Source organism: Stenomitos frigidus ULC18, from assembly GCF_003003795.1.
Taxonomy (GTDB): Bacteria; Cyanobacteriota; Cyanobacteriia; order Leptolyngbyales; family Leptolyngbyaceae; genus Stenomitos; species Stenomitos frigidus_A.
Genome location: NZ_PVWK01000014.1, coordinates 57672 through 115342, shown reverse-complemented (window position 1 = coordinate 115342; position 57671 = coordinate 57672). Strand labels below are relative to the sequence as shown.

Sequence of the window (57671 nt, the reverse complement as noted above, 5' to 3'; positions counted from 1 at the left end):
CGATCGCGAAGAAATCTATGAACCTGCCTTCGTTGAAGGCTTAATCCAACGGGAGGCTCTCAGTAATGAACTGAAGAACAAAATTGAGCGAGAAGAACCGCAAAATCGCTTTCTTGTTTATGCCGAAGCGCGTCTTTGGTCTGACACATTAGCAGCGTTGGATGCGGATCGATCGCGGGTTGGCTCAACGGTTCAAAGCACTTGGGCAGCAGTTTTAGAGCGTTATGGGCTGAATGAGCGAATCAGCCAACAGCCCATCATTGGACATTATTATGTACCACCAAAGCCGTAGAAGCTATTGGATAGGGTCTTGCTGAAGGAGCCACCCGCCCATGATTCAAAATCACGGTCTCGCTGAACGAAGATCCACTAAGGGGCTGTAAAGAAATAACGTCATGGACTGTAGCGGTCTGCCGTCAGCGGTCATCCATTAGAGAAAAGCTGACCGCTGATCGCTGATCGCTAATCCACTTAACCCGTTTCAACAGGTTTTGCACTGTTAGCCCGGCTTGTAATTACGGGTGGAATGTCAACAGAGTGAAGGCTTTCTAAGCTGTTTCAACTATTCTTTTAAAACTGCTCACAATGTTGACTGATTCAATTAATACTGGGAAGATAATATTTGTCATTCGTACTCGTTTAACTTAAATTTTGTCAATGGGACGTTGATAGGTGCATCTTCAGCTTTAAGCCTGCGATCGATCGTTTGGACGCGATCTAAAACATTCTCAGTCAGATTTTCAAGCCCTATGCTCTCCCTTCGTTTCTTCCAGTCAATCTCACTACGTTTGGACCAACATGATGGAAAGCTATGGGTTCCTTTTGGCGTTGCAGGATTACGAAGATGGTTTGGCCTGTGGCTCGACAGACGCTCACTTAGAGGCTGCTGACACGCCAAAGCATCAGAAGCCTCAGGGACAAGCCGTTAGGCGAATGAGCTTTTTGATTGCAGCGCTATCGTTGATGGAAGGCATGACCGGAAAACCAGCGCAGGCGTACAGCACAACGGCAGCGACGCGAGCGACTGAGACGCTTGCTGCTCCAGAGAGCATTGTGAGCCCCGATCGCCACACTGAAGATCAGCAGACGGCTGAGCAAAAGAGGCTCAGTCCCGATCGCCAAGAGGAGCAGACCTCTGAAGCGGTGAGTGCCAACCCCGATCGCGCTTCCATCCCGGTGCGATCGCCCAATGTTGTTCCACCAGTCGCCGTTCAGGATGCCGTTGTGGAGCCAGCGGCATCGACGAAAGTGGTCTCTGAACCGTCTGCTAAAGTACCGACTCAATCCAATGATGGAGTGCCTCAGTCTCAGAAGCGTCCTGTCGCTGACGATGTGAAAAGCAGCCGGTTATCGAGGACGCCTGCTGCTAAAGCTTCTGTTTCTAGCGAACCCAGTGCAAACGCGTTAGAAACTTCTGCCACAACCGTTCTTTCTGTAGCGTCGGAAGAGCCACAGGTGCGCACAATTCCCCAAACGCCGATCGCCAACACAGCGCTGGCACAACAGACTCCTGCACGCGATCGCCAACCTCTTTCTCGTCCCCAGCCCGCTTCCCATCCCATCACGCCTACAGAGGTTGCATCCCCATCAACGTCACTGTCATCTGGTCAGGCGGTTCTAGAGTCCTCTATCGCGGCTCTAACGTCGGGGAGTGACGCTCAGGCAACGGCACCGATCGCGCCAGTCTCGCCGCAGCCGGTGCTATTGGCGCAGGCGATCGTTCCAGCCGCTGATGGCACGGGCACCCAGGTCAAGCTAGATGGCAATCGCTTCAACATTAATGGTGGCACTCTGTCTGGCGATCGGGCCAATCTATTCCACAGCTTCCAACGCCTGGGATTGAATGCGGATCAGATTGCCAACTTCATGTCCAATTCCAACATCCGCAACATTCTCGGTCGAGTAGTTGGTGGCGATCCATCGGTCATCAATGGGTTGGTCCAGGTTACGGGCGGTAATTCCAACCTCTATTTAATGAATCCAGCCGGGATTGTGTTTGGTGCCAATGCTCGTTTGGATGTTCCTGGTTCGTTTACCGCCACGACGGCCAATGGCATTAAGTTGGGCGATCGCTGGTTCAATGCGACTGGCAGTAACAACTATGCCGCGCTGGTGGGCAATCCCAATGCGTTTGCCTTCACCATGAACCAGCCTGGCGCGATCGTTAACGCTGGCGATTTGGCCGTTGCAGCCGGGAAGGAGTTGACGCTGGTGGGCGGCACGGTGGTGAATACGGGTAAACTGTCGGCACCCGGAGGACAAATTACGATCGCAGCCGTCCCCGGCAGCAAGCAGGTGCAGATCAATCAAGACGGTGTTCTGCTGGCGTTGCGGGTGCAACCGCTTAGCAGCAATAGTCCGAACCCCTTACCCTTCACACCCTCTACTCTGCCAGCGCTCTTAACTGGCGGCACCAATCGTCCGGCTACAGGTGTGGTGGTGAACCCCGATGGCACCGTACAACTCACCGATGGCGGTACGACGATCCCGACAACTCCAGGCACCGCGATCGCCTCTGGCAACCTGGATGTTTCTGGGCAGACGGGTGGAACTGTGGGTGTGTTTGGCGATCGGGTAGGGGTGATCAATAGCACCATTAATGCCTCTGGCACCAATGGGGGCGGCACGGTGCTGATTGGCGGCGATTACCAGGGTAAGGGTACAGTACCCAATGCCCAGACCACTGTTGTGAGCCAAGATTCAGTGATTAAAGCTGATGCTCTTGCAAATGGAGCAGGTGGCAAAGTCGTTGTCTGGTCAGATGGAAGCACTCAATTCTTGGGCAACATCTCTGCCACAGGAGGTGCACAGGGCGGCAACGGAGGAGTGGCAGAAGTATCGGGCAAGCAATACCTCACGTATGAAGGCGTGACGGATCTGCGATCGCCAACTGGTATAGCTGGCACACTACTGCTCGATCCAACCGATATCACGATTGCCAACACCGCTGATTCGCCAACGCTCAACTTTAATGGAGCAACGGCGACTTTTACCGATCCAACAACCAGTTCGTCCACTATTACTCCCACCAGGCTACAGGGACAATTAGCGCTGAGTAACGTAACCGTTTCAACTGCTTCAGCCTTGGGGGCAGCTGGAGATATTCGGGTTAACGCGCCTATTACCTGGAGCAGTGGGAACGCTCTGACCCTGGCAGCCGATCGTGATATCGATGTCCGAGCAAACATCACCACAACGGGGGCGAATGACGCTGCTCTGACGCTTCGAGCGAATCGAGTCGTGGCAATTTCAGCAGCTACTTCGACGATCGCCGCTCAGGGCACAGGAAAATTAGATATTACACTCCAGTCCAATGCCGATAACAACAATGTTGGTGGGATTTCTCTCAACAATGCCACCCTCAATTCCAATGGCGGAAACATAATCTTCGGTGGTGGAAGCAATCCGGCTACAAGTCCTGCTGTTGGTTCCAACACAACTGTTTTTCTCAATCTAACAAATTCAGTGTCTACTAATGCTACTGATGGAATTTTGATCGGGAGATCAACAATTAATGCGGGTGGTGGCAACATCATCCTGAATGGAGAAGGCGCAAGAAACCCCACTTTTAATAGTGGAAGGGGAGTGGCAATCGCAGTAAGCACAATCACTACAAGTGGAACAGGCACGATTCAAATAACAGGTACAGGGCGGGGTGATGCCGGCGGTTTTAATAATGGAATTTTTACGAATAATGCAGTGATTGCATCGACAGGATCTGGAGCGATTACTCTTCGAGGGACTAGTGACAATGGGAATGCTCAATCAGATGGTATTGTGATTTTTGGCACTGGAACGGTTCGGTCTGCCAATGGAAATCTCACCCTGACTGGCATCGGACCAAGCTCAGGCAGCAACAACAACGGGATTTTCATCAGTAGCCCAAATGCAGTAGTTGAAACGACGGGCAACGGGGCAATTGCTTTGCAAGGTGCAACGACCGCAGCCAACAGTAGCGGCATTGTTTCCAATGGCATCATCCGGTCTGCCAATGGCGGCAATATTACCTTCACAGCCGATGAAATTAACCTTGGCAATAGTACTGTATCAAGCTCAGGGAATCTAACGCTGCAACCCTTGACACCCAGTCAGGCGATCGCCCTCGGCGGCACAACTGATAGCGGCACTAGCACGTTAGATTTACTCGCCAGCGACCTCACGGCCCTGCAAAACGGCTTTAGTTCCATCACGATCGGGCGTTCCGATAGCAGTGGTGCAATCACGCTAGCGGGTAATGTGACGTTTAATGATCCAGTGACGCTGCGATCGCCGCTTGGTTCAGGCTCAATTAACACCCAAGGGTTTAGCCTCACAGGTAGTGACAGCATTACGCTTCGCTCTGGCGGTAGCATCCGTCTCAATGCGCTATCAGCGATCAACAATGCCCTCAAGGTCGATGTGAGGTCAGGGCAAGCAACATTTGTGAACGGAGGAATCACAACGAATGGCGGGGTTATCACCTTACTTGGTGATGATGGACTCGTCATTAATAGCAGTGCAATAAACTCAGGTGGAGGTGCCGTTAGCCTTAGTGGAAATGGAGGCAATCCTGCTGGTCTTGAAATCGCATCTAGCACTATTAATTCAGGGGGTGGTGCGGTCAGCCTCTTTGGGAGAGGTTTTGATATCCTTGGTGTTTCGCTGACCTCAAGTGTCGTCAACTCAAGCGGTGGCAGTATTAGCTTAAGAGGTTTTACCACTGATGCTTCTAGGGGCATCGCTTTATCTGCCAGCTCGTTGAACTCTAGTGGAGGAAACATTGATATAGTGGGTGATCGAAGCCCATTTCCTTCTTCTACAAATGTTAGATTGAGTGCATCCAGTACAATCAATGCTGGTACTGGCAATATCACAGTCACCTCTGACGGTATCGATTTTGCTGCTGGTAGTACGCTTACAGGCACAGGCAATCTTACCCTTCAGCCGTTGACGCCCAGTCAGTCGATCGTCCTTGGTGGCACACCCTCTGAATTCTCCCGTAGCGGCACATTAGAGTTGCTCGATAGGGATCTCGCTGCCCTGCAAAATGGCTTTAGCTCCATCACGATCGGGCGTTCCGATGGCAGTGGTGCAATTACGCTAGCAGGTAACGTGACCTTTAATGATCCGGTGATATTGCGATCGCCTGTCGGTGCAGGTTCCATCAACACCACAGGTGGCACGCTGACTGGCGCAGATAATGCCAGTATTGCCCTACTCGCCAGTCAGAACATCACGACGGGTAGCATCAACAGTGCTGGTAATCCGGTCACACTGACAGGTGGCACCATTACGGCTGGCGCGATCGCTTCAGGGCGCGGCGATCTGACGCTGACAGCAGACGAAATTAATTTGGCTAACACGATTTCTGGCACAGGCAATCTTGTTCTACAACCGCTGTCATCCAGCCAGTCGATCGCCCTTGGCGCCCTTGGCGGCGCAAGCGATAGCGGCACTGGCACTCTCGATTTAACGTCCAGCGACCTCACTTATCTACAAAATGGCTTTAGTTCCATCACGATCGGGCGAGAGAATGGTAGCGGTACTATTAATGTTGCAGAAAATACGATATTCAAGGATCCCACCATCCTACGGACGCCCACAGGCAGCATTATTTTTAATGGCAGCGTCACGTTGTTTGATGACGAACAATTCGTAAAACCTTTCCTGGAGCCCACTTTAGGCTTTATTAGCGCCAATCAACCCACCACTGTTCTGAGTCGAGATATCATCAGCACGGGAAGAACGGCGAATACTCTCAACTTTTTTGGCAATGTACAAATTAGTAATGACATTACCATTAGTACGAGAAGTGGTATTCGGTTTAACGGCAATCTCGATGGCGATCGGCAATTGACGCTTAATGCGGGCATCGTACAGTTTAGCGGTGCCGTTGGCGCAACCACACCGCTGAGTCGTTTGCTTGTGAATAGCCAAACAACCACGGTTGCCAGCAGCATCACTACAAGCGGCGATCTAACCCTGAACAGCGCGGTCAACTTGCCCAATGGCGGTACGCTTCGGTCTACTGATGGCAAAATTGCGGTTGGCAATGTGAATGCATCGGGTAACGCGGTTTCATTGCTTGCCAAGACGAGCATTACTGCGGGTGTCATCAATACAGCCAATCCAGAAGGCAGAGGCGGTAACGTCACACTTGATCCACAGGGTGATATTGAAGTCGATTCCATCAATGCTCAAGGCGGTGCCAATAGCGTGGGCGGTACGGTGGATATTACCACTGCCCGGTTCTTTAGAGCGTTAGGCACGTTTACCGATCGCAATGAGGTGCTTGCCAGCATTTCGACTGCTGGTGGTGCTGGTGGCGGTTCCATCACCATTAGAAATGGTGGTGGCTTAACCAATACGTCCTTTACGGTTGGGAATGCGACGTCTAATGGTACGGCTGGAGCCATTACGACCGGAACCTTCACCCTCTCACCAGTGCGAGCTTTTCGCAGCTCCTTTAAAGATGGAAACATTCAAATCATCTCAACTGCCGATCAAGACTTTACGCGCAACCTCGTCGAGCCCAAACAACAAGGTACGCAGGAAGAATTAGTGGAACAAAGAGCTAAGCGCTCTACGGATGATTTACTCACGCTTGTAAGCCTCATTTCGATTGAAAAGGGGAATGCGGCTCAGTCAGTAGCGACCATTGAGGCAACCTCTACAGCCCAGTATGAGGGCTATTTGGGGTTGAGTAAGGATGATACTACTCCCATTACTGTCAACGATGTGAAGAATACCTTGAGCCGTATTGAAACAGCAGTGGGCGTGAAACCCGCGATCGTCTACATTTCATTTGCACCTCAGGGTGACGAACCACAAACTCAGCTACTCCAGCGCTCTGCATTGTCTAAGAGCCGCGATCAGCTAGAGCTGATTCTGGTAACAGCCAGCGGGCAAGCAATTCGCAAAACCGTTCCTGGAGCCACCCGATCGCGCGTGCAGCTTCTGGGGAGCCAGTTCCGGAATGCCATCACGAGCCCCACCCGCAGACGTAGCACAGCCCCCCTGATAGACCCCGCTCAGAAGCTGTATCAACTGTTCATTGCGCCCTTGGAACCAGAACTGAAGCGACAAAACATTCAAACGCTAGCCTTTATTCTTGATAGTGGTTTGCGGTCTATACCAATGGCGGCGCTGTATGATGCTCAGACGCGATCGTTTCTCATTGAGAAGTATAGCCTGGGGCTCATGCCAACCCTCAGCTTGACTGACACCCGTTACGTCAACGTCCGTAACAGTCAGGTGCTGGCAATGGGTGCATCACAGTTTCCCACATCGCAGCAGGGATCGTTGCCCGCTGTCCCGTTGGAGCTAGATTTGATTAAAGAGCAGTGGAAAGCTGAAACCCTTTCAGAAAAAGACTTTACGCTGACCAACTTGAATCGGCAACAGCGGTTTGGCATTGTGCATCTAGCTACCCACGCAAGCTTTCAGCAGGGGCCACCCAGCCAATCCTATATTCAGTTTGAGGATGAAAAGCTAGGATTAGACCAACTGCGATCGCTGAACTGGAGCAACCAACCACCTGAGTTGGTCGTTCTCAGCGCTTGTCGGACGGCATTTGGTAGTGAAGACGCTGAGTTAGGCTTTGCTGGTTCCGCCGTGCAGGCAAGGGTCAAATCGGTGTTGGCAAGTCTTTGGTCGGTCAACGATACGGGTGCATCAGGGTTGATGGCTGAGTTCTACTACCAGTTGAAAACTGCACCCATCAAAGCCGAAGCTGTGAGGCAAGCCCAGCTTGCGATGTTGCGAGGAGACGTTTACATCAAGGATGGCAAATTACATTGGTCAGGCGGTGAGAAGTCGTTGCCAGTAGCCTTAACCGGACTGGAAAATGGCGATCTCTCCCATCCCTACTACTGGTCTGCTTTCACCCTAGTGGGTAGCCCCTGGTAAATCACAATGATGGGCTATCAGCTATCAGCTTTTCTCTCAAGGCTGACCGCTGACCGCTGACCGCTAATCGCTAACCACTGACCGCTAATCGCTAACCACTTAAACCACCAACCCAGCCCGTAAGGCTCGTTGTTTTTTCTCATGCTGACCCGCTAAGGAATGAGCCTTTATGCCCGCTTCTCGACCCTCTGCTTTGCCAGAGAATCGTCTCCTCGCAGCCTTGCCACCAGCCGACCACCAAAGACTCCAGCCTCACTTAGAGCTGATGACGCTCCCGCTGAAACAAAGCATTTACGAAGCAGGCGATCCTATTACCGAGGTTTACTTTCCGCGCAGTGCTATTGTCTCGTTAGTGGCGAATCTGGAAGATGGCTCCACGATGGAAGCGGGTATGGTCGGGCAAGAAGGCATGGCGGGGATACCAGCGCTGCTCGGTGGTATGACCAAAGCCCATCGTGCCTTTGTCCAAGTTGCTGGTGAAGCGTGGCGATTAAAGACAACCGTGCTCCAGGAGGAGTTCGATCGCGGGGATGCCCTCCAAAAACTGCTGCTCCGCTACTTTCAGGCACTGTTTACTCAGGTCGCGCAAGTAGGTGTTTGCAATCGGTTTCATAATATTGAAGAACGTCTAGCCCGTTGGCTGCTGCTCGTGTCAGATTGTATGCAGTCAGAGACCTTTCCATTGACCCAAGAATTTATTGCCCAAATGATCGGCGTACGTCGAGCGGGGGTCACGGTTGCAGCGGGCATACTCAGTCAAGCTGGGTTGATTCGCTATTCGCGCGGTCAGATTACCATTACCGATCGTCCGAGTTTAGAAGCGTTCTCCTGCGAGTGCCATAAAGTTGTTCGAGACGAGTTCGCCTGGCTCTACGACTCTACTGTGCAATAGCACGATGTGATGAGGCGTCGTAGACGTCTTTATCGGTTTCGCCTGTATGAAACCGTTTGGCATGAAGGGATTCAAAAAACATCGGCTTCTGTTTAAAACCGTACAGAAGTCACAACCCGAAGTGGCTATACTTTAGATTATGAATTTTTAGTGAAGCCAATTATTGATTCTGGTAAGCAACTGATCCAGATCAATGGGTTTGAATACCACATCATCCGCTCCCGCTTTTACTGCCTGCTCAAAACAAACTTCCCGATCGGCTGTAATAAATACGATCGGCATCTCTCTTAACCTTTCAGCCTGGCGAAGATGCTGCGTCACTTCAAAACCATTCATGTCAGGCATCATTACGTCGAGCAGAACTAAATCGGGTGATATGGCTTGAGCTCTAGAGACTGCCGAACTGCCGCTGTCTGCCAGCTCGACTTGATAGCCCTCGGCTTCTAAAATAAATTGCAGCAAGATAAGGTTGTCGACGATATCGTCAATAACCAGAATGCAGTAATTCTGGGTAGGGCTCATTGTAGAAAAATCTTAAAGAAGGATTTAGTGAAATTTGTTATGTCTCACAATGGTCGACTTCTTTAATTTCAATAACGTCAACCTTTAGGTAGAGTTCTCAGTCTTAAGTTTGAGCTATCCGTAGCTTGTGTGCAGAATCGGTATCACTGTTACAGCCTGTTTATTGAACTGTACTGATGTAGGAGATTTCGTGTTGACGACAGAGGCAGGTCAACCTCAAGGCGATGTAGCACCCGTTGATTTTCCCACTCTCAACGGGCTACGTGTCCTGGTAGTGGATAACGATCTTGATACCAGAGAGTTATTTACCTTTGTGCTGGAGGAGAAGGGCGCAGTGGTCAGTGCAGTGGCATCGGCTTGTGAGGCACTTGAGGTAATGCAAGCAACACCTTTTGACCTCCTCATTAGCGACATCGGGCTGCCGGATATCGATGGTTTTAGATTCCTGCGTCAGGTGAGAGCCTTAGCTGTGGCATCAAACGCACAGATTCCAGCGATGGCGATTACAGGCTTTGCAGATGACAAAATGCGCTTACAAATTCTAGCGGCAGGGTTTCAACAGACACTTACAAAGCCGACCGATCTTGATCAATTTGTGGCGATCGTGGTTGAGCTAGCAGAACGACAACGCCAGTTTGTCTAAAACCGTGGATTCAATCCATTTGCAAATTTGCTAAAAGAGTTGTCTTAGAATTCATAGTTCACGGTAAAGTAAAAGCCGTGATCTTGAAGGTTGTTGCCCCGATCGCTCAGGTCAATGATGGGAATGCCATAATCCAACCGCAGATTTAAACCTGAAAACGGCTTCCACAGTACGCCTAACCCTGCTCCAATCAAAAACGTCTGTTTGGGCAACTGATTTGGATTACTGGCAACATTCCACACCGCGCCTAAATCCACAAATGGTGCAACCTGGAGTGTTGGATTGCCTGCCCGATCGCGGTTCAATGTAATGCGATTTTCCACCGAGGCACGGATGCCATTATCGCCTGTACGCGCATTCTGTCGGTAACCTCGTATCGACTGCCCACCACCGATCACAAACTGCTGAGAGGGCAGCAGGCTATCGGGTGTCAGCTGTAGATCTAACTGTGCAATTAGTAGCTGCCCTTCGCTCAAGCGTTGGACGCGCTGGATCTGCCCTAGCCAGCTCACAAATTGACCATCTGGATCTGATCCTCTATTGTCTGTGGCACCAAAAAGACCAGTGCCTACATTAAGCTGCGATCGCACTGACCAGGCTCCGCCAGTATCCCGTCGCACATAATCCTGACCCAGCTTGACCACACTGGTGCGACTAACGCCATCCTGGTCTGGCCCAATCCCAAAGGCATTGGGCACATCATTGAAGATAAACGTTTGTCCATCTTGAAACGCAAAGCCCAGTGAAAGCGCAAATTCTTCACGGGGCGATCGAAACAACGGCTGACGGTAGCTGATTTCATACTGCTCCGACGCACCTTTAATATTTAGCTCATCAAACGGCGATTGAGTGATGCGATTACGATTAATATCTGCTCTCAGCTCCAAACTGCCGTCCATCGGGTTGAGTGGCACGCGATAGGCAATGCTGCCAAGATTGGAGCCGCCCGTCGTAGACCGATAATACGACCCGGAGAGTTCATCCCCAATGCCAGTCAGGTTGCGGTAGCGCAGATTGATGCCTGCCCGTTCGGAACCCACACTAGGAGGAGACAGATTATCGAAACTGACCCCACCGCCAAAGGGCGGTGCCTCAGTCACTTGCACCGTGAGGATACTCTGCCCTTCCTGGCTGCCAGCCTGTAGCGTCGGCACAATGTTCTTAAATAACGGATCGACCAGAAGCAGACGTAACTGGTCTTCTAGCTTGCGGGCATTTAAAGGGGTAGTGACGCCAAGAGCGACTCGACTGAGGACGTAGGACGGTTTTAAGCGCTGGGTGCCTTCAATATTAATTTTTTCAATCTTGCCTTCAATCACTCGCATTTGCACGACCCCATTGGCGATCGTCTGACGTTCAAGCACGGCTCTAGACGTGATGTAACCCCGATCGAGGTACAACTGTGTTAACCGATCAGCGGCATCGGTCAACTCCTGAAGCGTGACAGACCGTCCCTTTAGCGGTTTCGTGATGGCATCAATGTCTTGAGTGCTTAAAACAGTACTCCCAATCACGTCGACCTGGCTTACAGGAATCAGTGGTTGCGGTTCGGTTGGCGTTGTCGGGGGTTCAACCGCTGGGACTGATGGCAGGGGTATGACCGGACGTTCATCAGGCAATGGTTGTGGGCTGGGTCGTGATTGGAGGAAGCGATCGCGATCCGGTTGCGTTGGTACATTCTGCGCCTGCAAAGACTGAGCGATCGGGCGATCGTTTGGCTGAGAGGGCACTGGCTCTGAGGCGGTTGGTAGCTCTCCCGGTGCGGCAGTTGGGCTCGGTGGCGGTTGTGTTATGGAACGGGCTCGATCGGCTGTTGGAGACGCTCCTTGAGGCGGGGCTGAAACTGCGCTTGGCGTTTCCGTTGCTGCCAGCAGAGATGGAATGGGCTGTGCATTCGCCATATCCACGGCTGCGTAAAGCAGCGCTTGACGTTCCGGCGCTGGAACGCTAACGGTATAGAGCATCCCGTCCTGCTGCCACACGACGGATGAGAAGGGCTGTTGATGTTGCGCTCCATCCCACAGATAGCCTTGAAGCCCACCGCCTAGCGTCAAGGGTGCCGCCGCCGCCTGATGTTGCTGCAACGCTGCTTGAGCTGTGGCAGACGTGCTGCTTTCGACTGAGAAACTCGCTAACAGGCAATCGGAGGCTCCTGTATCACAGCGAAACAAACTAACGGTGAGGCTGTTTGGGGACGCAAATTGAAATACTCTTACCCAAGGGGTGGTAGCGGGCTGCTGTGCCTTGCTAACTGGTACACGAGTGGGTAAGCGCATGACCCAACTGGCAGGTAACTTCTGTCTGATTTCATCCAGGTGTGGGGTGAAAATCTCGCTTGCAGCCGATCGTTGGTTCGCTGCCGCCTGAAGGTTTAGCGTTGCATTAATCCCTGTTTCAGGGTCTTTGGGGGGATCAGATCGGCTTGGCTGCGCGATCGCTCCTGCCCATACTGATGTCGTTGTCCCCAAAGATACTAAAACGCTCCAAACGAAGTACCTTATACGCATATTTTTCCCTCAGACCCTGATCTTAGAAGCATGAGTAAGATGATCGCCAATTAGCGCATTATTTGGAGTTGCTTGCTACCATCTCAGTTGAGGCTTGCGCATCTGGTTGACGGCGTAAAGCCTGCGAACAGGAACCGACAAAAACGAGCCATCAACGCCTGGATAGTGTGAGTCTCAAAACTTGAATGGCTACTTTAATCAAGTTCTTGACTGCATGTTTTGTTGCCATTACTGGTGATGACATCACTCACGCAAGTATCATAACCGCGAAAAAAAATTCTCAAACAAAATATTTCTCAAGACAAGCGCAGTTGAGCCTTGCATGTCTTGCTTTAGCTTGCATCTTGACGGGTAACGAGCAGTGCGTAAAAGTTTGCTTTAATATGGAAAGGCGGTTTTCAGGTTTCCTCATCAATCCTGTCAATCGATCGATCAACATAAATCGTCGATCGAATGGTTGCTCAAAGGCATTTGAAGCGGTTTAAAGTGATTCCCGAGCAAAAATTTATCGCTTGGTAGGGGGCAGGTTTTGTCAGCGTCTTTGCCTCCAGCCCATTACTTTGGTGTTAAACCTGCCCCTAAGGGTATTTTGTTTGCTAGAAATCTCGTAAAAAGTTGGAGTTGCGGCTTAGAACTGACTGTTCGCTTACATTAAAGGCTATGTTTCAGCGTTTACTCATCTGCACGGATTTTTCTGATGGCTTGCAGCGCCTCGTCAATTTTGTCTCTAGCTTTGCAGCAGGAGGGATTGAACGACTGGTTTTTCTGCATAGCATTCCGTTCGAAGATTGCGAGGGGGTGCCACGAGTTGATGCAAAGAAAATTGAGCACGCACGCGATCGCCTGAATGTTGCCCTCAATCACGATGTTACAGGCATTGATGTAAAGGTGATTGTTGAACCTGGTCGCCCCGTTGATTTGATTTTGAAAGCGGCTGAAGAGCATGCTGTAGACTTGATCGTGGTTGGAACGCCGACCCGTAGCCTTTTAGCAGAAAAGCTTTTTGGCAGTACAACCATAGAGCTTTCGCAGCGTCTCACAGTCCCGTTGATGATTTTGCGCCCGCAGTTGATCGCCACCTATACATCAGAAGAGTTGGCTTTGCGCTGTCGTCATCTTTTCCGCTACTTGTTGGTGCCTTATCACGGCAGTGACGCCTCAAAATACCTGATCCAGAGGCTGAAAGAAAGCCTGCAACAGCCGACGATCGGGCTGCAGCAGCTACATTTGTGCTGGGTTGTAGAAGGCATGCGACGGCGAGATGTACCCGTTGATTACCAACTAGAAGCAGCGCAGCGTGAACTAGAAGCGATCGCCACTGAGTTGACTGCTTTAAAGATAGCTGTCGATCCGGTTGAAGTGCGTGAGGGTGATCCGATCGTGGAAGTGTTGGCGGCAGCACAAACGGCTGATGTGAGCGCCATAGCCACCACGTCAAGCAGCCTCAACAAGCTGTTGCGCTGGTCTGTACCACAATTTACCGACGAGTTACTGCGACGTAGTTGGCATCCCATTATCTATTTCCCAGCGGGTGTTAAGTCATCGGACTGATCAAATGTTTTTGTAAGGCAACGATCGCCGCCTGAGTGCGATCGCGAACGTCCAGTTTTTGCAGAATGGCATGAACATGCACCCGGACTGTGCCAGACGTAATGTAGAGAAGTTCAGCAATCTCTTGATTAGATTTGCCAGCGGCAACTAACGTCAAAATCTCTTGTTCCCGTGGAGTCAAGGGGTTTCCTGTCGTTGTAAGCATCGTTTCTGTCGTGGGTGTTTCGGGTGCAGAAACCGCACCTTGAAATGCAGCCTGAATTGCGGCAGTGGCTGTTGGATCCCACCAGGAAGCCCCGGCAGCAACCGATCGCAGCGCCAAAATCAGCGCCTCAGCAGCAATCCCTTTCAAGCAATAACCTTGTGCACCAGCCGTAATCAAACGCGAAATTAAATGTTTCTCAGTGCGTGAGGTGAGGACTAAAACAGGCAAGTTTGGCTGCTGCTGTTTAATCTGACGACAGGCTTCAATCCCACCAATGCCCGGTAAACCAACATCCAGCAGCACCAAGTCCAATGGCTGATGCTTTGTATAGTCAACAGCCGTCTCACCATCTTCTGCTTCGGCAACGACCTCTAAATCAGCTTCTTGCTGCAAACGCATTCGTAGTCCTAAGCGGAAAAGCTCATCATCTTCAGCAATTAAAATTTTTACAGGCGATGATTTCATAGAAAAGGTTGAATGTTGAGGCGCGAGTGGTGAGTAAGAGCAGGAGAGTACCTTGCTTGCAGCTCAAACTTCCAACTTGTATGACCATCTTATTAAATTTGTTGATGTTTTCTGTGTCCGCCTTCCGCCTTCCGTCTTAAATTTTACGCCGACTCCCGCCTCCCGACTAACGACTCCTGCTTGAGAAACCCTATCACTCCACCGCACCGGGCATGGTGGCTGTCGGTAAGCGAAAGCCAAAAAGAGCACCTTGCGGCGATCGGTTTTCTGCCCACAGCGTCCCGTGATGCGCTTCAATGATTTGGCGCGTTAAGTATAGCCCTAGCCCGGAACCTTTTGCCTGTCGATCGCCGTGTCCCTGATAGAACCGCTCAAACAGCAACGGTAGCTCATCGGGCGTGATGCCCTGCCCTTCGTCCAGCACTTTGACAACCTGATAGCTGGGCTGCGATTCCAGCACAATTTCAACCCTGCCACCACGGGGCGAGTGGTTGATGCTGTTGGTGAGCAGGTTGGCAAAAACCCGCTGTAGCTGTAGTGCATCGCCTTCTACCCATAAAGTCCGGCGAAAGTCAGAGTCCCCATAATTCAGGCTCAAGTGAATTCGCCGGATCGACGCCATTTCACGCAGCGTTGCAAGTACAGCTTCTGCCAGACTCGCCAGATCAACGGGCTGAAGGCTGAGCGTCAACCCTTCGGAATCGTTGCGATAGATATCCAGCATCGTCTCAACCATTTGCAGCGTGGTTCGATGGCTGCGTACCATCGTGTCTAAAACGGCTGTCTGCGCGGTTGTCGTCGAGCCAAATTCACCGCGTTGGAAGGCTTTGATGGTTTCGATCGCTCCCAGTAGTGGGGTTTTTAGATCATGTGTCAGTGTGGAAACAAAGTCTTCTCGCATGCCAGCCAGTTGTTCCTGTGATTGCAGTTGTGCCTTTTGGCGGGCGATCGCGTCTTCACTGCGTCGAATGCGACTACTTAAAACACCGGTAACCACAAGCGCCATGACTGCAATGATGCGACTGGCAATGGTGGAGGCAATCACTGCTTTATTGGTCGGAAGCCATAAATTTGCCATCGTCAGAGCCGCCGCCATTAGTGTTACCTGAAAGGTTCTCCATTGGTTCAGCCGTGCATTGGTTAACAAGATGGGCGCAATGTAGAGATACCCAAACACATAATCTGGTGGCGTGCTGTATTCCAGCAGTAAAACAACGGCGAATGACCCAACAATCAGCCAGCGAATGCGTGAAGCTGTTTCTTGACCAAAAAACGTTGTTTGGATGCTTTTCAACTTGGGTCTGAGCCTATCGATGACACCTGTTCTAAGGCGAATTAATCCCCTCGGCGCTAACTGTAAAAATGAAACCTATACAGATGTTTAGGTGCAATCTATATCAGCAAATATAGATGAGTCAGTCAGGCACATTGTTTACTATAGTAAGCAATCGAGCTGCCAACAGCATTGGCCTCTTTTCAATGTACGACTCTTCTATGGCTGTAACGGGAAACACTACGCTTCGCCCAGTGCGCCGGGGGAAACACAAAATTTTCATTGGTATGTCTCCTGGTGTTGGTAAAACCTACCGCATGCTGGAAGAAGCCCATTGTTTGCGGCAAGAAGGCATTGACGTGGTCATTGGGCTTTTAGAAACCCACAACCGGGTTGAAACGGCGCAGAAAGCGATCGGGTTGGAGCCGGTGCCGCGTCAACACCTTACCTGTGCTGGGATCACGCTGACCGAAATGGACACCGCTGCAATCATTGCGCGTCAACCGCAGCTTGTACTGGTCGATGAACTGGCACACACCAACGTGCCGGGTGCCCACCGCGAGAAGCGCTATCAGGATGTTGAGCTGATTCTGGCGGTAGGTATTGACGTGTATTCTACGGTCAATATTCAGCATATCGAAAGCCTTAACGATACGGTTGCCCGCATCACAGGCGTCGTCGTCCGCGAACGCATTCCCGATCGGGTGCTAGACGAAGCCGATGAAGTGGTGGTCATCGATGTCACGCCCGAGACCCTGGAAGAACGCCTCAAGGATGGCAAAATTTACGCACCGGAGAAGATTGACCAGTCGCTACAAAATTTCTTTAAGCGGCGTCACCTCATTGCGTTACGCGAACTGGCACTGCGTGAGGTCGCTGACAACATTGAGGGCGATGCGTTTCAGGCAGATAATGCGCCCACAACGCACGTGCCTCACTGCAATATTCTCGAACGAGTGCTGGTATGTATCTCGACTTATCCCAATGCCGTACAGCTTATTCGGCGAGGGGCACGACTGGCTAGCTACATGCATGGCCCACTGTACTGTCTGTTTGTAGACAATCCCGATCGCTTCCTGACAAAAGAAGAGAGCCTGCATATTGAAATGTGCGAAAGCCTTTGCAAAGAGTTTGGCGGTCAGTTTATCCGAGTGCAAGATCAGGATGTAGCGAAGGCGATCGCCACTGCAGCTCAAAACTACCACATCAGCCAGATTTTCATTGGTGAAAGTCAGCGATCGCGCTGGAAATCTCTTTTGCGCACCTCGCTCACGCAAAAATTACTACGATCGCTGAAAAACATTGACATCCACATCATCGCCACTGAGAAGCCATCGACTTGAGTTTTTAGTTGTGAGTCGTTGATTGTTAGACGATGATTAACTAACAACCCCTCACTGATGATGCAATGCTTGCAATTGGCTTAATCAGCGGTACATCGGTCGATGGCATCGATGCTGCCCTGGTGCATATTTTTGGCTCCACCACTGATCTGACAATCGAACTACTGGCGGGGGCAACCTACCCCTACCCACCCGCCTTGCGTGAGCAAATTCTAGCGGTTTGTGGCGGCGCGCCACTTTCAATGGCAGACCTGGCAGACCTGGATGACGCGATCGCTGTCCAATTTGCTCAAGCCGCGATCGCCATTCAGCAAGGGCATCCCACGGCTGACCTCATTGGTTCGCACGGGCAAACGGTGTATCATCGACCGCCGAAAGAGGAGAGGAGAGAGGAGAGAGGAGAGAGGGGAGAGCAAGAGCAGCAGGGGGAGCAGAGAGAGACTGCCTTTATTTCTGACCCCTTACCCCACATCCCACACCCCACCCCACACCCACTTGGCTACAGCCTGCAACTGGGACGTGGAGCGGCGATCGCTCAAGCGACAGGCATCACCACGATTAGCAACTTTCGCGCAGCTGATATAGCGGCTGGTGGGCAGGGCGCGCCCCTCGTTCCTGCTGTTGATGTCGCACTTCTCAGTCACCCTACATACAGTCGCTGTGTGCAGAACATTGGCGGCATTGGGAATGTGGCGTATTTGCCAGCTAGCGGTCAGCGGTCAGCGGTCAGCAGTCAGCAATCAGCAGTCAGCGGTCAGCAGCAACTCAAAACTCAAAACTCAAAACTTTCCTCCTCACTCCTCACTCCTCTCCCCTCTCCCCTCTCCCCCTTCCCCCTCGGCTGGGATACTGGCCCTGGCAATGTCCTGCTCGATTTGGCAGTACAGGCGTTTTCCAATGGCACAAAGACTTACGATCGCGATGGAGCCTGGGCAGCGAGTGGTACGCCCTGTACTGAATTGGTTGATCAATGGCTACAGCAGCCGTTTTTCCGGCAACCACCGCCTAAATCAACGGGGCGAGAATTGTTTGGGGCGGCCTACTTAGAGCAATGCCTGGCAGATGCCAGCGATCGCTCGCTCAGTCCTGCTGATGTGCTGGCAACGTTGACAGAATTGACGGTCGCGTCGATCGCCCAGACCTATCGCGATTTTTTGCCTCAACCGCCCGATCAAGTCCTGCTATGCGGTGGAGGCAGTAAGAACCTATATTTGAAAGAGCGCTTGCAGCAACGGCTAGACAGCATACCTGTTTTAACAACCGATGCGGTGGGTCTTAATGCCGATTTTAAGGAAGCGATCGCTTTTGCCGTGCTCGCTTACTGGCGACAACAGGGCATTCCTGGTAATCTTCCTGCTGTGACTGGCGCTGCCGGCGCTGTGCTGTTAGGAGAAATTAACCAGGTCAGCGGCTTGGGTGCGTGATAGCATGAATTACCACAAATACCAGCATCACAAGAAGCAATCAAAGCAAGGGATGGCAGTGTGGCTCACACCTTTTTAATGGAGGCGGGACGCTGGTCACTCCAGGGTAACTGGCTTGAACGTAACGGGATGCCTGTTACTGTAATTGGCAAAACCCTGGTCGGCTGGAGCCGAGATGACTGGTTTACGATGGTCACAAAGCTGGCGTTTCCGGGAACTGATCGCGAAGAAATTTCCTTTCAGTATCGGGGACGGCTTGATGCTGGAGAGCGACAATATACCTTTGTGCTGCAGCATAGTCTACTCGGTCGCGTGGAGGGCGAAGGCTGGGTTGCCCAAGAGTCGATCGTGCAACGGTATTGGGTACTGGGCGATCGACAGCGCCGTAGTGGGTTTGAAACGCTCTACCGTATGGATGACAATAAGTACTATCTGTCCAGTGGCATTATGGCGGGTCATTACCTCACCAGCACGATGGAGGCGACACTAGAGCGGCACTCTGATTAGGCTTTATTTAAGTTTGCTGAAAGATCACGGTGACACGATTGGTTAGATGTGATGGCTTAACAAGGCCTTTGACTGGAGCCATTACATCTACTTTTCTTTCAAAGGGAGCGTTATTCAAAGGGAGCGTCATTCAAAGGGAGCGATCGCAGGCAAGAAACCCAGACACCTGACGCAACTGAGATCGCTAAAATAGATTTTACGGGATTACTAGACTTGATGGGATGACTAAGGACTTGTTAAAAAATAAGTGCATACTTTTGGATCAGCCATCAGCTATCAGCTTTTCTCTAACGGCTGACCGCTGACCGCTGACGGCTGACCGCTACAGTCCATAACATTATTTCTTTAAAGTCCCTAATCGCAGAGTCCCTCTACTAACAGCCAAGACTCTTGCATCAACTTATGGCTGTGTTGTTGAACTTGCACTGTGTTGTACCTGAGCACTCAGGAGCAGCAATTGCCCCCTTGGCGTGAACTATGACGACCGATTCTAACCTTGGACGCTTACTTGCTAACCGTTATCGACTTGCTGAACTAATTGGCAAAGGCGCAATGGGGCGAGTCTACCGGGCAGAAGATACGTTGCTGGGGGGCGTGATTGCCGTTAAGTTTCTAGCGCAAGCGCTGCTCAACCCTAAAATGCGCGATCGCTTTAAGAGTGAAGCACGCACCTGTGCCCAATTGGGGCGTAAAAGCATTCACATCGTCAATGTCATCGATTATGGCGTCACGGACTACAAGGAAGAAGAGGTTCCTTTTTACGTCATGGAGTATTTGCAGGGGCAAAGCCTGAGCGAAGTCATTAATAATCAGCCGCTCCCGTTGCCTCGCTTCCTGACCCTTGCTCGGCAGATTTCGCTCGGTTTACAGTGTGCTCACCAGGGCATCGTGATCGACGATACGGTGTATTCCATCATTCACCGTGACATCAAGCCCAGCAACATCTTGGTCAGCCGCGATGCGAGCCTGGGGGAACTGGTAAAAATTCTCGATTTCGGCATTTCTAAACTGCTGCAAGCCAATAGTGATCAGACCAGCTCTTACATGGGTACCCTGGCCTACTCCTCGCCAGAGCAGATGGAAGGTCGAGAACTCGATTCACGCTCTGACATCTACAGTCTCGGCGTCATGATGTACGAGATGCTGACGGGTAAAATGCCGCTTCATGTCGAAACGCACGCGTTCGGTGCCTGGTACAAAGCCCATCATTCTCAACCGCCGCGATCGTTTGAAGCCGTTAGTCCCCATCTGAAGCTACCGAAAGCGCTAGAAAACTTAGTCATGAGCTGCCTGGCAAAGTCACCTAGAGATCGCCCACAGTCAGTTGCTCATGTCCTTGAGGCCTTAGAACCGTTACACAAGCGGTACCTCGAAAAGGATCGCGTTGTTGGAGACATCAGCAGAATTCTGCAACGCAAACCCGTAAAAAGTTCACTACCACCGCAGCTCGATCTCCTCCTCCCAGTGGATGGAGCGTGGCAGGTTGCCACCTGGCCCCAGGATAAACCGACGGCGCAAATCGTCTTTGCTCAAACTTTGGCGATGGGTCGACAAAATCTACCAGCCGTGTGGGTTATGCTACCCCAGCAAGAAATTCAAAATCTGCAGGTGTACAGACTCTACAATGTCATTTACAAAAATTTCCTCTACGCCATGTCGCCACACCCAACGCTGCTGTGGATTACAGGCATTTACAACCGTAAGCGCAGTCAGAAAGGCAATGGCAAGCAAGAGCAAGGGCCACGCTGGCTGCCCTGCTACCTGGATCTCAAAACTCTACAGGGTCAAGAGCTGATTCGACTGTTGATTGAAAAAGGGGAGTATCAACTCTTGTTGTTTGGGCTGGAGCAACCCGATGCCTGCGTGCACGCGATGACCATCACGATTAACGAATCCCAACGGCTGCAGCTTCAAGAATGGGCTATTACCAGTCAATCTTGGCGATCGATCGGGCAAGCTACCCTCAGCAAAAATCTACTGAAGTCAGAGTTTGATAAGCTGAAACCACGCATTACCACCGAAATGGAAAAAGACCCCGGTGGCTCTTCTTTTGGGCATTAGTCATCCTCAGTACAAACAATATGACTGACTCTATCCGGAATCGCCCTCTTGAGTCGTGATTTTTGATGGATGTAGGGAACGATAAACACAAATTGGGACGTTTTTTGAGCCAATGAGTCAGTTATTTGGTCTATTGCTGCTGCTGGCAGGTATGTATTTTTTGGGTCAGAACATTATGTTTTCGACCTACTATTCCCCCTACTTCTGGCGCAACCTGCCAGCGTTAGGTTCTGTTTTAGCCATCATGGGTGGCGTGACCTCACTGCTGTTTTTTCGCCGTCAAACGGGTAGCTTGGGCTGGGGTTTATTGATTTTTGGTATTGTGCTCGTTTTTCTCAGCGGCGGCGTGATGCTGAAGCCGACCAGCCTTTGGAACTTTATGATTGCCTTTGCCGCACTCATCTCGGGCTTCAAACTTTTAACTGAAGGCAGGCTCCGCTTTTAGGGTTCGGGAGTCAGGCGTGCGGTAGTGCTAGAGAGCGGCAGCGGCGGATGGGCAGTGTCCTTTTCTAAAGAGGACTACCCGCAAAGGCTTGAATCGTAAGCTACCGCGTGCGTGGATTCCAGGTGCCATGAAAACCGGGTGGCACAACGTGGGGAAGGGCTAGTTTACAGACAGGCTCATCATCCAGCCGATCGCCATCAAAAATCCAGGCTTCACTACAGTCAGTAGTGCCGTCATACACAACGGTCAGAACCCAGCCCTGACCCGCATTGTCAGCGTCCGGTGCATAAATGGGTTCGCTGGGATAGCGATTGGTGCCCAAATCGGCTTCGGTAAGGGTGGCGGTCTGGTAGTCGAAGCGGGCGATCGTGCCAAACAGTTCATGCTGCAGCACGGTATCTTGACGATGCAGCGACAGGTACGTATAGCGCGATCGCTGACCGACCATGCTGGGCTCTACGGTGGGAAACTCACAGCTGCGATCGACGACTTGATTGCACTCCAGCACGACACCCGCATTGGGTTCTAGCCGCAGTTGCCACAGGGTTCCTTTAGCCAGCGTGTTGGTGTGCCCGGTTGAGACTTCTTGCAAAAATTGGTTGGTCTGGAAGTCCTCATAGCGCACCAGATCGAAGGCGATCGAGCCGTCGGGAAGCTCGCCACCATTACCAAAGTGCCATTGATACCAGGGATCGGCTTCGGTGCGACTGACCACTTCAAGCGTGGTGCGATCGACGACAATGATCTCAGTCCCTTTCTCTGGTTGCCAGGTTAGCGCCTCACTGTAGCTCTTGAGCATGGCTAAAAGAGGCAATGCATTCAGACGCACGGGCGACATGCAAAACACCAGATACCTGCCTGCCAGCACACAATCATGGATGAGAGGCAACCCCTGAAGCGGGATTTTGCCATGCTGCTGCACCGTCCCACTGGCATCGCTACGATACAGATTCAGCGTGCCATTTTGCCCAAAGCTCACCCCAAAGTTGAAAATTTCACCCGTCTGCGGGTCACGTTTCGGGTGTGCCGAATAGGCGGCTCCGTCTAAACCACCGAGGTCATCAAGTCCCAGCGTGTCGAGCGTCTCCAGCGTCAGAGCATGGGGGAGTCCACCTTCCCACAGCGCCAGCAGCTTATCAGGCAGCGCGATGACGGATGTATTCGCAACATTTTTTGGCCCTTTGTTAAACCGCTCCCACCAGTCACCAGGAGGCATCATCCCGTAACCGCCAAACAAAAATTTGCCTGCTTGCTTCTCGGCTCGATAGCCCGCTGTTTGAATGTAGCGATAAACGCCTGTTGCTCTACCGTCGGTGAAATGAAGCCCCAAGATGCCACCATCGCCATCAAACCAGTGCCCTACGCGTTGTCCACCGCGTTCTAACGTGGCAGGCCCGTTGCGATAGAGAGAACCACGCAAGCCCGGAGGCACTGCCCCCGCTAAAACGGTGAGTGGCACAGGGCCAAATTCTGTTGCAGATTGAAGGACTGCTTTTGACCAGGCTGCGGTTGCTTGTACTGCTATTACCATCGCTAAACTCCGTTTTCCTCATGATGATTGGTCTGGCATGTAATTGACACGTTCTGTCGGCTGTTTCGTGTTGATCGTTGAGCCGATCGCCCCAACAATCCTTTTGTATCGGGTCACATTGCTTCTGTACCGAGTCACAATCCTTTTGTGTGGCAAGGGGCGATGCTTCTGTATGGCCTCACATTGCTTCTGCATCGTTTGTTGACTCTGCCAGAAACTGAATCAGAGGTGATTGCACTCAGGCGGCAGGCGTTGTTTGCGTTCGTTGAGCATTCGCTGTGAGACGTCCATCTTCCATCTGCATAATGCGATCGGCGATGTCGAGAATGCGGTTGTCATGCGTCACCAGCAAAATCGTACAGCCCTGTTCTTTGGCAAGACGCTGCATCAGTTCCACGACATTGCGCCCCGCTTGTTTGTCTAACGCAGCAGTGGGTTCATCTGCTAACACGAGTTTGGGCTGACTGACTAGGGCACGGGCGATCGCTACACGCTGTTTTTGCCCGCCCGACAGATTTTCTGGGTAGTCGCTCGATCGTTCCTCCAGCCCCACTGCTGCCAGCATTGCTTCAGCTCTTGCGTGGGTTTCGGCGGCGGACAAAGCATGCAGCTCTAGAGACATCTGCACGTTTTGTTTAGCGGTGAGAAACTTCAGCAAGTTGTGCGCCTGAAAGATATAGCCAATGTTTTGCCGTAGCGTTACCATCTGTTGCTTACTAGCGCCACAGAGTTCCTGTCCAAGCACCTTTAAGCTGCCACTTTGGGCAGACCGCAGGCTACCAATCAATGACAGCAAGGTGGTTTTACCTGACCCAGATGGTCCCGTCATGATGACAATTTCGCCGGCCTGAATGTCTAACTGAATGTCAAACAAAACCTGTTTCTGGAGCCGTCCCTGACCGTAATAGTGATCTAAGGCCTGGATCGAAACAATCGGTTGAGCGGTGTTGAGAGATTGCATAGAACCTCCTAAAAAATATCAGCCGGATCCGCCGATCGCAGTTTCCGCGTAGCGATCGCGCCCGAAAGCAAACACATGCCGATCGTCAGCATGAAGACGGTGGCGACCCGGGTGAGGGTCATAAAAAGCGGTAGATTGGTAGCGCCTCTGGTCAAGGCATAGAGCCCTGTGGAAATTCCAAGCCCTGGGATAAAGCCCAGAATGGCAAGAATGAGCGCTTCCTGAAACACCACGCTTAAGAGATAGCGATCGCCATAGCCCATTGCTTTTAGCGTGGCGTATTCTGGCAAGTGCTCTGCTACATCACTCGACAGAATTTGATACACAATGACCGCGCCGACAATAAAGCCAATGACCGTGCCTAAGCTGAAGATGAAGCCGATCGGCGTGTTGTTTTGCCAGTACGTTTTTTCTAGTTCGGCAAACTCAGCTAGCGTCATCACCTTCACATCATTCGGCAAATTGGCCTGAAGGACTTGCTGCATCTGCACCGGATCAACGCCTGGTTCTAATGTAATGAGGCCAGCACTGACTTCTGACTGTTGACGCTCGGGAAAGAGCCGCAAAAAATTCTGATCGCTGGTAATCACATTGCCATCGGCTGCAAACGACGCACCAACCATAAATAAACCGGCAAGCTTGATCTTGCGACTCCGCATTTCGGTGGGCACGACCTGACCGGCTTGTAAAGCGGCGATCGTAGCCTCGTATTTACCCCGTGACCCCTCATCAAACAGAACCGTATCGGGCATTTTGAGTTTGTCCAGGTTGCGATCGACCCCTGGCAAATTAAAAGCAGACTTTTCTGGATTGAAGCCCAAAAACAAAATGCCTTCATTATGCCGAGTATCGGGATTCTTCCATTCCCGCGAATCGGCATACAGCGCGTCTGCTGACTGTACCCCACCAAAACTCTTGGCCTGATACAAGCGTCGTCGTGGAAAATCCGTCATACTCACGATGTTTCGGGCCAATGGGCTGACCAACACCAGATCAGCGCGCAAACTACGATGCACTTGCGTATTGCTGTCGTAGAGCGCCGTCCGAAAGCCTAGCTGCATAAACATCAGTATGTCAGCGAAGGCAATGCCAGCCATAGCCACGATCAGACGGTTGCGATCGCGGCTCACCTGCAGCCACGCGAGGGGAATTTTCCTCATGTCGCCTCCTTCGCAATCTGAACCGTGACTTCTAGATTGGTCAGACCCGCAACCTTACGACTTCCAGGTTTGTCTAACCGAATTTTGACTTCCACAATCCGGGCGTCGGCATCCGCGGTTGGGTTTGTATCCAAAACACCTTTCTTTTGAATTTGCAGCCCAATTTCCTTGACAGTGCCATGCACGTCTCCGTTGAACGCGCTGCTGGTAATCGTTGCTGGCTGACCCATGCGAACGTCTTTCACGTCACTTTCGTACACTTCAGCAACCACATACATTTGGTCGGTCTGACCCAGATCCACAATGCCCTGATCGCCGACAATTTCGCCTGCCCAGGTGTGGACTTTGAGCACTTGGCCATCACGCGGCGATCGCACCAACGCCAGAGCCAAATCCGCCTGTGCCTGTTTCACCACTGTTTGGGCGCTAGCAACCTCTGCCTCTGCCGCCGTAACATCGACAGGGCGGATTTCAGCCACACTGCTCAACGTATTTTTCGCCTGCTGAAGTTGGGCGCGAGTCGTGTCTGCGACCAGTTGCTTACTATCGCGCGACGAGGCCGAAATGGCTCCCTGCTCATAGAGCGTTTGATAGCGCTGTGCTTCAAGTTGGGCGTTATTCAACTCGGCGTTCAAACGAGCGATCGTCGCAGACTGTGCGCCGATCTCTCCTGTTTTGGCTCCCGCTTTGACTTGCGCCAATTTGGTGAATGCAATCTGTACATCCTGCTTTGCTTTCTCCAGGGCCGCTTGAAGGCGATCGCGCGAGTCTAAAACCGCAATCACTTGACCTGCCCGCACCCGATCGCCCCGCTGCACTAACAATTGCTCAACCCGACTGCCTTTACTAGAAGCTGCCAGTTGGATCACTTCGCCCTGTGGCTCCAAGCGGCCTAACGCAGTTACTCTTGTCGCTTTTGTGCTCACTGGCACAGCGGAGATCGCTTTCTGAGAAGCGAGGGAGAAGTATGAGGCACCATACAGTAGGCACCCCGTCGCGATCATGCCTCCAAGAGCCGCTACGACCAGAACTCGTCGCTGCGTCAGTTTAGAAAGTGGCTTGCTGACTGCAGTTGTTTTAGATGTCACTGTTTGCATAGGACAATACCTCTAGATTCCACTCACCGCTAAGGCACTATCAGCTTCATAAGCAATTAGTTGCTTATGCAACTTGTTGCGTTCGATGCTAGTTTATATTCAATGAGTTGCATATGTCAATCAGTGCATACTCAGGTTGATTCGATCGAGGATGAAAGACGATGGCACTTGCCCATGCAATTCTGGCGCTTCTAGTTGACTGTCCCAAAAGTGGATATGACTTGACCAAGAGCTTTGAGGAATCGGTCGGCTGTTTTTGGAAGGCGACTCATCAACAGATTTATCGCGAGTTGGCCAAGCTCGAAGCGCAAGGTTGGTTGCAGTCGGCGGTTGTGCTTCAAGACGGTCGCCCCGATAAAAAGCTCTACACAGTCACTGACATGGGCCAGCACCAGCTCACTCACTGGATTGCTGAACCCTGCGACACCACACCGATTAAAGAAGCACTGCTGGTTAAGATCTTTGTCGGGTCGCTGGTGCCCCTTCAGGTTGTCCGGCAGCAGTTGACCCATCATCGCCAGCTTCATGTCGATCAACTGGCTCACTATCGCCAATTAGAGGCAACGTTTTTTCAAACGCCTGAGTCGCTGTCTTTAAAGGACAAACTTCAGTATCTGGTGCTTCGTAAAGGCGTCCGGTATGAAACTGACTGGATTGACTGGTGTGATGAAGCTCTAGCGTGCTTGCGAGAAGAGGGGGAGGGGCTAGAGGATGGGGTAAAGACGCGATCGGACGATTAATAACGATTTAACGATATCCTGTCTGCTAATATATTTAGGTTGTTCAGGTTGATAGCATCGTTGAGTCAGTCCATAGACCTGCCCAAGGTAGACGATTTTCTACAAGAACTGGCGACCATTCAGCAAACAGGCTCCAAGCGCATTGCGTTGCTCGGCTCTCGTCACGTTCCGATTACCCATCAAAACTTGATCGAAATGATGAGCTATGCCCTGGTGCTAGAGGGCAATCGCCTCATCACGTCAGGGGCAACTGGTACCAATCAAGCGGCTATTCGGGGTGCAATGCGTGCAGATCCGACGCTGTTGACCGTGATCCTGCCCCAAAGTATGGAACGCCAACCGCGTGAGTCTCGCGAGCAGTTAGAGCAGGTGATGCATCTGGTCGAAAATCCTAGCAACGATACTTTGTCTTTGGCAGAAGCCAGCGCACTCTGCAACACCGAAATTATTTCGCGCTGTCAACAGCTGATTTGCTTTGCCTTTCATGACAGCCAAACATTGCTAACGACCTGCCATGAAGCCGAAGATCAGCGCAAGATTGTCACGCTGTTCTACTTTGACTAGGCGATCGGCTCAGCGCTTCACTGCCTGTAGAATCCCGGCTTTTTAAAGACGTTGAAGGTTTTGCCCTTAAAAGCTTTCCAGCAAACGAACGATGTCTCATGTAGTGACGCAAGACCTTACGTGAGACAGAAGTACAAACTTTCATCGCCTTAGAAGTGGTCTTTCATGCCTCGTAAACGGGCGAAGGTTTGGATCTCGTTGTCGGCTCTGACGATCGAACGCAACCCCAAGTCATCCCAACGCAAAAATGGATTTGTCCGTTTTTCGACTCCCAAATTTGATGGGATGGTTGCTTCATTGCGACTGCGGGACAGCTTGACTGCAGCTAAGCGCTCTTGCAACGCGATATTCGAACGATCGACCGTCAAAGCAAACTCCAGGTTCTTCAGCGTATATTCGTGAGCGCACCAAACGCGAGTATTGTCTGGCAACGAGCGCAGTTTGCCGAGCGAATGCACCATCTGCGTGGGCGTACCTTCAAACAGCCTGCCACAACTGCCCGCGAAGAGGGTGTCGCCACAGAACAACTCGCCTGTTTCGCCGTTAGTGACTGGCGCAAAATAGTAGGCAATGTGAGCACGAGTATGACCAGGAACAAACAGCACATCGGCAATACGATCGCCAAACGAGACGCGATCGCCTTCCTGCAAAAATACGGTCTGTCCAGGGATTCTGCCTCGATCTTCCGCACCACCATAGACAACGGCATCAGGAAACTGCTGCAACAGTTTGGTATTTGCCCCGACATGATCCGCATGGTGATGGGTGTTGAAGATTGCCACCAGCGTTGCACCCAGTGCCTCTAACTGCCGCAAAACAGGCTGTGCCTCAGCCGGATCAACCACCGCTGCGATGTTCTGCTCTCGATCGTGCAGCAAAAAAATGTAATTGTCAGAGAGAGCTGGTAGCCGATAAACCTGCATCATGCGCCCTTCCAGAACATTGTGGGTACCTGTTTACCCTAGCAGAGTAGGTGAGGGGTGAGGGGTGAGGGAAAGTTTTGAGTTTTGAGTTTTGAGTAGCGCTTTGCGCCAACAAGCTAGAGAGTTTTGAGTAGCGCTTTGCGCCAACAAGCTAGAGAGTTTTGAGTTGATTTTGACCACTGCCTCCTCCTCGTCCCCTGCCTCCTGCCTTCCGCTTTCTGTCTCCCAACCAACCTTTCATCGATTCTTCACAGTGCCGCTCGACGCCAGCACACAGTCATCATCAAATCATTGTTAGAAGATAAGAAGTGGGGGGAAAAATAAATCTATAGCAAGCACAAAATTAACGCGAACGGGGCAGGGCAGCATGCGGAGCATTCAAAGTAAACCGAATTTGGCTATTCATCAACTGGTCGATCACATCCTTGCAGTTGGTGCAATGTCTCGACAAGAGCATCTCAAGCTCACCTCTGTCTTGCTTGCCGAACAAAAATTAACTGATAGCGATCGCAACAAAATTAATCGTGTGTTTGACTACATTCAAACTGGTCGCCTGAAACTTATTGATTAGGCAATTTTTTGAACGCTGTGTTTCATTGTTAGTCGTTGTGTTTCACCTCTGTGTTGGTCAGGGACGTTGGCAGCAACGCCCCTTTTTTATGGCAATAGTCATCAAGGTTAGGACAGGAGGCAAAGGTTCGTGGTTGACTGTACGTTCTTTCTGCGCTTGCCCCCAATGGTCTAAACGCTGTGGTGACGGCTATCGCTCTAGCCTTTTAAAACGTTGCGGGCTTCTTGGGCAACCTGTTCTGTACTATCTTGAGCCAGAATTTCCAGGGTTGCGTGGGCGGTTGTGCCCTTCAGATGAGCCAGTGCTTGAACGACCCGATAACGGATTTGCCAATCGGGATTGGTCGCAAAAGGAACCAGTAGCTGAACGGCGCGATCGTCACCCAATTCTCCTAAAGACCCGATCGCCGCTGTTTGCATCAGTTCATTGTCAGATTGCAACGCTGCTTCTAGTAGTGCAAAACCTCGTTCGTCGCCCAGTTCACCCAGAGTCGCCACAATGCTGAACTGGACTAACCACTCAGAGGTTTTGTGGTAAAGCTTTTGCAGATCCTCAAAAACATCCGTTAACTTAAGTGCCCCCACCGAATCGGCTGCTGCTGCTTGTACATCTGGGTCATTGTCATGCAAGCTAGCGCGCAGGAGTGTTGTCACGTGAGGAAGATTTTGCTTACCCAAGGTCGCTAACTGACTTACAGCCGCATAGCGCACCCGCGGATTGGTATCTTGCATGGCAATCTGAATCAGCTCAAAGCCGTTTGCGGGTGCCAACTGTCTGATGTGGTTGACTGCCCGCAGGCGATCGCCAAAATCCGACGACTTTAACAAGACGCCAACCGATTCAGGTGTAATGCTCATAGGTAATTAATCTCGTTTTCTAAAGTGATTTATAGGTGAGGTGAGAGGAAGCAGGGGAAGAAGGAGTTTTTAATTTTTAGAAGAAAGCTGACTGCTGACCGCTCAACTCACTCAAAACTCAAAACTCGCCCTCTCCCCTTATTCCTCCCTCCTCACCTGTCTTGCTCCGCTGCCATCGCTCGAATGATATCGCCACGGGTAAGGATGCCGACCACTTGCCCGTCAGCGTTGAGTACTGGCAGACGGTGGATTTTGTGCTCATGCAGGATTTGAGCGGCTTCCCGCAGGGGTTTATCGGGAGTGACGGTAATGGGTTTTTGACTCATGGCTTCCTTTACGGTTTGCCCAAGCGCCTTATGCAATTCGCGTTCGTAGTGACCAGGGTTTTCCAGGTAGATGACGCTGTCAAGCAGCATGATATAGGGCGGTGGTGTGACTCCTGTTTCGCGCCACATCAGGTCAGTTTCAGAAATGACCCCAACGAGTTTGCCCGCCTCATCAACCACGGGAAGACCACTGATTTTCCGCTCGGCGATCGTCCGAATAACCTCTGTAAGTGGCGTCTCAGGCGTTACCGTAACCGGGTCACGGGTCATAATATCGGCAACAGTCTTGAGCATACTGGTTTGGAACCCTTGTAGCGTTTCTGCCTTCATTGTAGGGAACTGTGAAGGGCAACCCGCGCCGATTCATACGATGTTACAGACTGCTATCTCACCGTCGCGCCTGACTCCAGGGAATCATCACATCTCCTGCCAGTTGGTGGGAGACGGCATAGGCGCCGTAGCGGTTCAGATGACTCGGATCGGAGAAGCGATCGGGCTGATTGGCTAATGCTTGGCTCAGATCGCGATAGATGAAGCCTAACTGGGTTGCGCGTCGCAGCATGTCCTGCTGAAAATCCTCCTCGTGCCGTTTCCGGGTTGGGTCGAGGTAGTCGTTTGTCAATGGTAAGTTGACGAAGATAAGGGGAATTTGGTGCGTTTGACTAAACTGAGCCAGGTTAGTTAGTGCTTGCGTTTGGGTGCCTTCAAGGCTAAAAGAATCGTAGTCAGAGTCGTAATCGCCGTTTACCCTGGCATACTTCTGATAGTACGTTGCTGGGTTGAACTGGTTTGGCAAGGGCAGGAAGCCATCAATATCGACCGCGCTCTGCCCCTCGGCAAGCACAGACGCTGGGGCATTGGCCGCCGCTGCCCCCGGGCTCGTCGCATCGCTAAGATTATTGGACGCGATCGCGCTACCAGAGACGACCTTAGAAAGGCTGTGCGGCAGTAGGCTCACCAGTCCATCCCGCAAGAACACTCTGAGGTGGTCGCGCTGGGAGTAGAGGGCGGAGAATGTGCCTAGCCGTCGATTCAGTTCCTGGTTAACCGTTTGATAGCCGCCTGATAAAGAAGTGGGTGGGTCCTCAGTCACGGAAGTCGTTGAGGCTGGCTCAGGGCGCTTTGTTCCACCTGTCACTTGAGCGACTGCTGTACCAGGAATGGGTGGATTGCCTGCAGCTAGAGCTTTATAACCATCAGACGCAACAATGCCATTGTAGGTTACGTCCGCACGACCGCTATTGAAGGCGCGGGCACCATCAGCCCACAAAATCAGTTTGGGCAGCTTCTCTTGTGGTAAAAGCTGACGCACGATCATATCAACCACTTGAGCGGTAGCGCCATTGACACCAAAGTTGAAGCTTTTCGTGCCTGCGTAACCCTGGTCAGCCAATGCTTTTTGGAGCGCGATCGGGTCAACGCCACGCAAGGCCCGTGAGCTACCGATGATGAGCACATCAGGAGTGCCGTACTCCTTCAAGTAGCTTTGGTAAAGGGCTACTTTCTCATCCAGTTGACGGCTGTTAAACGTGGGATACGCCTCTGAACCCTTCGTTAGACCATCTGCTTTAGGCCGGAGTGGCGAAGCGGGCAGCGTTGTAGAAGCAACCGTCTCTGCCGCAGGAGCGCCCTCTACTGGAGACGCTGATGACGTACCAGGCTGGGTAAAACCGGACGCATTGAAAGCGGACTTGTCGTGAGCCTTACCTGGATTGATAGACAACGCTGGAAACAGTGAACCTGCTGGCGGCGGTACCACCGCAGGTGATGGTTGGCTGGCGGCGATCGGCGCTGGCGGTGGCGCTTGAAGCCAGCGGTTGAGCAACCAGTCAGATTGGACAACGAGCAGTACTCCGATCGCGCTCCAAACAGCCGCCACTTTTACACTACGCTTGGCTGTCAAATCAGTCAGATCAGACGAGTACGTCAGGTTAGAGCCGAGCTGAGCTGAGTCCAGAGGCACAAAAAGCTGCGACCAAATGAGCGATCGCTGCACACGCTGAATAGCACTTGCAACGATGGTGCTCAAAAAGGAGCGTGAGGCTTCGGATGCTTCCTCTGTTCGAAGGGCAAGCGCTCCCGGCGGCGAGAGTAAATCACCCACATACGCATCAGAGACCGCGAATTCGGGCGTTGCTTCAGGCACCAGTCGATCGCGGGCGCTAAAATCGACACCGTAGCTCCAGAGGGGTTGTTTTTGTCCTGATCGGCGACCGTAAATACGAACACCTGCGATCGTGGGTATTTGCAACGGCTTCAAAAAGCGAGCGATTGCAACACCCATCTGACTTTGCAACGGGCAAAGGGGCGCTTCGCCCATGATGTGCAATAAATCTGCTTTTTGACGAACCTGTACCCGAATGCCACCCGTGCCTAATTTACGGTCTAGATCAGGATTCAGCATCCGCGTGAGCAGAAAGGCGATCGCGTCTAAATTGCCTTTCTGAGCAAGGTCAAAGGTGGATAGGGGCTGTGGATCGGGAGACAGATCGAGCCAGTGTACCCAGACAGGGGCAGGTGTCGCTGTCGCACTCAGGAGATTGGTACTACTCTCTTGATGAGCAAAACCATAGATGGTGGCAGCACGAATACCCTGTGGTGAGAGGGTTTCTAGCAGTGGCACGATGGCCGCGATCGTCGTCAGCTTATCAGGCGTTGCAGACTGCGTGCTGCGGCAGGTTAAATGCAACGTCGCTTCCTTAAGGAGAGCCGAGGTTTGTACCTTTTCAGAGAGCAGAGTGCGGTTGAGTAAGCGTGTAATGGCTTGCACGTCGCCCCAGTGTGCCCACGTCTTGAGAATGTCCTCAGGTGGTGTGAGATCAACTCGCAGCACCCACTCGGTTCGCGTTTCACCAGCCACTTGCCCGAAGACAAGGGCATCCTGAAATCCATTGAGCTCCAGTGCCCGTAAGCGTTGCGCGATTGGCTCTGCAAACAGCAATGGGTCTGGGCTATAAGCCGACTCACAGGCGATGAGGAGACGCTTAAGGGGCGTGGGAGTGGGGAGTGGGGAGTGGGGAGTGGCAGACGAAGGTGTCTCTTGAGGAGGCTTTTGGGGTTTTTCCAGCTTGACGCGAACGGCAACGCCAAGCGTGCTAAAAGCATCACTTAAGTGGCGTGCGATCGCCTCAGGTTGTCCCTGACGAGCGGCACTGAGTGTATGAATGCTGGCTGCTTCAATGTTGCACTCTTGAGGCGTTGTCCCCGCTACCTCTGCGAGTGGTGGCGTTGCTGTTGTGCGAGCTTGCTGCGCGTGTGGAGGCTGATCAGGGTGAGGCACAAAGGCTTCTGTCCACTCAGGTTGAGCCTGTTGCAACAACCGACCGTAGGCAATGATCCTGTAAACTGGAGGAGACTGCGGTGGCAATAGTGGGGTGAGTGCCATCGCAGACAGAGCCTCTGTCAGTGGCGGCATGATGACAGCACGATCGGGGCAAGGTGTTCCTTCAAATAAAAGATGAAGGTTATTGCCACGCAGCTTGCTTTTCACCTGTAAATGTGGCACCTTTACCCGCTGGTGTATCCAATCATCCAGCGAAGTGCCGCTTCCTCCCAGGCAGCCTTGTTTACGAGCAGACGGAGGATTATGTCCATGTACATCCAGCATGAGCGCCTTAACAATTGCAAGTTATCCAGTGCGATTAATCCAGAATGAAGCTTTAAGTGCCGTCATTTTGCCCCATACAGATAACACATACCCAGTGACTTGGCACAATTTCTCCCTAAACTCTGATTCAAATTCCCCCTTTATATTGCTTGAGCTTGCACCATAATCATAACTAGAACCGCTAGCCTATCTTAAAGGCTTCGCCTGTAACCGACACATCGTTTTAATGGGTAGATTCCAAACTTCACGAGCTTTTGATTATGCCACCTTCTGAACCATCTACGTCTCCAGTAAGCACTAGCACAAAGCCTTTGGTTGCTCCAGAGCTTCTGCTGAGCCTGGCGACCGTCCCTTTACTGGTAGCCCTGGTGGGCAGTAAAGTTTTAACGGAGGCCGTTCAAGAACTAGGGTTGCTGAGTGAAGAAATCTTTCGCGGCGATCGTCTCCCCGTGCTTAATTTCCCCAAGACTGTGCAGTCAAATCCGGATAACTCTACGTCTGTTTAACGTCATTTGACCTGCATTTGACTCACAGAACATAATTTATTTGACTCACAGCAAATAATTTGGTTCTCCTGCAACTACAAAAGCAGAGATTACCCCATAGAATTATTGAAAGATCTTCGCAAAGAGCAGCCCCATGAGTTCGACAAGACCTTCGTCAGATGATGGATCGGGCTTAAGCACGGCAACCGAATCCAGAGTATCCGAGGCAATGCCTGTGACATCCACATCTGATCTATTTCTGCGGCATCGGCTCAAGATCATTGAAGACCTGTGGGCCTTTGTGCTGCAGCAGGAGTGTGGTCAAGAACTGGTCGATCTGCTCAATCAATTGCGCGACCTCTGTTCGCCGGAAGGTCAAGCGCCCAGCTTTCTAGAATCAGAAGTGCTGAAGGTGGTCGAACGGCTGGATCTTAACGAAGCGATCCGGGCAGCTCGTGCGTTTGCCCTTTACTTCCAGCTGATCAACATTGTTGAACAGCATTATGAACAGCGCGACCAACAGCAGCAGTACCGAGCCTCTCGCGATACGGCCTCTTCTGTTGCTGTAGAAAGTACGGCGATCGCAGGCTTCCCTGGTGCCAGCGGCGAGTCTTCAACGCCGCTGGGCAGGCTTGAGGCCGATCTACTCGAAAAAAGCCTGCAAGACCCTGAAGCCCGTAAGGAAATGGGCTCGTTTCACTGGCTTTTTCCCAAGCTTCAAAGCCTTAACGTCCCTCCCCAGCACATACAAAATTTAATTAATCAGCTTGATATTCGTCTGGTTTTCACCGCGCACCCCACTGAAATTGTCCGGCACACGATTCGCGATAAGCAGCGTCGGATTGCTCGCATCTTGCGCCAGTTGGATCAGGTTGAGGATCGCCTGAATGCGCAGGGTCTTCCAGCCGCATCATGGGAAGCCGAAGTCTTGCGAGAGCAGCTGACCGAAGAGATTCGCTTATGGTGGCGAACCGACGAGCTGCATCAATTTAAGCCGACGGTACTGGATGAAGTCGATTACACGCTCCACTATTTCCAGGAAGTGCTGTTTGATGCCATTCCACAACTGCAGCAGCGCTTCAAGCAGGCACTTCACGCTTCTTTCCCGTCGATGCACCCACCCAGTAACAACTTCTGTAAGTTTGGCTCCTGGGTCGGCTCCGATCGCGACGGTAACCCCTCCGTTACCCCCCAAATCACCTGGCAAACAGCGTGCTACCAGCGGGGTATGGTGCTGGGAAAATACATCCAGTCAATCCACCGTTTGAAAGATTTGCTGAGCCTGTCGCTGCACTGGAGTGATGTGGTGCCAGATCTGCTAGAGTCGCTGGAACAAGATCAGCTTCAAATGCCCGATATTTACGACCAACTGGCGATTCGTTATCGGCAAGAGCCCTATCGCCTGAAACTGGCGTACATTCAGAAGCGGCTGGAGAACACGCTCGATCGCAATGGCAAAATCAACAACAGCGACTGCCTGCGTGGCGATGAACCCGACTGTAACCCCAACACCATCTATAGTTCTGGTGCCGCCTTTCTGGCAGAACTGCGGCTGATTGAGCGGAGCCTGACTGAGACGGGACTCAGCTGCCGTGACCTACAAACGTTGATCTGTCAGGTCGAAATCTATGGCTTCACTCTGGCTCACTTAGATATTCGCCAGGAAAGTACGCGTCATTCTGACACCATTAGCGAAATTGCCGACTATTTACAACTACTGGCAAAACCCTATAACGAGCTCACTGAATATGAGCGGACGCTCTGGCTGACCACTGAGCTGCAAACGCGCCGACCACTGATTCCTACCGAGCTGAACTTTTCGGACAAGGCGCGTGAAGCGGTAGAAACCTTTCGCATGGTGCGGCGACTCCAGCAGGAGTTTGGCTCCGAAGTCTGCAATACCTACGTCATCAGCATGAGCCACGAGGTCAGCGACCTGCTAGAAGTGCTGCTGTTAGCGAAGGAAGCTGGACTATACGATCCTGCCACAGGTGTGAGTGCCCTCCATGTCGTACCGCTGTTTGAAACCGTAGAAGACTTGCAGAAAGCACCGTCTGTCTTGAAGCACCTGTTTGAGCTACCCCTCTATCGAGCGGCGATCGCAGGCGGCTATGCCAAATTAGACGAAGACGCACCCGCCTTGCTTCAAGAAGTGATGCTGGGCTACTCGGATAGCAATAAAGACTCCGGGTTCCTCAGCAGCAGTTGGGAGATTCACAAGGCTCAACAAGCCCTGCAAACCATTGCTGAAAGCTACAGCGTTGCACTACGGATCTTTCACGGACGCGGTGGCTCGGTGGGACGGGGCGGTGGGCCAGCCTACGAGGCGATCCTGGCACAACCCGGTCGCAGCGTGAATGGACGGATCAAAATTACAGAGCAAGGCGAGGTGCTGGCATCGAAGTACTCGCTGCCTGAGCTGGCACTTTACAACCTGGAAACGGTGACAACAGCCGTGATTCAAGGGAGTTTGCTACGCACAGGCTTTGACGATATTCAGCCCTGGCATGAAATTATGGAAGAACTGGCGGTACGATCGCGCGCCCATTATCGTGCCCTGATCTATGAACAACCAGATTTTCTTGATTTCTTCTTGCAGGTGACGCCGATCGAAGAGATCAGCCAACTGCAAATTAGTTCACGCCCTGCCCGTCGCGGTGCTGGTAAGCGGGATCTCAGTGGTTTACGGGCGATTCCCTGGGTGTTTAGCTGGACGCAGAGCCGCTTCCTGCTGCCTGCCTGGTATGGTCTGGGGACGGCTCTCCGCGACTTTTTGACCGAACATCCCGAAGAGCATCTGAAGCTGCTGCGCTATTTCTACTTCAAATGGCCGTTTTTCAAAATGGCGATTTCTAAAGCCGAAATGACGTTATCCAAAGTCGATCTGCAAATTGCGGGGCACTATGTCCACGAACTCGCCAAACCAGAAGACCGCGAACGACTGGAGCCAGTCTACGAACAAATTTCAAACGAATACTATCTGACCCGAGACATGGTGCTGACCATTACTGGGCACAAGCGCCTGCTCGATGGTGATCCCGATTTGCAGCGATCGGTGCAGTTGCGAAACGGCACGATCGTCCCCCTCGGCTTCTTGCAGGTGTCACTCCTTAAGCGGTTGCGGCAGCATAATACCGAAGCGGTTACAGGTGTGGTGCGATCGCGCTATAGCAAAGGCGAACTGCTGCGGGGTGCCTTACTCACCATCAACGGCATTGCGGCTGGTATGCGGAATACAGGCTGAGCAGTCAGCAGTCAGCAGTCAGCAGTCAGCAGTCAGCAGTCAAAAAAAGCTGGCAGCTATCTACTGGCTGATCAGTCCTTAACATTATTTCTTGACAATACCTCTTACTGAAACACGGTTGATGACAACTCATGGACAATGTGGGTGGCGATGGCTTCTCCCCTGGATGCTATGCGCCACGGTTTTGTTGGCTGGCTGTCAATCGCTGCCTGCCAGTACAGCCGCTCTGACCAACGCCGATGCTGTTTATCAGCAGCGATCGCCCAGCCATGACGGCATTGGCAAAGTCTATATGGGCAGAGAAATTGCTGAAGTGATGGGCCATCTTGGCGCAGGCTGGCTAGAGCGCCCCAGCCGCGAGCGCGAAGAGCAACCCCAAACCCTGATTAAAGCCCTTGACCTCAAGCCAACCGATGTCGTTGCGGATATTGGCGCCGGTACGGGCTACTTTAGCTTCCGCATGAGTCCGTTGCTCCCCCAAGGACGTGTGCTGGCAGTGGATGTGCAGCCAGAAATGCTGGAGATTGTGAATGCCCTCAAGCAGGAAAAACACATCACTAACGTCGAAACGGTACTCGGTAGCGTCACCAATCCCAACCTGAAGGATGCGTCGATCGACCTGACGCTGATGGTCGATGCTTATCATGAGTTTGATCATCCTAGAGAAATGATGCAGGCGATCGTGCAGGCACTCAAACCCAATGGGCGAGTCGTGCTCGTTGAATATCGCGGCGAGAATCCCCTCATTCCTATTAAAGCGTTGCACAAAATGACGCAGCGGCAGGTTCGCAAAGAGATGTCAGCCGTTGGGTTAACCTGGCTCGAAACAAAGGAGACGTTACCGCAACAGCACATTCTAGTGTTTGGGAAGCAAGGTGTTTAAGCGTTCAGCGTTCAGCCGTCAGCTATCAGTAAGGTTTAAGAGTTTTGAGTCTACTCCCCGATCCCTCTTTCACAGCGCATGGCTCGCTAATTGCTAGCAAATCCCCTAACTGACATTTGGAAAGGTTGTCCACAAGAAGATTACGACTGTGACGATCGCCAGCACCCCTTGAATCAGGTTGCCCACTAGCGAACCAACGACAATTCCCAGCGCTGCTTTTGCCGCCAGTTTCAGATCCCGACGATAAATAAATTCGCCCACGATCGCGCCCAAGATTGGCCCGACCAGAATGCCTAGCAGCGGACCACCAACAGGTAGTGCTGGCCAAAGTCCCAAAATCCCAACGACAAGACCCACAATCGCACCAATCTGCCCCCATTTGCTGGCACCCGCCTTCTTCGCACCGTAATATGTCGCCAAAAAATCGACCCCAAGACCCGCTAGCAGGAACACGATCGCAACCGTCAGAGGAATGCTGACGCTGCCGAACCCATTGACTAAGCCCCAAATGAAAATGGCGATCGCAATCAGGCTAATGCCCGGAATGGCAGGCACAACAGCACCAATAATGCCAATGACCATAACCGCAACGAGTGTCCAATAGAGAGGAAGCATGGGGGAGGGGATGAGGGATGAGGAAGCAGGGGAGCGGGGAAGAGTTTTGAGTTTTGAGTTTTCAGTAGCGCTTCGTGCCAACAGGCTAGAGAGTTCTGAGTTTTGAATTTTGAGTTTTGAATTAATCTTGACCACTGACCAATCTTAAATAACTTCTAGCGACTGACTCAGCGTATGTTCCAGCTTCGCTGCGATCGCGCTAATCCACTTTTCGTCCTGGCGGGTGTAGCTGCGGGGGGCATTGGCACCTAGAATCATCGCGCCTTGCTTGCCAAGAGGCTGACAGATCACTCCCTGGGTATTTTCTGGCAAGTAGTCAAACTCAATGCGTCCAGGGTAAACCTTGAGTGCGACTAAATACACGGGCGCTTGCTTTTCTAACACACGCTGTAGAATGGGACCGATGCTGATCTCTCGCTTGGTCGCCAGAATGCCTCGTCGTAGCAAGATTTTATCGTCGTACCAGACGATGAGCGATCGCGTTACGGTATTGGTCAGCAGCAAATGTGAGGCCCAGGCAAGCTCGGTTTTCAGTTCATCTGGCAAGTCTGGGTCAAGCTCAAAGCCTTCGTCGCCGATGAGGTCAACCCGCTCAGGGGTGCGAGGCTGCACCTGTTGCCAGAGTAAACCCGTTAGAATCAAAACGGCGCATACAATCACACCGAGTGCATCCGATCGTGATTGAGCGTTGGTTAGATCAGGGGTGAGTAGACGGTTTACCAGTAGCAAACAGCCAGCCAGCCCACCAACGGCGATCGGCAGTAAACGCAAAACCTGATTTTGATCGGATTTAGTCATTCCATTACGCTAAAAGCCTCTATATTCATTCTATTTGGAACCAATCCAAAAACTTGTCACGCTTAAGCGGCCGTCACGTGGCACCGTTTTGAGAGTGGGTTTCGCACTATAGTTTCATTGGTATTGTCGGGAGGCAGGGATTGCTGGAATTATTTAGCTCTGGACTCGTATCGCTGTGGCTCAACATGGCGGGGGTATCCCGTCCTGCGGTGAGTCATGGCAATGTGGTCAGTGCGTTGTGGCAAGATACTCCCTGGATTGTGCTGCCTGGTGCACCGGATGCAGCAGCAGAGACAACGCTACAGCGCTATTTAGAAGGACTCACCCGTAAGGGGCTTGCTACTACCTCACAAGGCGTTTGGCTCCAGTCGGGTACCCAGTTTCTGGCGAGCAATCAGGGCACAACGCCACTTCCTGCTGCTTCATTAACTAAAGTGGCAACGTCGCTTGCCTCTCTAGAAACCTGGGGACCCGATCACCAGTTTGAAACACTCATTAGTGCTACAGGCCCCATTCAAAACGGCGTGCTGCAAGGTGATTTGGTGATTCAGGGTGGTGGTGACCCTTTGCTGGTCTGGGAAGAAGCGATCGCCCTTGGCAACGAGCTGAACCGCATTGGCGTGACGAAAGTCACTGGCAATCTGGTGCTGACAGGCAATTTCTTAATGAACTTTGAAACCAAGCCAGAAAAAGCAGGCGCGTTACTCAAGCAGGCGCTGGATGCCAACCGTTGGTCTGGTGAGGCCGCCGACCAATATCGGAATTTGCCACGTGGAACCCCTCGCCCACATGTAACGATCGCTGGTACGGTGCAGGTCATCAATTACGGCGCAGATCTGCTGCCCAAGCAAATTCTGCTCTTGCGGCATCGCTCGTTGCCGCTGTCACATATTCTCAAGCTGATGAATATCTACAGCAACAACGTGATTGCCGAATCCCTGGCTAACTCGCTAGGAGGAGCGAGCGTGGTTGCTCAGCAGGCAGCGATCGCGGCGGATGTCCCTCAAGCCGAAATTCAACTGAAAAATGGCTCTGGTCTGGGTACAGAAAACCAGATTTCGCCCAGAGCCATTTGTGCTATGTTTGCCACCCTGCAGCGCTACTTGCAGTTCCGCAGTCTGACGATCGCAGACCTGTTTCCGATCGCTGGCGTGGATGGTGGCACGATCGACTATCGCAAAATTCCTCAGGATGCAGTGGTAAAGACGGGCACGCTGAATGATGTCAGCGCTCTGGCAGGCGTATTGCCCACGCGCGATCGTGGCTTTGTCTGGTTTGTCATGATTAACCGGGGCACTGATCTCGACGACTTGCGCGATCGACAAGACCAACTCCTACAAGCATTGGTCAAACAATGGGGTACCGTTTCGACCAGACCGCTAGCACTCTCTCCCGTCAGCACGCAATCGATCACCACGCTCCTGGGTGCCAGCGATCGCACGGAGGCTGTGCGATCGGCCTTAGAGGTCAACACTTACTCCAGCAACTGACGATGAAAGGGGCGTGTTTTTGGAGAGCTATCAGCTATCAGCTATCAGCTTTTTTTCTGACTGCTGACCGCTGACCGCTCAAGGCGCTAGAACAATGTAAGGCGAGGCGATCGCGTCCGCTTTACCCGCATTCACCATTGCTTGATACACAAACGCAGCAACGTCTGCCCGTGTCGCAGTTCTGTTGGGGTTTAGTTGCACTAACGTCGGATAGTTGACGACAATTCTGCGTTGAGTGGCTGCGGCCACACTGGTCGTTGCCCAGGATGGAATTTGTGCCGCATCTTGGTACCGCGACAAAACACTGGTGTTGCCAGCCTTAAAATTCAACCCGCTGGACAGAGCCGCCAGTACTTCCACTCTGGGAATGGCCTGATTCGGTCGAAAATCACCCTTGGGGTAGCCGCGCATAAAGCCACCTCTAGCGGCTGCTTGAATGGCTGTATAGCCCCAGAAGCGGCTGTTGACGTCCTTAAATTGAGTGGCTTTTTGTCTGACGGGTGGTGTGAACGCATTATTGATGATGGCCGCAAACTGCACCCGTGTTACCGGATCGTCTGGATGAAACGTGCCGCCAGGGAAGCCGCTAATAATGTTTCGTTTTGCGAGAGCGGCAATGTATCCCTGTGCCCAATGACCTTGCACATCAGCAAATTGACCAGAGCCACTGCTGGTAGTTGAAGGGCCAACGAAGGCCACACGACCGGCAACTTTTCGTGGTTCGATCGTGTTGCCGACCGAATAGAGCGTATTACTGGTGGTGTTGTTGAGATCGAATTGACGGTTGTTGCGGATCACATTATTGCCAGCGCTGTCCGCCGTGCCGAGGTCTGGTTGGGCATTAATGGTCACGACAACGCCATCCCGCTTGTTGTTTTCGATCGTGTTATTTCGCAAAACAGGGCGAGCCGTGTCATTAATGTAGAGCCCGTCTGTGTTCTCGATCATACGGTTGCCAGTAATTCTGGGTGCAGCACTATTGCTAATCGCGATCCCAAAGCCCGTATTTTGAAACACGTTGCCGTTGATTTCACCGCTGGCACGGTTGGCGACTGAAAGACCATTGCCACCGTTTTGGGTAAACACGCTATTGGAAACGACAGGGTTGCCAGTCCCCGTGATAAAAACGCCTTCCCGATTGTTGCGGTTAAACGTGCAGTTGGTAATTTTAGGGTTGACGGACTCGACCCAAATGCCGGTGCCACGCGTATTCGGATTGGTAAACGAAACGCCTCGAATTTCGGTATCTTTCCCCGCCTGCAGCGTCACATTTTGACGCGCAAAGGTCGGGCTAATCAGATTACCACCACCGATAATTGCCACCGTTTGTCCCTTCTCAGATTCTTCGCCTCGTAGGGTCACTCCAGTCGGCACGGTCAGTGGAAAGACCTCACCAGACGACTCTGTATAGCTGCCTCGCGCTAGCTGCACATACGTTCCTGGTGTGGCTTGCCGGAGTGCATAGGCGATCGTGCGATACGGTGTACCTTCAGTACCGGCACCAGGCGCGTCGGTACCAGATGCCGGATTCACGTAAATGAGCGTTGCTGAAAGCGGTGTTTGCGCCAACATGAGAGGCAACTTAACCTGAGCAACGGCCGCTGGCGTAATCATCCCTACCCTTACGCCTCCAATTGATAGAAGCATCAAGGCGCCAACGCGAAACACCTTGAGGGCGCTGTGTGTGCGACAGTGAACAGCGTCTGTTTTTTGAATATGGCAGTGTTTCTGTAGCGAATCGTTGCTGTGCGTTAATTGTGCGGCTTTAGCGTTCTGGTACGACATGGTATGTGCTGATGACTGAGGGTTGGAGCGATGCTGCACTGAATGGCATCGATTTTAGAGGCTGTCTTCAAAGACGAAAGGATGATGAGCTTGTTCTCCGTCAGGTGTGATCCTAGAGCGGCAACAGTACTTGTTTCCGCAGGCTTAGGGTCTACCAGTGTGCTGGTCTACTAAAAGATGGCGACTAGCATCCAGACAGTCCAAGGGGTACAGCGATGCATGCTTCGGATTGTCAAAGTCAATCAGTGCTTGGAACCTGTAACTTCGGCCTGCACTGAATTACCTGACGCTGACGCTACACAAGTTGGCATGTGCCGCTCAGCACAAGCGTCTCGCTAGAGTAGGACTGACGCAGAAGTGACTAGAATTTTCCCCCAAGCCCCCAAGTTTAGGGGAACTAAAGCTATTAAAGCCCCCAGGGTTGGGGATTTGGGGGCAAGTGCGTAAGTCCTATAGAGGATACTTCAACTTAATACTGATGATAAAATTTATTTCTGACCTTTATGTTTGAGATTTAACGTTCGACGTTTTGCCTATACGGGTAAGTAAGCACATATTGCTTGTGCGGCGATCGTCCTCCCAAGGTCAATGTTTGCGTAATGGCAATGGTTGCTCGTGTAGATCATTCAGATGCTGTACGGGTGCGCCACCGTCAAAGAGTACGTTGGCATTGGAGAATAGCCTCCACAGTTGGTAAAACTTCGCTCGCGCTTCCCACTTTAGATCTATGAAACCCTCTAAACCCAGGCTCATTCCAACGTTGCTTTGCTTCGCAGTCGTTGGCTTTGTTGCTGCTACTCTGCCTTATCCAACACTCGTCAACAACTTGACTGTGCTTGGTGCTGATTCGCATCACTAGCCTTTTCAGATCATCCTGCTAACGCTAGAGGGGCAGCTCGAAGCGATTCGTTAGAGTTAGAATCATAGACCGCTTGAGTAGGCAAGATGAAACATTCTCTTTGGACGCTGTTATTGCTGGCACTGCTGTTCATGGTGATCATGGCTCCGTTTTCAGTGCTAGCAATGCTGATGATCGTGACCCTTGTGTCTGTGTTTGTTTGGACACTTTGGACGTTGCTTCGCAGTCTCTTTACTGGTAGCGCAACGTGAGGTGACTGAATGATCCGCCGTGCGGGGTTAATGCTCATCACTGTAATTCTCCTGACAATCTTGTTCTTACAGGCTCGTACCCCTGCCCAGTCAGCATCGAATTTACAAGCCGACATTTTTGAGCTGCGATCGCAAGTTAACCAGCTTCGCTCTCAGGTTGCCCAACTCAGTCGTCAAGCGCCTTCGACTTCGCGCCCAGCCACTCCCAGCAGAGTTCCCCGCAGTCCGACTGATCCAACAGATCCCCAGATCATCGATCGGCTGGCAGTGCTGGCGATCGAAGCCAAAGATCGGCTGACGGCTCTTGAAGGTAGGGTGTCTAAACTGGAGCGGTCAGCGGTCAGCGATGAGAGCGTTCTTTTATCTGTAGGGACGTGACATATAACATCCCTACAGATAAAAAACAAAAATCTGGTTAAAACATGACCCGACGCCAACTTGCTCACTGTAGGGATTCACGCCACAATGAAGGAGTGTAACGAAGCCTTCACCCGCTTTACGAAGCTTTCTCAAAATGACGCTGGAACAGCTAGACGCGATCGTGCCCCCAAACACTCTGCAAGCATCGGCAGCAGCAAGCCTGGAACCGACGCTTAAACGAGTGGACTATGATGTCGTGATTGTTGGTGGTGGGCTGGTGGGTATGACGCTAGCTTGCGCACTGAAACACTCTGGTTTGCAGGTGGCGTTGCTGGAGGCAAAACCTCAGTCGGATGCGGTTGCTAGAGGGCAGGCTTATCACATTAATCTGTCGTCCAGCCGTATCTTTGATGGGATGGGTGTCTGGAGACACATGCGCCCTGGGGTTAACCCGATCGCACAAATTAGGCTATCGGATGCAGGTGACCCAGAAGCCGTACAGTTTGTGCCGCAAGATTTGGGTACCGATGTGTTGGGCTACGTGGCAGAGCATCGAGTGCTGCTAGAGGCTTTGCGAACGGCTGTAAGCGAGTGCGCCAATGTCACTTACGTATGCCCCGCTGCGTTGGTGCATACCAGCACCGAAACAGACGGTGTGACGCTAGAAGTGCTGCAAGCGGGTGCAACACACCAACTTCGGACTCGGCTGCTGGTGGCGGCGGACGGTTCGCGATCGTCGCTTCGACAGCAAGCACGCATCCGCACTCGTGGCTGGCAGTACTGGCAAGCCTGCGTAGTTGCCTTCATCAAACCTGAAGAACCGCATCACAACATTGCCTACGAGCGCTTTCAGACTGATGGGCCTTTTGCCATTCTGCCGTTGCCAAATAATCTTTGTCGTATTGTCTGGACGGCTCCCAAAGCAGAAGCAGAGGCACTGATGGCTTTAGATGATGAGCACTTCCTTAGGGAACTCAAACAGCGGTATGGCGATCAAATGGGTACCTTGTCGCTGGTGGGAGAGCGCTATGTCTTTCCGGTTCAGCTCATGCAGAGCGATCGCTATGTGCTGCCTCGGTTAGCGCTAATTGGCGATGCCGCACATTGTTGCCATCCGGTGGGTGGGCAGGGCGTCAACCTCGGTATTCGCGATGCGGCAGCGCTGGCGCAAATCCTTCAGACGGCTCACCAACAGGGTCAAGATATTGGAGCGCTACAGGTGCTACGGCCTTATGAACGCTGGCGCAAACGAGAAAATCTTCTGGTTTTAGGCTTTACAGATGTACTGAATCGTATGTTCTCAAACCGTGTCTTGCCGCTGGTGGTGTTGCGCCGCTTGGGGCTGTGGACCTTGCGATCGCTGCGGCCAGCTAAACGCATTGCCCTGACACTCATGACTGGGCTGAGTGGTCGTGTTCCGACGATCGCTCAACGCCCTGGGAAAGAAGCCAGGGATTAGAGTTTGGGGTGTAGGGTGTAGGGTGTAGCAGAAAGACAGCGCTAACTCTATGCGAACCATTGCCGAGATTAATGACAAAATTAGCCAGCAGCGTGCCGTTGTGTGGACGGTGGAAGAGCTGAAGGCACGGGTGGCTGAGATGGGTGTCACGCAAGCGGCAAAAACAGTGGATGTCATTACCACTGGCACCTTTGAGCCAATGGAGTCGTCTGGAGCTATTCTCAATCTGGGGCATACCGATCCACCAATCAAAATTCGTCAATGCTGGCTGGATGGCGTGCCTGCCTATGCCGGGTTTGGTGCGGTTGATCTTTATCTTGGCGCAACGCAGGTTGGGGAAGCTGCCGATGGCGAAGAGATGCGCGAGAAGGGTGGTGGTTATGTCATTGAGGACTTAATTGCAGGCAAACCGGTTCATCTACGGGCGCTCGGACAAGTCACAGATTGCTATCCACGCAGTTCGTTTGAAACTACTATTACGCGCGATACCATCAATCAATTTTACCTGTTCAACCCACGCAATCTTTACCAGAACTTTATCGTGGGGGTGAATGGCGGCGATCGCCCTCTCTTTACCTACTTGGGTCCGCTTCAGCCCCGCTTGGGTAATGCTGTTTACTCCAATCCCGGTGCGATCTCTCCCCTCCTTAATGATCCAGACTTGCAGCTGGTGGGAATTGGCACTCGCATTTTTCTGGGCGGTGGCATCGGCTATGTGGCATGGGAGGGCACCCAACACTTTCCCTTGCAACGTCGCTTGCCCAACCGCACGCCGATCGGGCCTGCTGCAACGCTGGCGCTGATTGGCGATGCGAAACAAATGGATGCCCGGTGGGTACGGGGTTGCTATTTCAAAAGCTATGGCCCCTCGCTCATGCTGGGGGTCGGTGTGCCACTACCCGTCTTGCATGAAGAAGTCGTCGCACGCTGTACGGTTCAGGATCAAGACCTGGTTGCACCAGTCGTCGATTTTTCCATTCCTCGGCGGGTGCGTCCAACCTTTGGCCTGGTCAGCTACTCTCAACTGAAGCTAGGACGCATTGCCATCGACGGCAAAAGTGTTCGAGTCGCTCCACTTGCCAGCCTCTTTCTCTCACGACAGGTGGCGATCGAGCTGAAACAGTGGATTGAAGCCGGTACGTTTACTTTGACAGAATTTGTGGCGCCGATTCCTGCGGATCAAACGTTTCGTCCCCAGGATGCTTGGGGATCACAGATTCCGATCGACTAATGATTGGGCTTTAGAGGATCTTGTCTAAAGCCCAATCTTCCTAACTGTCGCTTGCTGGCTCAGTCCGTTTGACAGGTTTGGGCAAGGGCTCGCGACGCGGTGCTCCTGTTGGCGCAGCACTTCTAGCACCAACAGGACGTGCTTTACGCTGTGGCGGACGTCGATCGCCACCCCGCTTCAAGCCAGCACTCGCACCCGCCGTTTTCTTTTTCGGCGGCACAAGACCGATCGCGGTACCACTCGTGACGACCAGGGCAGCCTGCCGTCGCTCGACCTGTAGATCCCAAAAGTATCCCAAGGCCTTAGGGCTATTCAGAGTACCGTCCAGTCGGAGTTTGAATGCCTTCTCGCGGTCAGCCGTTTTACGGGGAGCTTGCTGAATTTTGACGACAATCTGTCCCTCTTCCGCAGAGTAAAACACCACTTCGCCTCGAATTGAGAAGTAGTTTTCGTCAAACCCTGAATCCTCAGCGGGGCTGTTGGACGCGGCACTGCTGGGCGACGTGTCTACAGGCGTGGCTGTCTCAGAGGCGTCGTCGGTCTCAGCCTCGGACTCAGGCTCATCCTCAATCTCGCCCTCAGCATTTTTGTTCAGCTTTTCCGGTTCCCAAACGCCCACAATTTGCACATGCAAATCCTGCCGCATCTCACGGGTACGGGGATACACAACCCACAAATGCTCTTGTTCAAGATCCAGATGGTTCCGTACCAGGCTCATCACGCGCCCCAGCAGCACGGCCTCAACTTCCGTACCCTCGCTGGTAATCATGGCACCGCGAGTAAACTGCTCTTCAGACGGTGTATACCGACCGCGAACCAGGCCGATCGCGCGGTACTGTTTGGGTTCACTCGGTGGCGGAATGGGCTGCTGCCGAATCAACGCTTGTCCAGAATCAGCGTCAGCCGCCACGACAGCAGGAGTACTTTCTACTGGTGTCGGCGCGACTTCAGGCTTCGGCGGTTTAGAAACCACTTCTACAGGTGCTGGCGTAACAGGCGGTGGGGCAGGTGGTTGAGGACGACTGACGGGACGCATCAGCGGTCGCTTGGGCACCAATGGCGCTGTTTCGGTTGAAGCAGCGCTGTTAGCTGAGACATCAGAGGATTGATCAAGTGCGGCTTCTTTAGCAGGGGATGCATCCGTTGGAGTCGCATCAGAAGCAGCAGAGGGCTGTTCTGTCATAGGAGGAATTTCGTCGGGCAAGGGAGGCTTAGAGGATGGAGAGGAGCGGTCAGGCGAAGGACTCATAGGCGTTAACTTAGTCTGAGCGCACGATTGCATCAGTCAGCATATTGTACTGAATGCATCGAAGCCATGGACTAATCCGCAAGGTTTGCGCAAGGTTTACAAAAAAAGAATATGAATGGACATGGGTGTCTGCAGCAGGTTTGTGTCAAATGCTTCCAGTACGGAGGCGTTTGACGTTAAGAAAGCAGTAAGAACTCAGTCTTAACATGGGCGATCGAGCCGTAGCAAGATGAATAGACCTATCATACCCAACCACAATCGCCTAAAAGCGACTAGACAATGCTAGAAGGCCAATCAAAAGGGCACTAGGCCCCTTATGCCTAGAATGTGTAGCTACACGAACATAATGCTTTTAAAATTTCAAACGCTTTCCTTAGCAGTTATAGCTGTTGTCACAAAGCTTAGGACATTGGGATCAAAGGGGAGTGGGGGCGTGCCCCCAACCAGGGGTTCCACCCCTGCACCCCGTCCTAACCAGTATGGCTATAGCTATAGTTGTTGGTTGCTGGTTGTTAGTGTTCGACGAAAAGCTAATAGCGGTCAACAGACCTAAGAGCTCCGAGTTTTAGCCGTTAGTCATGAGCCCACTCCCGCCTTTCCATTGATCCCAACGGGTGCAGTTATTTTTTAACAAGCGCTCAACCAACGGCTGAAAAATAAAAGATCAAGTACCAACGTAGGATGGCAAAACCATGTGTGCCCAGCATGATGAATGAAGGCGATGGGCATCGGTTTCGTTAGCAGTTACTACTTTGATTCAGTAAGTCTTCTAAGTTCAGTAAATGTTGAACTGATTGTGCTAGCTTGTAGCTATAAGCGCAACCTTCCTGTTAGGAACTGAACTCAATTCTGATGAAGTCGATCCCGCCGCTCGAACACCAGCAATTTATCGAAACAGTCGGACTCTCATTCGAGCTCGTTGGGTTGCCGCGCATGGCAGGGCGCATTTTGGGCTGGTTGCTGATTTCTAACCCGCCGCATCAATCGCCCAGTGAACTGGCAGACGTGCTGCAAGCAAGTAAAGGATCGATCAGCACCATGACACGTCTATTGATGCAGCTAGGTTTGATTGAACGTACCAGCCTTCCTGGCCAGCGGCGAGATTACTTTCGGCTTAAACCGAACGCTTGGGCTGAGCTGACAACGCAACGCATTACGCAGATCAAAACGTTTCGTGAACTGGCTGAACAGGGCTTGAAGCTGATTGACAGTCAGACACCAGAGTTGCGTCAACGGTTAGAAGAAATGCATGATATCCATGCGTTCTTCGAACAAGAGTTGCCGCTGATGATGGAACGCTGGGAGCAGCGCCAGTCTAACGGGTTAAAAGTAACAACAGTCAACGAACGAGTGCGGCTCAATTAATCATTCAGAGCGCTCATCGTTCATCGCTTCCTGTGCTGGGTGTCTCATCGCTCTAGATCGATCGGTTACGTCTTCATCACTCCCGCACCACTCTCTCAACACTCTTTCCTCCCATGCAACTCCCTATTGTTGACAAAGTAACCAAGACCAATCCCTGGATGATCGGGCTGGTCGTTGCTGGTATGGTCGGCATTACGGCAGTCACCGTATCACTCCTTCGTACCACCACACCGAAACAGCCTGTCAGCGAATTGACCGTACCTGTGCAGCTCAAAGATACGACGACACGCATTATTGCCAACGGTGAAGTGCAGGCCGTGAAAGAACTGAACCTGAACCCGAAAACGGCAGGACGGCTCGAAGCGCTCATGGTGCAACGGGGCGATCGCGTCAAACAAGGGCAAATTGTCGCGCGGATGGAAACCAGAGAACTGCAAGCCGATCGCGCGCAGGCACAGGCAGAAATGGCGAAAGCGCAAGCAAACCTGTCGTTATTGCGTGCGGGCAGTCGTCCTGAGGCAATCGCGCAGGCACAGGCAAGCGCCAATCAGGCACAGGCACAAATTACCTCTGCTCAAACCCGCTTGAACCTGGCGTTGCAGCGATCACAGCGAAACCGTGCACTTTCTGCAGAAGGTGCCATCAGCCGGGACAAGCTTGATGAAGTGCTCAATGAAGAACAAAGCGCTAGAGCTAATTTGGAGCAAGCAAAAGCTGGTTATAACAGCCTCGCGCAGCAGCTAAACCAACAAAAGAACGGCTCCCGTATTCAGGAGGTGCAACAAGCCGCTGCGCAAGTGGCCGCCGCACAAGCTACCCTCGATAAGATTGACGTTCAACTAGAGGATGCCGTCATCCGTGCTCCGTTTAATGGGGTGATCACGCAGACGGGCGCAGAAGTAGGAGCCTTTGTGGCACCAACCAGCTTTGCCTCTAGTACCTCTTCCGCAACTTATGTGGCTAACCTTGCCAGCGACCTGGAGGTGAAAGCCAAAGTGCCGGAAGTGGATATTTCTCAGATTCGGTTAGGGCAACCAGTGGAAATTCGGGCTGGTGCTTACCCTGATCGAACGTTTAAGGGCATTGTGAAACGGATTTCCCCGAAAGCTGAAGAAGAGGATGCTACGCAAAAAGGTGTCGTGACCTTTGCGGTTTGGGTGGAGCTAGGAACGGGCAAAGACCTGCTGCGATCGGGCATGAAGGACATTGATCTCACCTTTTTAGGCAAGCAACTGAAGCAAGCACTGATTGTGCCCACCGTGGCGATCGTCACCGATAAAGGACAAACGGGCGTCCTCGTGCCCGATGCCCAAAACAAGCCGAAATTTCAATTAGTTACCGTCGGCTCCACGATCGGCAACGAAACCCAAATCTTAAGCGGCATTCAGGCAGGCAATCAGGTCTTCGTCGAACTGCCCGAAGGTCAGAAGCTCGAAAACATCACCAAAGGTGTGAACCAGAAATAAGTCTAAACGCTAAAGGCTAAAAAACTTAGCCTTTAGCCTTCATCCTTTATCTTTTCTTTTCTCCCCATGGATTTACTCGAAAGTGGCAAAATGGCGGTCAAAACCTTGACCGCAAACAAGTTGCGCAGTGTGCTGACAATGCTGGGCATTGTGATTGGGAATGCGTCGGTGATCGCGATGGTGGGTATCGGACAGGGTGCCCAAAAGTTAGCCTCCGAGCAGTTTGAGTCACTGGGTCCAAACGTGCTCTTTGTGTCACCAGGGAACCCTGAGAGCCGTGGACGCACCGCTGACATACCCAGGACGCTCGTTCTTGAGGACGCAGAGGCGATCGCGTTACAGGTGCCGTCTATCAAAGAAGTCGCACCGCAACGTCAGAGCCAAATGACGATCGTTTACAAAAATCTCAACACCAGCGCAGCAGTGACTGGCACTACACCCCAATTTCTTTCTGTGCGTAGTTTTGATATGGCGAAAGGGCGCTTTCTCAGTGACCAGGATCTTAAGCGTGACAATCAGGTTGTTGCGTTGGGTGCAGATTTAGCCAATCGTTTCTTTGGCAATAGCGATCCCATTGGTCAGCAAGTTCGCATTAAAGGCAATAGCTTTCAGGTGATTGGTGTTTTACAAGCAAAAGGGTCATTCCTGGGTAGCAACCAGGACAATACCGCCTACGTGCCGATTACGACTCATGCTTATCGTCTAACGGGACGTACGTCTCCCTATGGTTTAGATGTCACTGTAATCTCTATCTCCGCTAAGGGCGAAGGCAATATTCGTGCTGCCGAGTTTCAAATCACCAATCTGTTGCGGTTACGGCACAAAATCGTGAACGACGACGACTTTCAAGTGCAGACTCAAAAAGACGTACTGTCGATTGTCGATACGATCACGGGTGGCCTGACGGCAATGCTGGCAGCGATCGCAGGCATTTCCCTTTTAGTCGGCGGCATTGGCATTATGAACATCATGCTGGTTTCCGTGACCGAGCGCACGCAGGAAATTGGCTTACGCAAGGCGATCGGTGCCTCCCAGCAAGACATTCTGATCCAGTTCATGATTGAAGCCGTCATTCTCTCTGCGGCTGGCGGCTTACTTGGAACGACGATCGGTGTGGGTGGTATTCTCGCGGTCGGTGCCATCACGCCCCTCAAAGCCAGCGTTTCACCGTTAGCGATCGCCCTTGCAGTCGGTGTCTCTGGCGGCATCGGCTTATTCTTTGGCGTTGTGCCTGCCCGACAAGCCGCTAAACTTGACCCGATCGTGGCGCTGAGAAGCACGTAAAGGAAAGGCTAAAGGCTAAAAGCTAAAGGCTAAAAGTGTAGTTAGTAGTCAGTAGCCGAAATTAACTCAAAACTCAAAACTTTCATCCTTCATCCTTTAGCCTTTCCTTCCCCCCATGCCCATCTCCACCATCGTTCGTCTCGAAGACATTTACAAAATCTACGGTTCTGGTGAAACAGAAGTGCAGGCGCTTGCAGGCGTGAATCTCATCGTCGAACAGGGCGAGTATTGCGCCATCATGGGTGCCTCTGGGTCTGGTAAGTCCACGATGATGAATGTGATTGGCTGTCTGGATCGACCGACGCGAGGACACTACTATCTGGATGGCGAAGATGTCGCGCAGTTGGATGATACAGCGCTTGCCCATGTGCGTAACCGCAAGCTGGGGTTTGTGTTTCAGCAGTTTCACCTGTTGCCGCAGCTATCAGCACTCGAAAACGTGATGCTGCCGATGGTGTATGCAAATGTCCCCGATCGTGAACGACGCGATCGAGCTGCTGCTGCACTCACTCGTGTTGGTTTAGCCAATCGCATGAAAAACAGGCCGTTTGAGCTATCGGGTGGACAACAGCAGCGCGTTGCCATTGCGCGGGCGATCGTCAATCGTCCTGTGATGCTGCTAGCCGATGAGCCGACTGGTGCTCTGGATTCTCACACCACCGTTGAGATTCTCAATATCTTTACGGAGCTAAACGCCAGTGGCATGACGGTTGTTATGGTGACGCATGAAGCCGCTGTGGCCCGTCGTACCAATCGCGTGATCTGGTTTAAGGACGGTACGGTGGTTCATCCGCATCTCGCGCCCCAGGATCTCAACCAACTGATAGCAGCCTAGATTCTGTAAGGCCGTTACATGTAATGGCCCTACAGAATGCCGCTTCTCGTACAAACTATGTCCCGATCGCTTTCGTTAACGTGCGGCTGACTTTGGCTGGGGAAAGAATCGTGTCGCCATCGCGATAGCCGACATAGCGCACATAGACCAATTCACCGACAGCAATATCAGGTGCATCGGGTTGGTGGAGTTTTGGATCGTAAGCAACCTGTTCCCACGCGGCACCAATTGGACTGTAACCCCAGCTCTGCAGCAGCTCTTCTAGAGGTACAAACATCGGTGTGAGGCTTTTGGCGGGTAAATCGGGCTTTGCCTCAATGATTTTGCTGAGGCTTGGATAGTGTGTGAACAGCGTCTGCAACTGCTTAAAGAGCGAGTGGCGCATAGCGGTTGTTCGCATTGCCTCCTGCTGCAACGCCTGCCGTAGTTGTAAGCATTCCTGCGTGAGTCGATCGTTCTCTTGCTGTAGAGCTTGTTGACGCTGCAGATGCTCGCTCGCTAGTGCGTCTGGGTGCGATGCGCCCTGAACGAGAGGATGTGCTTGTGCGGCGAGTTGTTCACTGCGTCGCTGCAGCTCTTGCAGGCGGAGGCTCTCTTGCGTTAACTCTGCTTTTTGTTGAAATGTTTGCTCAAGGCGTTCATACTCGCGTCTCAGGCGATTGCGCTCGGCGTCAAGCTTGTCATTACTTTTGGAGCCCAAGTCTACTATCTTAACGATCGCCAGAATGAAGATGAACTCGACCAAAAAACCAAACCAAAACAGGTTGGTATTGTCTCCCATAATCCTGACCTCCTTGACGCGATCGCCGCAGCTAGATTTACCATCCCCCATTTTGGCTTATGCGGCTCATCCCAGCGTTGCAAGGTCGTTTTTTGTTACTCAGTTTTTTCGTGTTCAAAAGACACCTACACCTGTATGGCGTGCTCACGTCACGGCTCAAGCGTGCAAACCTACAGCAAGCTGAGCTGAATGGTGTCCGGTTCCGGTTCTGGTTTGCGACGTGCTTTCCGTGGCTTGATGTCTACGTGGGCAACAAACCAGGTGCGTAAAGCTTTTGCTTGCTCGGCGTCGATCGCATTCAAATCCAGCGGTGGCGGAAACAAGTCACGAGCGTCTGTTGCCCAAGAGACCTCGGTGTCAAAGCGTTCTGCCCCAAACGGCAAAAAGCTTTCTGGTAAGCGTGACAGGTGGGGCACCACATTTTCTAGCCCCAAAAAGCGTTGACGCTGTTGCTCTAGCTGCTTGACTCGCTGTTTTCGGGCTTGCTTGTAATCGAGAATGCGGGCAGGATAGCCCTTCATCGGTAGTGGCGCACCAAGAGCGGCGGGCGGCAGATGTTTTAGCTCTGGTAGCCAGCGCTTGATAAAGATGCCATCGGGATCACAGCGATCGACCGCAACTTGTTCTGGGTTGTAGATACGCGTCCAGGTTTTGTCAACGCAGTGTGTTACACCCGATTGCATAGCCCACTGGTAATGGTCGATCGGGCAATCGCCATCAATCAGGTGCCGCATGAAGTGCAGCGCACCATAGCGCCAATCCATACCCAGTAAATTGCTCAAAAAGCTGGAGTACAGAGCACGAACACGAAAATTGAGTTCTTTCCAACCGCCCGTGGCTTGGAGGCATCGTGCTGCTGCATCGACGATCGGAAACCCTGTCTCACCCTGTTGCCATGCCTGATAAAGGTCTTCATCAAACGACCAGCTATCGTCATCAAAAATGCTGTAGAGCGATCGCAACTCTAGCTGCGGCAAGTAGCGAAATCGCTGGGCAAAACCGCTTCCCCAACGTAATCGGGCAATCAGTTGCTTACGGCTACGCTGCACGCGGGCATCGGGTGAGGACTTGATCTGCTGCGCCGCTTTGTAGCATTCCCGGATTGAAATGGCACCAAATTTGATGTGAGGACTCAGCCCTGTCGTGGCTTCGGCGCTGGGGTATGAAAGCTGCCAGTAATAGCGATCGGTTTTTTCATCCAAAAAGTTTTGCAGCAGTGTTCGGGCAGCTTGCGTGCCTGCGGGAGGAAGAGGCTTGCTGTCGGGTAAATGTCCCACGTCAGCTAGCGTCGGTAATGGTTCGCTAGTGACATCAGTTGGCACATGAACGTGAGCGGGAATCGGCACCATATCTGCGTTCATGTCGTCGAACCACAAGTCGCGATAATCAGGATAGGGGATCAGGTCAGGCGTTGTGGCAAGTGGCTCAAACCAGCGAATCTTAAGGTTTTCTTGCGCTAAGGCATGATTCAAGCGGGCATCCCGTACCCGACCGTAGATGCGCTCAAAGTCAATGTGAGCGTAGATCCCATCTGCCTGCGTTTCGCGAATCAGTTGGGGCAGTACGTTGACCGGATCGCCCGATCGCAAAATTAAGCGTCCACCCCGATCGCGCAAATCTTGATCCAGCGATCGCAGGCATTCCAGCATAAACGCTACCCGCGCTGATCCCGTTTCGGGATGGTGCAGCAGCGCGCGATCGAACACAAACACTGGAATGACCTCACCTCGCAACGCCGCGCGATACAGCGGCGCATGGTCTGCGATACGTAAATCCCGACGAAACCAGACGATCGTGCGGTTCATAAACAAAGCAGCACTGAGGGCACTCTCTCAGCTTAACAAAGCTTAAGGCTTTGAAGTTTTTAGTGGTTGGTTCTCAGTAGTTAGGATCGTGGATTAAATAAAATCGACAAATTGCTTGCAGGTAGGAGCACATGGCCATACCCCCTACGGGAAATGCCGGAGTGATTAGATTCGTATTCCTTAGTAACGAGCAAGGGCTAAGAGGATGCTTGCAAGTCTCCTCCCTCCTCTCCTCCAACTCAAAACTCAAAAGCTCCCTCCCTCCTTCACCCTCTCGCCTGTTGCAACAGCTTTTTGACAGCATCCAGCAAATCGGGTGGATGATACGGTTTGGTAATGTAGGCATCTGCGCCTTGCTTCATGCCCCAGTACACATCAAATTCTTCGCTCTTGCTGGTGCACATGATCACAGGGATGTGTTTTGTGTTGGGATCATTCTTAATCCAGCGGCAGAGTTCATAGCCGTTTTTGCGAGGCATCACAATGTCTGTCACGACCACGTCGGGAGACTTTGCCGTGATCTGCTCGACTGCCTCTTCACCATCTACTGCCTCAATGACACTGAAGCCGCTTTTTCTAAATTGCTCTGAGACCATTTCCCGTACAGTGGGGCTATCGTCTACGATCAGAACTGTAGTCATAACTCCATAACGGCTTAGTTATTTAAGGCGTGATTGCGATAGTTTAACGTGTTTGTAGAGCCAATGGACGTTTGCTATGAAGCCCACGGCTCCTTTGGCACGATAACCACGTGCTGCGATCGCTGGCTCCTCCATGAAGGAAATGAGCTGCATACCATCTTCTTCACACCTAATGTGGATGGTTCCGGGTACCAGGTGCAGCGATCAAGTGACAAATTTTTAAGAACAGACCTCGACTCAAACGGTAGCGTCGATTATCAGTACCGCCAACCAATAGAGATCAGTACAGCCAGGGAGTCAGGCGCTTCACTTGCTGCTGATAATCAGCGTAATCGGGGTCTTTTGCAGTAGTTCAGTTCTCTTTGCGATTCGCCTTGGCACTGAACAACACAAACAAGATAATTGTGCTGATCAGGTGACTCAGGCTTGCTTTTATAGAGTGCCCAACTAAAGGCATCTGCGATCAGTCTGCTGTCGAGTGGATGTATCGGCAGACTGTAAACCCCGATCGCGCGCTCCCAGAAACCTGTTTTCTGAACCAAGCTGCATGTTCCAACAGCCTCGTTTCGTAGAGAAACCCGTTTCCTTCGTTATTTCCAGGCTTGTGTGGCGCGATCGAGTGTCTCAACCTCTTCTGCAGTCAGGCTCCAGCCCAAGGCTCCAGCGTTTTGGCGTGCCTGGTCAGCAGTTTTGGCACCGGGAATCGGGATGACACCTTGGGCA

48 protein-coding genes (2 of these 48 cut by a window edge) are annotated in these 57671 nt (G+C 52.1%); 26 read left to right on the top strand and 22 right to left on the bottom strand.

Annotation, left to right across the window (positions count from 1 at the left end; all coding sequences use genetic code 11):
* Together C7B82_RS02530 and C7B82_RS02525 are read left to right on the top strand one after the other, a co-directional pair.
* A protein-coding gene (locus tag C7B82_RS02530) for a DUF928 domain-containing protein (protein ID WP_106254734.1) crosses the window boundary here: on the top strand, nucleotides 1–292 show its 3' end. 539 nt of this gene lie to the left of the window's left edge; the window shows 292 of its 831 coding nt (coding positions 540–831); its start codon lies beyond the left edge, outside the window; the stop codon is at nucleotides 290–292.
* 509 nt (nucleotides 293–801) lie between these two features.
* Complete coding sequence (locus C7B82_RS02525; RefSeq protein ID WP_181357316.1) at nucleotides 802–7887, top strand: CHAT domain-containing protein; 7086 nt, start codon at nucleotides 802–804, stop codon at nucleotides 7885–7887.
* A gap of 17 nt (nucleotides 7888–7904) precedes the next feature.
* On the opposite strand, the gene C7B82_RS34115 is transcribed toward C7B82_RS02525, so the two are convergent.
* Complete coding sequence (locus tag C7B82_RS34115) at nucleotides 7905–8030, bottom strand: hypothetical protein (protein ID WP_281258907.1); 126 nt, start codon at nucleotides 8028–8030, stop codon at nucleotides 7905–7907.
* 26 nt (nucleotides 8031–8056) lie between these two features.
* Between C7B82_RS34115 and C7B82_RS02520 the strand changes: the two genes are divergently transcribed.
* The gene (locus C7B82_RS02520) at nucleotides 8057–8779 is read left to right on the top strand and encodes a Crp/Fnr family transcriptional regulator (protein ID WP_106254732.1); all 723 of its coding nucleotides are present in this window, start codon (nucleotides 8057–8059) and stop codon (nucleotides 8777–8779) included.
* Between the two features lie 147 nt (nucleotides 8780–8926).
* Here C7B82_RS02520 and C7B82_RS02515 read toward each other — a convergent pair whose 3' ends face one another.
* Nucleotides 8927–9301 (bottom strand): response regulator, encoded by a 375-nt coding sequence (locus C7B82_RS02515; RefSeq protein WP_106254731.1) that lies wholly within the window; start codon nucleotides 9299–9301, stop codon nucleotides 8927–8929.
* A gap of 190 nt (nucleotides 9302–9491) precedes the next feature.
* Here C7B82_RS02515 and C7B82_RS02510 point away from each other — a divergent pair, with 190 nt between their 5' ends.
* Nucleotides 9492–9944 (top strand): response regulator, encoded by a 453-nt coding sequence (locus C7B82_RS02510; protein ID WP_181357315.1) that lies wholly within the window; start codon nucleotides 9492–9494, stop codon nucleotides 9942–9944.
* Between the two features lie 44 nt (nucleotides 9945–9988).
* On the opposite strand, the gene C7B82_RS02505 is transcribed toward C7B82_RS02510, so the two are convergent.
* Nucleotides 9989–12412 carry a ShlB/FhaC/HecB family hemolysin secretion/activation protein gene (locus tag C7B82_RS02505; RefSeq protein ID WP_219903925.1) on the bottom strand — a complete coding sequence of 808 codons (2424 nt, stop codon included), beginning with the start codon at nucleotides 12410–12412 and terminating at the stop codon, nucleotides 9989–9991.
* A 224-nt stretch (nucleotides 12413–12636) separates the two neighbouring features.
* On the opposite strand from C7B82_RS02505, the gene C7B82_RS32940 reads away from it, so the two are divergent.
* A complete protein-coding gene (locus C7B82_RS32940) occupies nucleotides 12637–12936 on the top strand; it encodes a hypothetical protein (protein WP_106254729.1) in 300 nt (99 codons plus the stop codon).
* Between the two features lie 175 nt (nucleotides 12937–13111).
* Nucleotides 13112–14002, top strand: a complete 891-nt coding sequence (locus C7B82_RS02495; protein WP_106254728.1) for a universal stress protein — start codon at nucleotides 13112–13114, stop codon at nucleotides 14000–14002.
* On the opposite strand, the gene C7B82_RS02490 is transcribed toward C7B82_RS02495, so the two are convergent.
* Nucleotides 13986–14672, bottom strand: a complete 687-nt coding sequence (locus tag C7B82_RS02490; protein WP_106254727.1) for a response regulator — start codon at nucleotides 14670–14672, stop codon at nucleotides 13986–13988. The genes C7B82_RS02495 and C7B82_RS02490 overlap by 17 nt on opposite strands.
* Before the next feature lie 193 nt (nucleotides 14673–14865).
* Nucleotides 14866–15966, bottom strand: coding sequence for a sensor histidine kinase (locus C7B82_RS02485; protein ID WP_106254726.1), 1101 nt, complete (start codon nucleotides 15964–15966; stop codon nucleotides 14866–14868).
* A 185-nt stretch (nucleotides 15967–16151) separates the two neighbouring features.
* Between C7B82_RS02485 and C7B82_RS02480 the strand changes: the two genes are divergently transcribed.
* The 5 genes from C7B82_RS02480 (at nucleotide 16152) to C7B82_RS02460 (ending at nucleotide 21725) form a co-directional block, all read left to right on the top strand.
* Entirely contained in the window at nucleotides 16152–17288 is a 1137-nt protein-coding gene (locus C7B82_RS02480) for a sensor protein KdpD (protein ID WP_106254845.1), read from the top strand.
* A 65-nt stretch (nucleotides 17289–17353) separates the two neighbouring features.
* Entirely contained in the window at nucleotides 17354–18712 is a 1359-nt protein-coding gene (locus C7B82_RS02475) for an anhydro-N-acetylmuramic acid kinase (RefSeq protein WP_106254725.1), read from the top strand.
* Between the two features lie 60 nt (nucleotides 18713–18772).
* Nucleotides 18773–19219, top strand: a complete 447-nt coding sequence (locus C7B82_RS02470) for a hypothetical protein (RefSeq protein ID WP_106254724.1) — start codon at nucleotides 18773–18775, stop codon at nucleotides 19217–19219.
* Nucleotides 19220–19696: 477 nt separating this feature from the next.
* On the top strand, nucleotides 19697–21280 hold the full coding sequence (locus C7B82_RS02465; RefSeq protein WP_106254723.1) for a serine/threonine protein kinase: 1584 nt from the start codon (nucleotides 19697–19699) through the stop codon (nucleotides 21278–21280).
* A 112-nt stretch (nucleotides 21281–21392) separates the two neighbouring features.
* Nucleotides 21393–21725, top strand: coding sequence for a hypothetical protein (locus C7B82_RS02460; protein WP_106254722.1), 333 nt, complete (start codon nucleotides 21393–21395; stop codon nucleotides 21723–21725).
* A 100-nt stretch (nucleotides 21726–21825) separates the two neighbouring features.
* Here C7B82_RS02460 and C7B82_RS02455 read toward each other — a convergent pair whose 3' ends face one another.
* The 4 genes from C7B82_RS02455 to C7B82_RS02440 form a co-directional block, all read right to left on the bottom strand.
* Complete coding sequence (locus C7B82_RS02455; protein ID WP_106254721.1) at nucleotides 21826–23256, bottom strand: carotenoid oxygenase family protein; 1431 nt, start codon at nucleotides 23254–23256, stop codon at nucleotides 21826–21828.
* A gap of 238 nt (nucleotides 23257–23494) precedes the next feature.
* Nucleotides 23495–24217, bottom strand: coding sequence for a DevA family ABC transporter ATP-binding protein (locus C7B82_RS02450; RefSeq protein ID WP_106254720.1), 723 nt, complete (start codon nucleotides 24215–24217; stop codon nucleotides 23495–23497).
* Between the two features lie 8 nt (nucleotides 24218–24225).
* Entirely contained in the window at nucleotides 24226–25377 is a 1152-nt protein-coding gene (devC, locus tag C7B82_RS02445) for an ABC transporter permease DevC (protein WP_106254719.1), read from the bottom strand.
* Nucleotides 25374–26474, bottom strand: a complete 1101-nt coding sequence (locus C7B82_RS02440) for an ABC exporter membrane fusion protein (RefSeq protein WP_106254718.1) — start codon at nucleotides 26472–26474, stop codon at nucleotides 25374–25376. The genes devC and C7B82_RS02440 overlap by 4 nt, the downstream gene beginning before the upstream one ends.
* 161 nt (nucleotides 26475–26635) lie before the next feature.
* On the opposite strand from C7B82_RS02440, the gene C7B82_RS02435 reads away from it, so the two are divergent.
* Complete coding sequence (locus C7B82_RS02435; RefSeq protein WP_106254717.1) at nucleotides 26636–27214, top strand: PadR family transcriptional regulator; 579 nt, start codon at nucleotides 26636–26638, stop codon at nucleotides 27212–27214.
* Nucleotides 27215–27274: 60 nt separating this feature from the next.
* Entirely contained in the window at nucleotides 27275–27778 is a 504-nt protein-coding gene (locus C7B82_RS02430) for a DNA recombination-mediator protein A (protein WP_106254716.1), read from the top strand.
* A gap of 149 nt (nucleotides 27779–27927) precedes the next feature.
* Here C7B82_RS02430 and gloB read toward each other — a convergent pair whose 3' ends face one another.
* A complete protein-coding gene (gene gloB, locus C7B82_RS02425; RefSeq protein WP_106254715.1) occupies nucleotides 27928–28701 on the bottom strand; it encodes a hydroxyacylglutathione hydrolase in 774 nt (257 codons plus the stop codon).
* A gap of 367 nt (nucleotides 28702–29068) precedes the next feature.
* Between gloB and C7B82_RS02420 the strand changes: the two genes are divergently transcribed.
* On the top strand, nucleotides 29069–29272 hold the full coding sequence (locus tag C7B82_RS02420) for a hypothetical protein (protein ID WP_106254714.1): 204 nt from the start codon (nucleotides 29069–29071) through the stop codon (nucleotides 29270–29272).
* A 197-nt stretch (nucleotides 29273–29469) separates the two neighbouring features.
* Here C7B82_RS02420 and nblB read toward each other — a convergent pair whose 3' ends face one another.
* The 3 genes from nblB to C7B82_RS02405 all read right to left on the bottom strand — a co-directional run bounded on the left by nblB (nucleotide 29470) and on the right by C7B82_RS02405 (nucleotide 34062).
* A complete protein-coding gene (nblB, locus tag C7B82_RS02415; protein WP_106254713.1) occupies nucleotides 29470–30129 on the bottom strand; it encodes a phycobilisome degradation protein NblB in 660 nt (219 codons plus the stop codon).
* Nucleotides 30130–30281: 152 nt separating this feature from the next.
* Nucleotides 30282–30785, bottom strand: a complete 504-nt coding sequence (locus C7B82_RS02410; protein WP_245939695.1) for a CBS domain-containing protein — start codon at nucleotides 30783–30785, stop codon at nucleotides 30282–30284.
* A 58-nt stretch (nucleotides 30786–30843) separates the two neighbouring features.
* Nucleotides 30844–34062 carry a DUF1574 domain-containing protein gene (locus C7B82_RS02405; RefSeq protein WP_106254712.1) on the bottom strand — a complete coding sequence of 1073 codons (3219 nt, stop codon included), beginning with the start codon at nucleotides 34060–34062 and terminating at the stop codon, nucleotides 30844–30846.
* Nucleotides 34063–34322: 260 nt separating this feature from the next.
* Here C7B82_RS02405 and C7B82_RS02400 point away from each other — a divergent pair, with 260 nt between their 5' ends.
* From C7B82_RS02400 to C7B82_RS02390, 3 genes are all read left to right on the top strand, one after another.
* Nucleotides 34323–34568, top strand: coding sequence for a hypothetical protein (locus C7B82_RS02400; protein WP_106254711.1), 246 nt, complete (start codon nucleotides 34323–34325; stop codon nucleotides 34566–34568).
* 133 nt (nucleotides 34569–34701) lie between these two features.
* On the top strand, nucleotides 34702–37791 hold the full coding sequence (gene ppc, locus C7B82_RS02395; RefSeq protein ID WP_106254710.1) for a phosphoenolpyruvate carboxylase: 3090 nt from the start codon (nucleotides 34702–34704) through the stop codon (nucleotides 37789–37791).
* A gap of 166 nt (nucleotides 37792–37957) precedes the next feature.
* Nucleotides 37958–38674, top strand: a complete 717-nt coding sequence (locus C7B82_RS02390; RefSeq protein ID WP_106254843.1) for a class I SAM-dependent methyltransferase — start codon at nucleotides 37958–37960, stop codon at nucleotides 38672–38674.
* Between the two features lie 105 nt (nucleotides 38675–38779).
* On the opposite strand, the gene C7B82_RS02385 is transcribed toward C7B82_RS02390, so the two are convergent.
* Nucleotides 38780–39289, bottom strand: coding sequence for a DUF456 domain-containing protein (locus C7B82_RS02385; protein WP_106254842.1), 510 nt, complete (start codon nucleotides 39287–39289; stop codon nucleotides 38780–38782).
* A 144-nt stretch (nucleotides 39290–39433) separates the two neighbouring features.
* Nucleotides 39434–40087: a cofactor assembly of complex C subunit B gene (locus C7B82_RS02380; protein WP_106254709.1), complete on the bottom strand. Its 654-nt coding sequence runs from the start codon at nucleotides 40085–40087 to the stop codon at nucleotides 39434–39436.
* Between the two features lie 140 nt (nucleotides 40088–40227).
* Here C7B82_RS02380 and C7B82_RS02375 point away from each other — a divergent pair, with 140 nt between their 5' ends.
* On the top strand, nucleotides 40228–41577 hold the full coding sequence (locus tag C7B82_RS02375; protein ID WP_106254708.1) for a D-alanyl-D-alanine carboxypeptidase: 1350 nt from the start codon (nucleotides 40228–40230) through the stop codon (nucleotides 41575–41577).
* A gap of 78 nt (nucleotides 41578–41655) precedes the next feature.
* Here the strand turns inward: C7B82_RS02375 and C7B82_RS02370 are convergent, their stop codons facing one another.
* Nucleotides 41656–43362 (bottom strand): DUF1565 domain-containing protein, encoded by a 1707-nt coding sequence (locus tag C7B82_RS02370; protein ID WP_106254707.1) that lies wholly within the window; start codon nucleotides 43360–43362, stop codon nucleotides 41656–41658.
* Nucleotides 43363–44307: 945 nt separating this feature from the next.
* Between C7B82_RS02370 and C7B82_RS31875 the strand changes: the two genes are divergently transcribed.
* The 4 genes from C7B82_RS31875 (at nucleotide 44308) to C7B82_RS02355 (ending at nucleotide 47522) form a co-directional block, all read left to right on the top strand.
* The gene (locus C7B82_RS31875; protein ID WP_181357314.1) at nucleotides 44308–44472 is read left to right on the top strand and encodes a hypothetical protein; all 165 of its coding nucleotides are present in this window, start codon (nucleotides 44308–44310) and stop codon (nucleotides 44470–44472) included.
* Between the two features lie 9 nt (nucleotides 44473–44481).
* Nucleotides 44482–44850 carry a hypothetical protein gene (locus C7B82_RS02365; protein WP_146141029.1) on the top strand — a complete coding sequence of 123 codons (369 nt, stop codon included), beginning with the start codon at nucleotides 44482–44484 and terminating at the stop codon, nucleotides 44848–44850.
* A 136-nt stretch (nucleotides 44851–44986) separates the two neighbouring features.
* On the top strand, nucleotides 44987–46291 hold the full coding sequence (locus tag C7B82_RS02360) for an FAD-dependent hydroxylase (protein WP_106254705.1): 1305 nt from the start codon (nucleotides 44987–44989) through the stop codon (nucleotides 46289–46291).
* Between the two features lie 49 nt (nucleotides 46292–46340).
* Nucleotides 46341–47522, top strand: a complete 1182-nt coding sequence (locus C7B82_RS02355; RefSeq protein WP_106254704.1) for a homocysteine biosynthesis protein — start codon at nucleotides 46341–46343, stop codon at nucleotides 47520–47522.
* Between the two features lie 40 nt (nucleotides 47523–47562).
* Here the strand turns inward: C7B82_RS02355 and C7B82_RS02350 are convergent, their stop codons facing one another.
* On the bottom strand, nucleotides 47563–48771 hold the full coding sequence (locus tag C7B82_RS02350) for a hypothetical protein (RefSeq protein ID WP_106254703.1): 1209 nt from the start codon (nucleotides 48769–48771) through the stop codon (nucleotides 47563–47565).
* 852 nt (nucleotides 48772–49623) lie between these two features.
* Here C7B82_RS02350 and C7B82_RS02345 point away from each other — a divergent pair.
* The 4 genes from C7B82_RS02345 (at nucleotide 49624) to C7B82_RS02330 (ending at nucleotide 53721) form a co-directional block, all read left to right on the top strand.
* Nucleotides 49624–50136, top strand: coding sequence for a GbsR/MarR family transcriptional regulator (locus tag C7B82_RS02345; RefSeq protein ID WP_106254702.1), 513 nt, complete (start codon nucleotides 49624–49626; stop codon nucleotides 50134–50136).
* A gap of 113 nt (nucleotides 50137–50249) precedes the next feature.
* Nucleotides 50250–51602 carry an efflux RND transporter periplasmic adaptor subunit gene (locus C7B82_RS02340; RefSeq protein ID WP_106254701.1) on the top strand — a complete coding sequence of 451 codons (1353 nt, stop codon included), beginning with the start codon at nucleotides 50250–50252 and terminating at the stop codon, nucleotides 51600–51602.
* 66 nt (nucleotides 51603–51668) lie between these two features.
* On the top strand, nucleotides 51669–52886 hold the full coding sequence (locus tag C7B82_RS02335) for an ABC transporter permease (RefSeq protein ID WP_106254700.1): 1218 nt from the start codon (nucleotides 51669–51671) through the stop codon (nucleotides 52884–52886).
* A 115-nt stretch (nucleotides 52887–53001) separates the two neighbouring features.
* Nucleotides 53002–53721 carry an ABC transporter ATP-binding protein gene (locus tag C7B82_RS02330; RefSeq protein WP_106254699.1) on the top strand — a complete coding sequence of 240 codons (720 nt, stop codon included), beginning with the start codon at nucleotides 53002–53004 and terminating at the stop codon, nucleotides 53719–53721.
* A 55-nt stretch (nucleotides 53722–53776) separates the two neighbouring features.
* Here C7B82_RS02330 and C7B82_RS02325 read toward each other — a convergent pair whose 3' ends face one another.
* From C7B82_RS02325 to C7B82_RS02310, 5 genes are all read right to left on the bottom strand, one after another.
* Complete coding sequence (locus C7B82_RS02325; protein WP_146141028.1) at nucleotides 53777–54502, bottom strand: XRE family transcriptional regulator; 726 nt, start codon at nucleotides 54500–54502, stop codon at nucleotides 53777–53779.
* A gap of 170 nt (nucleotides 54503–54672) precedes the next feature.
* Nucleotides 54673–56307, bottom strand: coding sequence for a cryptochrome/photolyase family protein (locus C7B82_RS02320; RefSeq protein WP_106254697.1), 1635 nt, complete (start codon nucleotides 56305–56307; stop codon nucleotides 54673–54675).
* Between the two features lie 266 nt (nucleotides 56308–56573).
* Nucleotides 56574–56948, bottom strand: coding sequence for a response regulator transcription factor (locus tag C7B82_RS02315; RefSeq protein WP_106254696.1), 375 nt, complete (start codon nucleotides 56946–56948; stop codon nucleotides 56574–56576).
* A gap of 18 nt (nucleotides 56949–56966) precedes the next feature.
* Entirely contained in the window at nucleotides 56967–57101 is a 135-nt protein-coding gene (locus C7B82_RS34110) for a hypothetical protein (RefSeq protein ID WP_281258906.1), read from the bottom strand.
* Between the two features lie 437 nt (nucleotides 57102–57538).
* Nucleotides 57539–57671, bottom strand: partial view of an aldo/keto reductase gene (locus C7B82_RS02310; protein ID WP_106254695.1) — the 3' end only. Its footprint extends 827 nt past the window's final position; the window shows 133 of its 960 coding nt (coding positions 828–960); its start codon lies off the right edge, out of view — the gene reads right to left on this strand; its stop codon occupies nucleotides 57539–57541.

Excerpts from the sequence above, each read along its gene's own strand:
- C7B82_RS02345 (WP_106254702.1), top strand. The coding sequence starts at position 49,624 with ATGAAGTCGATCCCGCCGCTCGAACACCAGCAATTTATCGAAACAGTC.
- C7B82_RS02420 (WP_106254714.1), top strand. The coding sequence starts at position 29,069 with ATGCGGAGCATTCAAAGTAAACCGAATTTGGCTATTCATCAACTGGTC.
- C7B82_RS02340 (WP_106254701.1), top strand. The coding sequence starts at position 50,250 with ATGCAACTCCCTATTGTTGACAAAGTAACCAAGACCAATCCCTGGATG.
- C7B82_RS02405 (WP_106254712.1), bottom strand. The coding sequence starts at position 34,062 with ATGCTGGATGTACATGGACATAATCCTCCGTCTGCTCGTAAACAAGGC.
- C7B82_RS02315 (WP_106254696.1), bottom strand. The coding sequence starts at position 56,948 with ATGACTACAGTTCTGATCGTAGACGATAGCCCCACTGTACGGGAAATG.
- C7B82_RS02490 (WP_106254727.1), bottom strand. The coding sequence starts at position 14,672 with ATGAAATCATCGCCTGTAAAAATTTTAATTGCTGAAGATGATGAGCTT.
- C7B82_RS02335 (WP_106254700.1), top strand. The coding sequence starts at position 51,669 with ATGGATTTACTCGAAAGTGGCAAAATGGCGGTCAAAACCTTGACCGCA.
- C7B82_RS02325 (WP_146141028.1), bottom strand. The coding sequence starts at position 54,502 with ATGGGAGACAATACCAACCTGTTTTGGTTTGGTTTTTTGGTCGAGTTC.
- C7B82_RS02475 (WP_106254725.1), top strand. The coding sequence starts at position 17,354 with ATGCTTGCAATTGGCTTAATCAGCGGTACATCGGTCGATGGCATCGAT.
- devC (WP_106254719.1), bottom strand. The coding sequence starts at position 25,377 with ATGAGGAAAATTCCCCTCGCGTGGCTGCAGGTGAGCCGCGATCGCAAC.
- C7B82_RS31875 (WP_181357314.1), top strand. The coding sequence starts at position 44,308 with ATGAAACATTCTCTTTGGACGCTGTTATTGCTGGCACTGCTGTTCATG.
- C7B82_RS02320 (WP_106254697.1), bottom strand. The coding sequence starts at position 56,307 with ATGAACCGCACGATCGTCTGGTTTCGTCGGGATTTACGTATCGCAGAC.
- C7B82_RS02495 (WP_106254728.1), top strand. The coding sequence starts at position 13,112 with ATGTTTCAGCGTTTACTCATCTGCACGGATTTTTCTGATGGCTTGCAG.
- C7B82_RS34110 (WP_281258906.1), bottom strand. The coding sequence starts at position 57,101 with ATGCAGCTCATTTCCTTCATGGAGGAGCCAGCGATCGCAGCACGTGGT.
- C7B82_RS02410 (WP_245939695.1), bottom strand. The coding sequence starts at position 30,785 with ATGAAGGCAGAAACGCTACAAGGGTTCCAAACCAGTATGCTCAAGACT.
- C7B82_RS02525 (WP_181357316.1), top strand. The coding sequence starts at position 802 with ATGGAAAGCTATGGGTTCCTTTTGGCGTTGCAGGATTACGAAGATGGT.
- C7B82_RS02440 (WP_106254718.1), bottom strand. The coding sequence starts at position 26,474 with ATGCAAACAGTGACATCTAAAACAACTGCAGTCAGCAAGCCACTTTCT.
- C7B82_RS02400 (WP_106254711.1), top strand. The coding sequence starts at position 34,323 with ATGCCACCTTCTGAACCATCTACGTCTCCAGTAAGCACTAGCACAAAG.
- C7B82_RS02480 (WP_106254845.1), top strand. The coding sequence starts at position 16,152 with ATGTACGACTCTTCTATGGCTGTAACGGGAAACACTACGCTTCGCCCA.
- C7B82_RS02380 (WP_106254709.1), bottom strand. The coding sequence starts at position 40,087 with ATGACTAAATCCGATCAAAATCAGGTTTTGCGTTTACTGCCGATCGCC.
- C7B82_RS32940 (WP_106254729.1), top strand. The coding sequence starts at position 12,637 with ATGGCTACTTTAATCAAGTTCTTGACTGCATGTTTTGTTGCCATTACT.
- C7B82_RS02455 (WP_106254721.1), bottom strand. The coding sequence starts at position 23,256 with ATGGTAATAGCAGTACAAGCAACCGCAGCCTGGTCAAAAGCAGTCCTT.
- C7B82_RS34115 (WP_281258907.1), bottom strand. The coding sequence starts at position 8,030 with ATGAGAAAAAACAACGAGCCTTACGGGCTGGGTTGGTGGTTTAAGTGG.
- C7B82_RS02350 (WP_106254703.1), bottom strand. The coding sequence starts at position 48,771 with ATGAGTCCTTCGCCTGACCGCTCCTCTCCATCCTCTAAGCCTCCCTTG.
- gloB (WP_106254715.1), bottom strand. The coding sequence starts at position 28,701 with ATGCAGGTTTATCGGCTACCAGCTCTCTCTGACAATTACATTTTTTTG.
- C7B82_RS02515 (WP_106254731.1), bottom strand. The coding sequence starts at position 9,301 with ATGAGCCCTACCCAGAATTACTGCATTCTGGTTATTGACGATATCGTC.
- nblB (WP_106254713.1), bottom strand. The coding sequence starts at position 30,129 with ATGAGCATTACACCTGAATCGGTTGGCGTCTTGTTAAAGTCGTCGGAT.
- C7B82_RS02460 (WP_106254722.1), top strand. The coding sequence starts at position 21,393 with ATGAGTCAGTTATTTGGTCTATTGCTGCTGCTGGCAGGTATGTATTTT.
- C7B82_RS02390 (WP_106254843.1), top strand. The coding sequence starts at position 37,958 with ATGCTATGCGCCACGGTTTTGTTGGCTGGCTGTCAATCGCTGCCTGCC.
- C7B82_RS02330 (WP_106254699.1), top strand. The coding sequence starts at position 53,002 with ATGCCCATCTCCACCATCGTTCGTCTCGAAGACATTTACAAAATCTAC.
- C7B82_RS02360 (WP_106254705.1), top strand. The coding sequence starts at position 44,987 with ATGACGCTGGAACAGCTAGACGCGATCGTGCCCCCAAACACTCTGCAA.
- C7B82_RS02435 (WP_106254717.1), top strand. The coding sequence starts at position 26,636 with ATGGCACTTGCCCATGCAATTCTGGCGCTTCTAGTTGACTGTCCCAAA.
- C7B82_RS02370 (WP_106254707.1), bottom strand. The coding sequence starts at position 43,362 with ATGTCGTACCAGAACGCTAAAGCCGCACAATTAACGCACAGCAACGAT.
- C7B82_RS02385 (WP_106254842.1), bottom strand. The coding sequence starts at position 39,289 with ATGCTTCCTCTCTATTGGACACTCGTTGCGGTTATGGTCATTGGCATT.
- C7B82_RS02365 (WP_146141029.1), top strand. The coding sequence starts at position 44,482 with ATGATCCGCCGTGCGGGGTTAATGCTCATCACTGTAATTCTCCTGACA.
- C7B82_RS02355 (WP_106254704.1), top strand. The coding sequence starts at position 46,341 with ATGCGAACCATTGCCGAGATTAATGACAAAATTAGCCAGCAGCGTGCC.
- ppc (WP_106254710.1), top strand. The coding sequence starts at position 34,702 with ATGAGTTCGACAAGACCTTCGTCAGATGATGGATCGGGCTTAAGCACG.
- C7B82_RS02520 (WP_106254732.1), top strand. The coding sequence starts at position 8,057 with ATGCCCGCTTCTCGACCCTCTGCTTTGCCAGAGAATCGTCTCCTCGCA.
- C7B82_RS02450 (WP_106254720.1), bottom strand. The coding sequence starts at position 24,217 with ATGCAATCTCTCAACACCGCTCAACCGATTGTTTCGATCCAGGCCTTA.
- C7B82_RS02465 (WP_106254723.1), top strand. The coding sequence starts at position 19,697 with ATGACGACCGATTCTAACCTTGGACGCTTACTTGCTAACCGTTATCGA.